53 protein-coding genes and 1 tRNA gene (2 of these 54 cut by a window edge) are annotated in these 56941 nt (G+C 70.2%); 32 read left to right on the forward strand and 22 right to left on the reverse strand.

All coding sequences use genetic code 11. From position 1 onward, the window contains the following. The 3 genes from NF557_RS04075 to NF557_RS04085 all read left to right on the forward strand — a co-directional run. Window positions 1–1011 carry the 3' portion of a VanW family protein gene (locus tag NF557_RS04075; protein WP_252621862.1) on the forward strand. The gene continues 714 nt to the left of window position 1, outside the view, so 1011 of the gene's 1725 nt are visible here — the last part of the coding sequence; its start codon lies off the left edge, out of view; it ends in the stop codon at window positions 1009–1011. Window positions 1012–1149: 138 nt separating this feature from the next. After that, entirely contained in the window at window positions 1150–1479 is a 330-nt protein-coding gene (gene fdxA / locus NF557_RS04080) for a ferredoxin (RefSeq protein WP_252621864.1), read from the forward strand. Window positions 1480–1576: 97 nt separating this feature from the next. Continuing rightward, entirely contained in the window at window positions 1577–2863 is a 1287-nt protein-coding gene (locus NF557_RS04085) for a citrate synthase (protein WP_252621866.1), read from the forward strand. A gap of 206 nt (window positions 2864–3069) precedes the next feature. Here NF557_RS04085 and NF557_RS04090 read toward each other — a convergent pair whose 3' ends face one another. Beyond that, a complete protein-coding gene (locus NF557_RS04090) occupies window positions 3070–3945 on the reverse strand; it encodes a hypothetical protein (RefSeq protein WP_252621868.1) in 876 nt (291 codons plus the stop codon). 40 nt (window positions 3946–3985) lie between these two features. On the opposite strand from NF557_RS04090, the gene dapE reads away from it, so the two are divergent. Genes dapE through NF557_RS04115 form a run of 5 tightly spaced genes read left to right on the forward strand, consistent with a single transcriptional unit; the run spans window position 3986 to window position 7801 of the window. Further along, window positions 3986–5062 carry a succinyl-diaminopimelate desuccinylase gene (gene dapE / locus NF557_RS04095; RefSeq protein WP_252621870.1) on the forward strand — a complete coding sequence of 359 codons (1077 nt, stop codon included), beginning with the start codon at window positions 3986–3988 and terminating at the stop codon, window positions 5060–5062. Between the two features lie 52 nt (window positions 5063–5114). Continuing rightward, window positions 5115–5843 (forward strand): LOG family protein, encoded by a 729-nt coding sequence (locus NF557_RS04100; protein WP_342454504.1) that lies wholly within the window; start codon window positions 5115–5117, stop codon window positions 5841–5843. After that, window positions 5840–6184, forward strand: a complete 345-nt coding sequence (locus tag NF557_RS04105) for a DivIVA domain-containing protein (RefSeq protein WP_252621872.1) — start codon at window positions 5840–5842, stop codon at window positions 6182–6184. The genes NF557_RS04100 and NF557_RS04105 overlap by 4 nt, the downstream gene beginning before the upstream one ends. After that, window positions 6171–6605, forward strand: a complete 435-nt coding sequence (locus tag NF557_RS04110; protein WP_252621874.1) for an SRPBCC family protein — start codon at window positions 6171–6173, stop codon at window positions 6603–6605. The genes NF557_RS04105 and NF557_RS04110 overlap by 14 nt, the downstream gene beginning before the upstream one ends. Beyond that, a complete protein-coding gene (locus tag NF557_RS04115) occupies window positions 6602–7801 on the forward strand; it encodes a hypothetical protein (RefSeq protein ID WP_252621877.1) in 1200 nt (399 codons plus the stop codon). The genes NF557_RS04110 and NF557_RS04115 overlap by 4 nt, the downstream gene beginning before the upstream one ends. Before the next feature lie 102 nt (window positions 7802–7903). Here the strand turns inward: NF557_RS04115 and NF557_RS04120 are convergent, their stop codons facing one another. Both NF557_RS04120 and NF557_RS04125 read right to left on the reverse strand, forming a co-directional pair. Next, window positions 7904–8713 (reverse strand): enoyl-CoA hydratase/isomerase family protein, encoded by an 810-nt coding sequence (locus NF557_RS04120; protein WP_252621879.1) that lies wholly within the window; start codon window positions 8711–8713, stop codon window positions 7904–7906. Beyond that, complete coding sequence (locus NF557_RS04125; RefSeq protein WP_252621882.1) at window positions 8713–9525, reverse strand: PaaX family transcriptional regulator; 813 nt, start codon at window positions 9523–9525, stop codon at window positions 8713–8715. Before NF557_RS04125 ends, NF557_RS04120 begins: the two co-directional genes overlap by 1 nt. A gap of 195 nt (window positions 9526–9720) precedes the next feature. Between NF557_RS04125 and NF557_RS04130 the strand changes: the two genes are divergently transcribed. Then, the gene (locus NF557_RS04130) at window positions 9721–9888 is read left to right on the forward strand and encodes a DUF3117 domain-containing protein (RefSeq protein ID WP_252621885.1); all 168 of its coding nucleotides are present in this window, start codon (window positions 9721–9723) and stop codon (window positions 9886–9888) included. 10 nt (window positions 9889–9898) lie between these two features. On the opposite strand, the gene NF557_RS04135 is transcribed toward NF557_RS04130, so the two are convergent. Continuing rightward, window positions 9899–10534 (reverse strand): O-methyltransferase, encoded by a 636-nt coding sequence (locus NF557_RS04135; protein ID WP_252621887.1) that lies wholly within the window; start codon window positions 10532–10534, stop codon window positions 9899–9901. A gap of 112 nt (window positions 10535–10646) precedes the next feature. Here NF557_RS04135 and sigE point away from each other — a divergent pair, with 112 nt between their 5' ends. Genes sigE through NF557_RS04150 form a run of 3 tightly spaced genes read left to right on the forward strand, consistent with a single transcriptional unit; the run spans window position 10647 to window position 13033 of the window. Beyond that, window positions 10647–11225 (forward strand): RNA polymerase sigma factor SigE, encoded by a 579-nt coding sequence (gene sigE, locus NF557_RS04140; protein WP_252621889.1) that lies wholly within the window; start codon window positions 10647–10649, stop codon window positions 11223–11225. Window positions 11226–11275: 50 nt separating this feature from the next. Beyond that, on the forward strand, window positions 11276–12625 hold the full coding sequence (locus NF557_RS04145) for a S1C family serine protease (protein ID WP_252621891.1): 1350 nt from the start codon (window positions 11276–11278) through the stop codon (window positions 12623–12625). Between the two features lie 9 nt (window positions 12626–12634). Beyond that, complete coding sequence (locus tag NF557_RS04150; RefSeq protein WP_252621893.1) at window positions 12635–13033, forward strand: twin-arginine translocase TatA/TatE family subunit; 399 nt, start codon at window positions 12635–12637, stop codon at window positions 13031–13033. Window positions 13034–13056: 23 nt separating this feature from the next. Here NF557_RS04150 and NF557_RS04155 read toward each other — a convergent pair whose 3' ends face one another. The 3 genes from NF557_RS04155 to NF557_RS04165 are packed head-to-tail and all read right to left on the reverse strand — an operon-like array spanning window position 13057 to window position 16206. Then, complete coding sequence (locus tag NF557_RS04155) at window positions 13057–14190, reverse strand: Mrp/NBP35 family ATP-binding protein (protein WP_252621896.1); 1134 nt, start codon at window positions 14188–14190, stop codon at window positions 13057–13059. A gap of 59 nt (window positions 14191–14249) precedes the next feature. Then, complete coding sequence (locus NF557_RS04160) at window positions 14250–14861, reverse strand: DUF1003 domain-containing protein (protein ID WP_252621898.1); 612 nt, start codon at window positions 14859–14861, stop codon at window positions 14250–14252. Next, a complete protein-coding gene (locus NF557_RS04165; protein WP_252621912.1) occupies window positions 14854–16206 on the reverse strand; it encodes a magnesium transporter MgtE N-terminal domain-containing protein in 1353 nt (450 codons plus the stop codon). Before NF557_RS04165 ends, NF557_RS04160 begins: the two co-directional genes overlap by 8 nt. Window positions 16207–16322: 116 nt before the next feature. Here NF557_RS04165 and NF557_RS04170 point away from each other — a divergent pair, with 116 nt between their 5' ends. Both NF557_RS04170 and NF557_RS04175 read left to right on the forward strand, forming a co-directional pair. Continuing rightward, complete coding sequence (locus tag NF557_RS04170) at window positions 16323–16469, forward strand: hypothetical protein (protein WP_252621914.1); 147 nt, start codon at window positions 16323–16325, stop codon at window positions 16467–16469. Window positions 16470–16524: 55 nt separating this feature from the next. After that, complete coding sequence (locus NF557_RS04175) at window positions 16525–17193, forward strand: YflT domain-containing protein (protein ID WP_252621916.1); 669 nt, start codon at window positions 16525–16527, stop codon at window positions 17191–17193. 28 nt (window positions 17194–17221) lie between these two features. On the opposite strand, the gene NF557_RS04180 is transcribed toward NF557_RS04175, so the two are convergent. Then, window positions 17222–18721: an aminopeptidase P family protein gene (locus tag NF557_RS04180; protein WP_252621918.1), complete on the reverse strand. Its 1500-nt coding sequence runs from the start codon at window positions 18719–18721 to the stop codon at window positions 17222–17224. Window positions 18722–18830: 109 nt separating this feature from the next. Between NF557_RS04180 and NF557_RS04185 the strand changes: the two genes are divergently transcribed. Then, window positions 18831–20339, forward strand: a complete 1509-nt coding sequence (locus NF557_RS04185) for a threonine/serine exporter family protein (protein WP_252621920.1) — start codon at window positions 18831–18833, stop codon at window positions 20337–20339. A 33-nt stretch (window positions 20340–20372) separates the two neighbouring features. On the opposite strand, the gene NF557_RS04190 is transcribed toward NF557_RS04185, so the two are convergent. Next, on the reverse strand, window positions 20373–21038 hold the full coding sequence (locus tag NF557_RS04190; protein WP_252621922.1) for a DcrB/PsbP domain-containing protein: 666 nt from the start codon (window positions 21036–21038) through the stop codon (window positions 20373–20375). A 70-nt stretch (window positions 21039–21108) separates the two neighbouring features. On the opposite strand from NF557_RS04190, the gene NF557_RS04195 reads away from it, so the two are divergent. Then, entirely contained in the window at window positions 21109–21972 is an 864-nt protein-coding gene (locus NF557_RS04195; RefSeq protein WP_252621924.1) for a PHP domain-containing protein, read from the forward strand. A gap of 21 nt (window positions 21973–21993) precedes the next feature. On the opposite strand, the gene NF557_RS04200 is transcribed toward NF557_RS04195, so the two are convergent. Next, window positions 21994–23556 carry a DEAD/DEAH box helicase gene (locus NF557_RS04200; RefSeq protein WP_252621926.1) on the reverse strand — a complete coding sequence of 521 codons (1563 nt, stop codon included), beginning with the start codon at window positions 23554–23556 and terminating at the stop codon, window positions 21994–21996. A 199-nt stretch (window positions 23557–23755) separates the two neighbouring features. Here NF557_RS04200 and NF557_RS04205 point away from each other — a divergent pair, with 199 nt between their 5' ends. Then, window positions 23756–24448 carry a ferritin-like fold-containing protein gene (locus tag NF557_RS04205; protein ID WP_252621928.1) on the forward strand — a complete coding sequence of 231 codons (693 nt, stop codon included), beginning with the start codon at window positions 23756–23758 and terminating at the stop codon, window positions 24446–24448. Window positions 24449–24591: 143 nt separating this feature from the next. Here NF557_RS04205 and NF557_RS04210 read toward each other — a convergent pair whose 3' ends face one another. The 3 genes from NF557_RS04210 to NF557_RS04220 form a co-directional block, all read right to left on the reverse strand. Next, window positions 24592–24876, reverse strand: a complete 285-nt coding sequence (locus tag NF557_RS04210) for a GlsB/YeaQ/YmgE family stress response membrane protein (RefSeq protein ID WP_252621930.1) — start codon at window positions 24874–24876, stop codon at window positions 24592–24594. 161 nt (window positions 24877–25037) lie between these two features. Beyond that, on the reverse strand, window positions 25038–25262 hold the full coding sequence (locus NF557_RS04215; RefSeq protein ID WP_252621932.1) for a DUF3107 domain-containing protein: 225 nt from the start codon (window positions 25260–25262) through the stop codon (window positions 25038–25040). Window positions 25263–25370: 108 nt separating this feature from the next. Next, complete coding sequence (locus tag NF557_RS04220; RefSeq protein WP_256855716.1) at window positions 25371–26003, reverse strand: TetR/AcrR family transcriptional regulator; 633 nt, start codon at window positions 26001–26003, stop codon at window positions 25371–25373. Window positions 26004–26054: 51 nt separating this feature from the next. Here NF557_RS04220 and NF557_RS04225 point away from each other — a divergent pair, with 51 nt between their 5' ends. The 3 genes from NF557_RS04225 to NF557_RS04235 are packed head-to-tail and all read left to right on the forward strand — an operon-like array spanning window position 26055 to window position 32920. After that, entirely contained in the window at window positions 26055–26378 is a 324-nt protein-coding gene (locus tag NF557_RS04225; RefSeq protein ID WP_252621937.1) for an MGMT family protein, read from the forward strand. A 15-nt stretch (window positions 26379–26393) separates the two neighbouring features. Next, window positions 26394–29606 carry an ATP-dependent helicase gene (locus NF557_RS04230; protein WP_252621939.1) on the forward strand — a complete coding sequence of 1071 codons (3213 nt, stop codon included), beginning with the start codon at window positions 26394–26396 and terminating at the stop codon, window positions 29604–29606. Further along, on the forward strand, window positions 29603–32920 hold the full coding sequence (locus NF557_RS04235; RefSeq protein WP_252621941.1) for an ATP-dependent helicase: 3318 nt from the start codon (window positions 29603–29605) through the stop codon (window positions 32918–32920). Before NF557_RS04230 ends, NF557_RS04235 begins: the two co-directional genes overlap by 4 nt. Before the next feature lie 61 nt (window positions 32921–32981). Here the strand turns inward: NF557_RS04235 and NF557_RS04240 are convergent, their stop codons facing one another. Further along, window positions 32982–34712, reverse strand: a complete 1731-nt coding sequence (locus NF557_RS04240) for a phosphotransferase (RefSeq protein WP_252621943.1) — start codon at window positions 34710–34712, stop codon at window positions 32982–32984. A gap of 81 nt (window positions 34713–34793) precedes the next feature. Between NF557_RS04240 and nudC the strand changes: the two genes are divergently transcribed. The 3 genes from nudC to NF557_RS04255 all read left to right on the forward strand — a co-directional run bounded on the left by nudC (window position 34794) and on the right by NF557_RS04255 (window position 38714). Beyond that, a complete protein-coding gene (gene nudC / locus NF557_RS04245; RefSeq protein ID WP_252621946.1) occupies window positions 34794–35759 on the forward strand; it encodes an NAD(+) diphosphatase in 966 nt (321 codons plus the stop codon). After that, a complete protein-coding gene (locus NF557_RS04250; protein ID WP_256855714.1) occupies window positions 35756–37894 on the forward strand; it encodes an ATP-dependent DNA helicase UvrD2 in 2139 nt (712 codons plus the stop codon). Before nudC ends, NF557_RS04250 begins: the two co-directional genes overlap by 4 nt. A gap of 385 nt (window positions 37895–38279) precedes the next feature. Next, window positions 38280–38714, forward strand: a complete 435-nt coding sequence (locus tag NF557_RS04255) for a WhiB family transcriptional regulator (protein ID WP_370584419.1) — start codon at window positions 38280–38282, stop codon at window positions 38712–38714. 301 nt (window positions 38715–39015) lie between these two features. Here NF557_RS04255 and NF557_RS04260 read toward each other — a convergent pair whose 3' ends face one another. From NF557_RS04260 to NF557_RS04270, 3 genes are all read right to left on the reverse strand, one after another. Further along, window positions 39016–39588 (reverse strand): antibiotic biosynthesis monooxygenase, encoded by a 573-nt coding sequence (locus tag NF557_RS04260; RefSeq protein WP_252621947.1) that lies wholly within the window; start codon window positions 39586–39588, stop codon window positions 39016–39018. A gap of 148 nt (window positions 39589–39736) precedes the next feature. Next, entirely contained in the window at window positions 39737–40567 is an 831-nt protein-coding gene (locus tag NF557_RS04265) for a hypothetical protein (RefSeq protein ID WP_252621952.1), read from the reverse strand. 116 nt (window positions 40568–40683) lie between these two features. Next, entirely contained in the window at window positions 40684–40857 is a 174-nt protein-coding gene (locus tag NF557_RS04270; protein ID WP_252621954.1) for a DUF5679 domain-containing protein, read from the reverse strand. A gap of 188 nt (window positions 40858–41045) precedes the next feature. On the opposite strand from NF557_RS04270, the gene NF557_RS04275 reads away from it, so the two are divergent. Continuing rightward, window positions 41046–41633 carry a M48 metallopeptidase family protein gene (locus tag NF557_RS04275; RefSeq protein ID WP_252621956.1) on the forward strand — a complete coding sequence of 196 codons (588 nt, stop codon included), beginning with the start codon at window positions 41046–41048 and terminating at the stop codon, window positions 41631–41633. Between the two features lie 148 nt (window positions 41634–41781). On the opposite strand, the gene NF557_RS04280 is transcribed toward NF557_RS04275, so the two are convergent. Beyond that, entirely contained in the window at window positions 41782–43296 is a 1515-nt protein-coding gene (locus NF557_RS04280) for a zinc-dependent metalloprotease (protein WP_252621958.1), read from the reverse strand. A gap of 169 nt (window positions 43297–43465) precedes the next feature. Here NF557_RS04280 and NF557_RS04285 point away from each other — a divergent pair, with 169 nt between their 5' ends. The 3 genes from NF557_RS04285 to NF557_RS04295 are packed head-to-tail and all read left to right on the forward strand — an operon-like array spanning window position 43466 to window position 46206. Beyond that, the gene (locus tag NF557_RS04285) at window positions 43466–44578 is read left to right on the forward strand and encodes an NAD-dependent epimerase/dehydratase family protein (protein ID WP_252621959.1); all 1113 of its coding nucleotides are present in this window, start codon (window positions 43466–43468) and stop codon (window positions 44576–44578) included. Between the two features lie 60 nt (window positions 44579–44638). Beyond that, on the forward strand, window positions 44639–45082 hold the full coding sequence (locus NF557_RS04290; protein ID WP_306254636.1) for a molybdenum cofactor biosynthesis protein MoaE: 444 nt from the start codon (window positions 44639–44641) through the stop codon (window positions 45080–45082). After that, on the forward strand, window positions 45079–46206 hold the full coding sequence (locus tag NF557_RS04295; RefSeq protein ID WP_252621963.1) for a YlbL family protein: 1128 nt from the start codon (window positions 45079–45081) through the stop codon (window positions 46204–46206). The genes NF557_RS04290 and NF557_RS04295 overlap by 4 nt, the downstream gene beginning before the upstream one ends. A 73-nt stretch (window positions 46207–46279) precedes the next feature. On the opposite strand, the gene NF557_RS04300 is transcribed toward NF557_RS04295, so the two are convergent. Beyond that, window positions 46280–46798, reverse strand: a complete 519-nt coding sequence (locus NF557_RS04300) for a PPA1309 family protein (RefSeq protein ID WP_252621966.1) — start codon at window positions 46796–46798, stop codon at window positions 46280–46282. Between the two features lie 115 nt (window positions 46799–46913). Between NF557_RS04300 and NF557_RS04305 the strand changes: the two genes are divergently transcribed. From NF557_RS04305 to NF557_RS04325, 5 genes are all read left to right on the forward strand, one after another. Next, the gene (locus NF557_RS04305) at window positions 46914–50060 is read left to right on the forward strand and encodes a UPF0182 family membrane protein (protein ID WP_252621969.1); all 3147 of its coding nucleotides are present in this window, start codon (window positions 46914–46916) and stop codon (window positions 50058–50060) included. Window positions 50061–50146: 86 nt separating this feature from the next. After that, a tRNA-Met gene (locus tag NF557_RS04310) sits at window positions 50147–50223 on the forward strand. A 133-nt stretch (window positions 50224–50356) separates the two neighbouring features. Then, window positions 50357–51769 (forward strand): NAD(P)/FAD-dependent oxidoreductase, encoded by a 1413-nt coding sequence (locus tag NF557_RS04315; protein WP_252621971.1) that lies wholly within the window; start codon window positions 50357–50359, stop codon window positions 51767–51769. Between the two features lie 34 nt (window positions 51770–51803). Next, window positions 51804–53120 carry a M16 family metallopeptidase gene (locus NF557_RS04320; protein ID WP_252621973.1) on the forward strand — a complete coding sequence of 439 codons (1317 nt, stop codon included), beginning with the start codon at window positions 51804–51806 and terminating at the stop codon, window positions 53118–53120. Continuing rightward, window positions 53117–54529 carry a M16 family metallopeptidase gene (locus tag NF557_RS04325; RefSeq protein WP_252621975.1) on the forward strand — a complete coding sequence of 471 codons (1413 nt, stop codon included), beginning with the start codon at window positions 53117–53119 and terminating at the stop codon, window positions 54527–54529. Before NF557_RS04320 ends, NF557_RS04325 begins: the two co-directional genes overlap by 4 nt. Here the strand turns inward: NF557_RS04325 and NF557_RS04330 are convergent. The 3 genes in view from NF557_RS04330 to rsgA are tightly spaced (at most 31 nt apart) and all read right to left on the reverse strand, a layout consistent with a single transcriptional unit that may run on beyond the window. Further along, a complete protein-coding gene (locus NF557_RS04330; protein WP_252623919.1) occupies window positions 54469–55191 on the reverse strand; it encodes a M15 family metallopeptidase in 723 nt (240 codons plus the stop codon). The two genes, NF557_RS04325 and NF557_RS04330, sit on opposite strands and share 61 nt — an antisense overlap. 31 nt (window positions 55192–55222) lie before the next feature. Continuing rightward, a complete protein-coding gene (locus NF557_RS04335; RefSeq protein WP_252621977.1) occupies window positions 55223–56041 on the reverse strand; it encodes an inositol monophosphatase family protein in 819 nt (272 codons plus the stop codon). Window positions 56042–56065: 24 nt separating this feature from the next. After that, window positions 56066–56941 carry the 3' portion of a ribosome small subunit-dependent GTPase A gene (rsgA, locus tag NF557_RS04340; RefSeq protein WP_252621979.1) on the reverse strand. It continues 153 nt past the right edge of the window, so 876 of the gene's 1029 nt are visible here — the last part of the coding sequence; its start codon lies off the right edge, out of view; the stop codon is at window positions 56066–56068.

The raw sequence follows: 56941 nt of genomic DNA on the forward strand, positions 1-56941 counted from the left end.
TCCACGATCAGTCCCAACCAGATCGCCCGCCTGCTGACCGTCCACGAGTCGCCCGAGCACGCTCTCAGCCTCGAGCTGGACGGCGATGGCCTGCTCGAGATCGTCAGCGGCCAGCTGGAGGCGACTGCAGAAGCTCCGCTCAACGCCAGCCTCGCGCTCGACGACGGCACGGTGGTGGTCACCAAGGCGCGGGTCGGCAAGGTCGTCGACGAGGACAAGCTGGTCGCGCAGTTCGAGGAGGCCCTCACCGCCACCGGCAAGGACCGCACCATCACGGTCGGCACGGTCGAGGTCAAGCCCTCCGTGACCGACGCGGACGCCGAGAACTGGGACATCTCCCAGATGGCGACCTTCCGCAGCGCCTACCCCGGCGGGCCGTCCAACGCCGACCGCACCGAGAACATCAGGGTCGGTCTGGGCCACGTCAACGGCACGGTCGTCATGCCGGGTGACACCTTCAGCCTGGCCAACACCCTGGCGCCGATCACCAAGGAGCGGGGGTATGTCGAGGCAGGGGTGATCAGTGACGGCCGCCTGGTCAAGGGCATCGGCGGGGGCCTGTCGCAGGTCTCCACGACGGTGCTGAACACCGCCTGGGAGGCGGGGCTCCAGCTGGACGAGTTCCACCCCCACTCCTACTACATCCCCCGCTACCCGGTCGGCAAGGAGGCCACGATCGCGGTCGGCATCCTGGACAACCGGTGGACCAACAACACGAACACGCCGGTGCTGATCCAGACCTACCTCGACGGCGGCGAGATCGTGATGACCTTCTGGGGTGACCGGCAGTTCTCAGTGCAGACGATCACCGGCCCCCGCAGCAACATCGTGACGGCCGACGAGCGTGAGGACGACAGCGCGACGTGCCTGCCCCAGAGCGCCCAGGACGGTTTTGACATCACGGTCACCAGGGTCCTCTCACGCTCGGGCAGCGAGGTCTCCCGACAGTCCTACACCACGCACTACGACGCCTCGCCGGAGGTCGTGTGCACCAACCCGAACGCCGGCTGACCGCGTGATGCCTGCCACAGTCCCACGGGCCAGATTCCCCACCCGAGGTCGTGAACGGCATACTAGGGGCAGGTTTGCACCGAGCTCTCCAGCTGGCGCCGGACCGCCACACCACCAGAAGAAGCAGGAGGCGTCTCCATGACGTACGTGATCGCTCAGCCGTGTGTTGATCTCAAGGACAAGGCGTGCATCGACGAGTGCCCGGTTGACTGCATCTATGAGGGCGAGCGCATGCTCTATATCCACCCCGACGAGTGCGTGGACTGTGGCGCCTGCGAGCCGGTGTGTCCCGTGGAGGCCATCTACTACGAGGACGACACCCCTGAGGAGTGGGCCGACTACTACAAGGCCAACGTGGAGTTCTTCGACGACCTGGGCAGCCCCGGCGGGGCCGCCAAGATGGGCCTGATCCCCAAGGACCACCCGCTGGTTGCCGTCCACCCCCCGCAGGCGCAGGACGACAGCTAGACCAGCCCGGGTCCAGGCAGCGACGGCCCTCTGCCCGGACCACGACACCCCCCGGTGTCCCGCCGACTCGGCGGGGCCGCCCCGAGCAGGAGGACACATGACCGACACCGCCAAACTCACCCATCAGGGTTCAGACCTCGAGCTGCCCGTCGTGCCAGCTGTCGAGGGCAACAACGGCCTGGACATCTCCTCGCTGCTGAAGACCACCGGTGACGTCACCCTCGACGTGGGCTTCGTCAACACCGCCTCGTGCAAGTCCGAGATCACCTACATCGACGGCGATCAGGGCATCCTGCGCTACCGCGGCTACCCGATCGAGCAGCTGGCGGAGAAGTCGAGCTTCCTGGAGACCAGCTACCTGCTCATCTACGGCGAGCTGCCGACCGCCACCGAGCTGGAGGAGTTCGACCAGCGGATCCGTCGGCATACCCTCCTGCTGGAGGACATGAAGGGCTTCTTCAACGGCTTCCCCCGGGACGCGCACCCGATGCCGGTACTCTCCTCGGCCGTCTCGGCGCTCGGCACGTTCTATCAGGACAGCCTGGACCCGTTCGACCCCGAGGCCGTGGAGATCTCCACGATCCGGCTGATGGCCAAGCTGCCCACGATCGCGGCCTACGCCTTCCGCAAGAGCCAGGGCCAGCCGTTCCTCTATCCCGACAACGACTACAACCTGGTCGAGAACTTCCTGTGGATGACCTTCGGTCAGCCCACCGAGGACTACCAGCTCGACCCGGTCGTCGCTAAGGCCCTGGACCTGCTGTTCATCCTGCACGCCGACCACGAGCAGAACTGCTCCACCTCGACCGTGCGGCTGGTGGGCTCGTCCGAGGCCAACCTGTTCTCCTCGATCTCAGCAGGCATCCACGCCCTGTCCGGCCCGCTCCACGGCGGCGCCAACTCGGCGGTGCTGGAGATGCTCGAGGAGATCAAGGCCGGCGGCGGCGACGTCAAGGAGTTCGTCCGCAAGGTCAAGGACAAGGAGGAGGGCGTCAAGCTGATGGGCTTCGGCCACCGGGTCTACAAGAACTACGACCCGCGCGCCGCCCTCGTCAAGAAGTCCGCGCACGAGATCTTCTCCAAGGTCGGTGGCGGCAACCCGCTGCTTGACCTGGCCATGGAGCTGGAGCAGACCGCCCTCGAGGACGACTACTTCGTCGAGCGCAAGCTCTATCCCAACGTCGACTTCTACACCGGTCTGATCTATGAGTCGATGGGCTTCCCGTCCAACATGTTCACCGTGCTCTTCTCGATCGGCCGGCTGCCCGGCTGGATCGCCCAGTGGCGCGAGATGATCAACGACCCGGCCACCAAGATCGGTCGCCCCCGTCAGCTGTATGTCGGCAGCCCGGCCCGCGACTACGTCGCCGCCGACGCTCGCTGACCTGAGCGTCGTTGCAGGCCTCAAGCGTCACCGCAGGCCCCCGTTCCGGTTCGCCGAGCGGGGGTCTCGCGCTTCCCGTGCTGGCATGGGCCCGGTCATTGCGTGGGGTTTGATCCCCCAGAGGGACTGAATCCCACGCAGTCGACGCAGGGCGGGTGGGCAGTCGACGCAGGGAGGCTGCTGGGACGGCATACGCCGGCAAGGGTTCAGTCGTTCGCGACGGTGATGGTGACGGTCGTGCCCGTGGGGTCCCCGTCCGTGACCTGGTGCCAGGTCAGCGGGTCCTGGTCGCGCAGCCACTGCCGGTCGGCCACCTGGACGCTGGTGATCGACTCGGTCTCGGCATGCGTGACGGCCCAGCTCGCGATGGCCCATGCCTCGTCGAGCGCGGTGCCCTGCAGTGTCACCGTGGTGCCGTCGACGCTGCCCTGGCCGGAGAAGGTCCGCTCGGCTTTGGCCAGCACGTCATCGGGCGAGCCCGCCGCCGCGACGGGATCCAGCCGGCAGGCCACCCCGGCGTGCGTCTGACCCACGAGCGCGCTGGCCATCACCCGCGCCTCCGCCTCGTGGTCGGCATACGCATCCGGGTAGGCGCTGCGCTGGACCTCCTGGGCGATCTCGGTGACCACCCACTCCGACCAGCCTGGCACGGCCTCGAGGGCCGCAAAGAACGCGTTGGCGGCATAGACGGGGTCGGTGACCTGCTCAGGGGTGCCCCAGCCCTGGCTCGGCCGCTGCTGGAACAGACCAAGGGAGTCGGCGTCGCCATACGACAGGTTGCGCAGCTTGGACTCCTGGACCGCCGTCGCCAGCGCGATCGTGGCGGCCTTGGGCGGGAGCCCGCGCTGGAGGGACACCATGCTGATCGTGGAGGCGTTGGCCGCCTGCTCCGGGGTGCGCCGCTCCGCCTGGTCGCCGACCGTGAACTCGCACGCCGGGTTGCGGAACTCGTCGACGAGCCAGCGGGCTCCCAGGGCACCGGCGAGGACCGCGACCGCTGTGGCGCCCGCCAGCACGGCGCGCCCGCGCCACCGGGGCCGGCGGGCCTCGGCGGCCGGGTGCATCTGGCCGGCCGGGGTCATAGGTCAGGAGTCTAGTTCGGCCCACGGTTAGGGTCTGACCATGACCACGCCGAGTCGCCTGGACCTGGAGCAGGACGTGGTGTCGCTGACCGCGGCGCTGTGTGACATCCCGTCGGTGAGCCTGCAGGAGCGAGATCTGGCTGACGCGGTCGAGGCGGCTGTGCGCCGGCTGCCGCACCTGACGGTGCTGCGCGACGGCAACGCGGTCGTGGCCCGCACCGAGCTCGGACGCGCTGAGCGAGTGGTCCTGGCAGGTCACCTGGACACGGTGCCGCTGACCACGCCCGCGAATCTCCCGGTCCGACGCGAGGGTGACTACCTGGTGGGCCGGGGGACCACCGACATGAAGGGAGGCGTGGCTGTCCAGCTGCGCCTGGCGGCGACGCTGCCGGAGCCGGTGCGCGACGTGACCTATGTCTTCTATGACGCCGAGGAGATCAGTGACGAGCACAACGGCCTGGCGCGCCTGGCACGCCACCACCCGGACCTGCTGGCCGCTGACTTCGCGGTGCTGCTGGAGCCGACGGACGATGCCGTCGAGGGTGGGTGCAACGGCTCCCTGACACTTCAGGTGCACACCCGGGGGGTCGCGGCGCACTCCGCCCGGCCGTGGATGGGGCACAACGCGATCCATGACGTCGCGGACGTGCTCGCCAGGATCACCCAGGGGCAGCTGCCAGACGTCGACGTGGACGGACTGCTCTTCCGGCAGTCGCTCAACGCGGTGGGCATCAGCGGCGGCATCGCCGACAACGTCATCCCGGACCACGCGGTCGTCACCGTCAACCTGCGCTATGCCCCGCACTGGGGGCCGGAGCAGGCCGTCAGCTATCTGACGGAGGAGGTCTTTGCGGGGCTCGAGGTGGAGGTCATCGACAACTCGCCGGGTGCCCGGCCAGGGCTCGACCGACCCGCTGCCGCGGCCTTCGTCGACACGCTCAAGCTGCCGGTGCGGGCCAAGCAGGGCTGGACCGACGTCTCCCGCTTCTCCGCGCTCGGTGTCCCGGCCGTCAACTTCGGGCCGGGGGAGAGCCAGTTTGCTCATGCCGACGACGAGCGGTGCCGGGTCGACCAGATCGTCGCCGCAGAGTCCGCGCTCCGCCGCTGGCTCGGATGACGAGGGTGGGTGGGGTTGTGCCTGCGGCGGTCTCACGGTTTAGGTTCGTCTGGTGAGCCAGTCCAGGGAGTATCGCAAGGGACCCGTGACTCTCCGCGGCCGGAAGGTGCCGACCAGCACCACCGACCAGCGGCTGTTGGACAACGCCGGCCCGAACGACTGGGTGCACACCGACCCGTGGCGGGTGCTGCGCATCCAGGCCGAGTTCGTGGAGGGTTTCGGGACCCTGTCTGAGCTGGGCCCGGCCGTCAGTGTCTTCGGGTCGGCGCGCACCGGGCCAGGACACCCGACCTATGAGCTGGCCGAGGTGGTCGGGCGCCTCCTCGTGGAGGCCGGGTATGCCGTGATCACAGGTGGTGGTCCCGGCACGATGGAGGCAGCCAACAAGGGCGCGAGTCAGGCCGGGGGCACCTCGGTGGGCCTGGGCATTGAGCTGCCCTTCGAGGCCGGGCTCAACGAGCACGTCAACCTGGGCATCAACTTCCGCTACTTCTTTGCCCGCAAGACCATGTTCGTCAAGTATGCCCAGGGGTTCATCGTCCTCCCGGGTGGGTTCGGCACCCTCGATGAGCTGTTCGAGGCCATCACGCTGGTGCAGACCGGCAAGGTCACCCGCTTCCCGATCGTGCTGATGGGCACCGACTTCTGGGCGCCGCTGCTGGACTGGCTGCGCGCGACCCTGCTGGAGCACGGGACGATTGCCGGTGCCGACCTGGACCTGGTCCATCTCACCGACGACCCGGCCGAGGCTGTCGCGTTCGTCCGCAGGGCCAGGGCATGATCCTCGTCCTGGTCATCCTGGCTGTCCTGGCCGTGGGTCTTGGCGCCGCCGCTCTCGTGCTGCGCACCGGGGTGCCCGGGGTCGCCGACCCGGTGACCAGCGAGTCCTTCGAGCCACTGGATCGGGGCGGCGTGCGGCCGGACACGTTGATCGAGCTCCGCTTCGACCAGGCCGTGCGCGGCTACCGCATGTCCCAGGTCGACAGCGTGCTCGACCAGCTGGCAGAGGAGCTGCGCGACCGCGACCACGAGATCGCCTCGCTGCGCGCCGAGCTCGCCGACGTCCCGGTGGACTTCACCGGCCGAGGCGCCGAGGGAGAGCCCGCCCGTGGGGACGTTTGAGCTCACCCGCACCCTGCCAGCCGACCCGGACCGGGTGTTCGCGGTGCTCGGCGACCTCGCGGCATACGGGCAGTTCCAGCCGTTGACCCGCATCCGGGCAACCCCGGGGCCGGTCGGGGTTGGCTGGTCGTTCGTGGGCTACACCGGCGTCGGGCCGTTGTCGGTGGTCGATCGCATGGTGGTCACCGCGTGGGAGCCCGGGGTGCACTTTGCCATCGTCAAGATCGGCCCGGTGCTCGACGGTGGTGCTGAGGTGCACCTGACGCCGGAGGGAGCCGGGACGCGGGTGGTGTGGCGCGAGGAGATCGTGCCGCGTCCGGGGTGGCTGGGCAGGCGTCTCGGACCGGTCACGGACCCGGTGATGCGCTGGTTCATGGGCCACTCCCTGGACCAGATGGCCGAGCGCCTAGGGGAGCGGTGACCCGCAGCACCGGGCGGTTCCTGCTGATCCTGCTGGGGCTCTACACGCTGTTCCGCCTCTTCACCACCGGGGTGCTGCTCTGGATCGTCGCCGAGCACCAGGACCCGGTGATCTTCAGCGGCGAGGTCCCGCGCTACTTCGACCTGGCCACGCTGTGGGACGGCGCGTGGTACGAGCGGATCGCGACCGAGGGCTACCCCGACCAGCTGCCCGTCAACGACCAGGGTCAGGTGCGCCAGAACGAGTGGGCCTTCTATCCGATCTTCCCGCTGCTGGCCAAGGGGCTGATGCTGGTCACCGGATTGCCGTTCGCGGTGGCGGGGCCGGTCGTGGCGACGGTGCTGGGCTATGCCGCGGCGGTGGTGATGGGTCTGCTCCTGCGCGAGCGGGTCGGCACGCCTGCCGCCCTCGGTGGGGTGGCGCTGTTCGCGGCTTTCCCTGCCGCGCCGACCCTGCAGGTGGCCTACACCGAGTCGCTGGCGACCCTGCTGCTCTGCGCCGTACTGTGGCTGCTGATCCGAGAGCGATGGTGGGCGGCGGGCGCCGTCGCCCTGCTGACGGGCCTGGCCCGGCCCATCGCACTGCCACTCGGGCTCGTGGCGCTGGTCGCTGTGATCGTGCGCTGGCGTGGCCGGGCTGAGCGGCCGCTGTCGCGGCGGGAGGCTGCTGGCATGTTCACCGCGCTCGCCGGCTGCGGTGCCTCCGGGTTGATCTGGCCTGCCCTGGTGTGGCTGGGCACGGGGGTGCCGGACGGTTACCCGGTCACGATGTCCGCCTGGCGCCAGGGTGAGCCGGTCACCCCGTTCGCTCCCACCCTCGACATGGTGCAGTTCCTGTTCGGCGACTTCCGCGGGCTGGTCTATCTGGTCGGGTTCCTCGTCCTGCTGGGAGTCATGATGCTGGGGCCGTGGGCCAGGGGGCTGGGGCCGGTGCTGCAAACCTGGGCGCTGGCCTATCCGTTCTATCTGGCGGCTGCCCTGGACCCGTGGACCAGCATCTATCGCTACCTGATCCTGCTCTTCCCCGCATTTGTGGTGCTAATCGGTGGCGGCTGGCCGCGTGCCGACGCCCGAGCGACCGCGACGTGGCTGATCGTCCTGCGGACCGTGGTGATCGCGGCGCTCTTCCTCGCCTGGCAGGTGTGGTGGAGCTGGGAGCTGTTCCGCTTCGAGCCGCCGCGCGACAACCCGCCGTGATGGCGTGACGGCGTCGACAACACCGCTACAAAAATGCGTGCAGCGTCGGCAAAACCGCTACAAAAATGCGTGCAGCGTCGGCAAAACCGCTATGAAAATTGGTCAGCGGCCCTCGAAGACCGGCTTCTCCTTGGCCAGGAACGCTGCGACAGCGGTCTGATGGTCGGCACTGGCCCCGGTGCTGTTCATCAGCTCCGCCTCGTGGGCAAGTGACTCAGTCAGCGGGTGGGCTGCCGAGAAGGCGACCGCCCGGCGCACGGCGCCGTAGGCCTTGGTCGGGCCGGCGGCCAGGGTGGTCGCCAGCTGCGTGACGTGCGCCTCGAAACCCTCGTCCGGGACGACCTCGGTCGCCAGCCCCAGCTCCAGGCACTCCTGCGAGCCCAGCGTGCGCGGGCGCAGCAGCAGCTCCTTGGCGCGCGCGGTGCCGACGAGGCGGGGCAGGGCGAAGGACGCCCCCGAGTCGCAGGAGAGCGCGATGCCGGTGAAGGCCATGTTGAAGCCGGCCGACTCGGCCAGGATCCGCAGGTCGGCCGCGAAGGCGAACGAGGCACCGGCGCCGGCGGCGACGCCGTTGACCGCGGCGACCACGGGCTTGTCCATCGTCGTGAGCAGCTCCACGATCGGGTTGTAGTGCTCGGTCACCGTCGAGCCCAGCGCGAAGCCGTCCTGCTCCTGCTGCATCAGCTGCACGTGCTCCTTGAGGTCCTGGCCCACACAGAACGCCCGGCCGGTGCCGGTCAGCACCACGCAGCGCACCGACTCGTCGGCCGCGACCTCGCGCAGGGTGGCCAGGAGCGCCTTCTTGGTGGGCACGTCGAGGGCGTTCATGGCGTCCGGCCGGTTGAGGCGGACCAGCGCCACCCCGCCGTCCCGCTCGAGAACGACCGGGCTCGTCGCAGTCGGGTCAGTCATCAGTCCTCATCCTCCACGGTGCTGGGGGCCCCGGCGACGGCCAGGGCCTTGGTCACGAAGATACGTGCTGGGGGCAGGAGCTGGTCGGCCACCTCCAGGAACACGTCCCGGGCAGGCTGCCCCGGCCAGTCGGGCGGCAGCACCTGGGTCGGCAGGGCCGGGTCGCGGAAGAGGAACTTGCGCCAGCGGTGCACCAGGTCGCTGCGCACGGCATAGGCGCGCTCCGGCGACCACCCGCTGCTGGCCTCCTGACGCAGCTGCTGCGCGTCCCTCGTGAACGCGCTATAGCTGACGGCCAGGTCGGTCAGGTCCCACGTGCGGGCGACCACCGTCTGCGGATCGGCCAGGTCGCTCGTCGTGAAGGCCGAGTAGCCGATCTGCAGCGCCGCCAGGGAGGTGGCGAGCTCGGGCGCGGTGCCCGCGGCGAGCCAGGTCTGCGGGGCGATGCGGCCATAGCCGAGATAACCCAGGGTGGCGGTGACCCGCTCGCGCTGGGAACGGTCTCCTGGCCGGTCGGTCACCACGACGTGCCACCGACCGTCCCAGTCCGTCGGGCCGCGGCGATAGATCCGGCCCGACGCCTCCACCAGCCGGTGCCGCGCTACCTGCGTGGCGGCATACCCCCGCACGCCATGACGGGTGACCGGCTGCAACCACCCTTGGGAGGCCATCCGGGAGACGGCCGTGCGGGTGGCCGGCGGGGCGATCTGACACGCCTGCAGCAGCGTGATGACCCCGGAGATCGGTGCCCAGTAGTCGCGCGCCGCCAGGTGGTCGCCATAGACGTCGAAAACTGCTGAGCGGGCACGCACAGCCCCAGTCTGCCGCACCGCCACGCCGACCCCGCGCGGCGACGCCGGACGGTCCGTTCTGTGAGGTGCGCGGGCAGGGTGGGGAGGAAGATTTCGGGGGGAGCCAGTGACGGGGGATAATGGGGGTCTACGCACTGACCGTCGCGACCTCGCGGCAGCAACTTGCGGCCCCCGCCGCCCAGGAGGAGATCAGACATGGCAGCCATGAAGCCCCGCACTGGCGACGGCCCGCTCGAGGTCACCAAGGAGGGCCGCGGGATCGTCCTGCGGATGCCTCTCGAGGGCGGTGGCCGACTGGTCGTCGAGATGAACGCTGACGAGGCGAACGCCCTGGGCGAGGCCATCAAGGGCTGCGTCGGCTGACGCTCCAGCCCTAGCGTCTGACGGCCGCGAAGAGTCCGTCGCCCACCGGGAGGAGGGCCGGCACCAGCCGGTCGTCCTCCCGCAGTGTCTTCCCGAGGTCCCGCAGGACGGTGGTGGACTCGTCCCGAGCTGCCGGGTCGGCGACGCGGTCGTGCCACAACATGTTGTCCAGCACCAGCACCCCGCCACGGCGCAGCAACCGGATCGCCTGCTCGGCATAGAACGGGTAGTTCGGCTTGTCGGCGTCGACGAGCACCATGTCGTAGGTCGCGTCGTTGAGCCGGGGCAGCACCTGACTGGCGTCACCGCTGATGACGCGGGTGCGCTGGGGAGCGACGCCCGCCTCGGCATAAGCGCGTCGGGCCAGCCGCTGGTGCTCCGGCTCGACGTCGATCGAGGTGAGGATGCCGTCCGGGGCCATCCCCTGCAGCAGCCACAGCCCGGACGTGCCCGCGCCCGTCCCGATCTCCACGACGTGCCGGGCACCGACGGCGGCCGCGAGCAGGCGCAACACGCTCCCCACCGCGGGACGGACCGGCACAGCACCCAGGGACTCACCGTCGGCACTGGCCCGCTCGACCAGCTCGTCTGGAGCGATGAAGCTCTCGGCATAGGCCAGCGTGGTTAGCTTTTGCGGGTTGCTCATGCCGTCAGCCTAATGCGCTCCCCGCGCTCAGGAATCTCCCAGCCGGCTCTGCCATCGTTCGTCGTGTGGCATCGGTGCAGGGGCCGTGTCACCAGGCCCGACGGAGGACGCGATGGATGCAGGACAGCAGGAGTGGCAGGTCCCGTCCTGGGACGAGATCGTGCGCGATCACTCGGCACGTGTCTATCGGCTCGCCTACCGCCTCACCGGCAACCAGCACGATGCCGAGGACCTGACCCACGATGTCTTCATCCGGGTCTTCCGTTCGCTGCACACGTATCGCCCTGGCACGTTCGAGGGCTGGCTGCACCGCATCACGACCAACCTGTTCCTGGACCGGGTCCGGCGCAAGCAGCGGATCCGTTTCGACGCGCTCAGCGACGAGGCTGCGGCACGCCTGCCCAGCCGGCTGCGTGGGCCGGAGGAGCAGTATGACGCCACGCACCTGGACAATGACGTGCAGCGGGCACTGGCCGCCCTGTCACCCCAGTTCCGGGCCGCGGTCGTGCTCAGCGACATCGAGGGCTACTCCTATGAGGAGGTCGCCCAGACCCTCGGCATCAAGCTCGGCACCGTGCGTTCTCGCATCCACCGTGGGCGAGCCCAGCTGCGCGAGGCGCTCGCGCACCGGGCTCCTCCGCCGCGCCGGCCCAAGGTCACGCACAGCCAGCCGATCCCCGTCCTGGGCTGAGGTGGCTGTCGGGTTCGGCCAAGGCCCTTTGATCAGGCACAATCAGGTGCATGGCTGAGCAGCGGCGTGACGAGGACGTCGAGCGTGACGACACGTCCCCGATCCCGCTCGAGCACACGTCGGTCTTCCAGACCTATGCCCCACCTCCGCCGAGCGGCACGCCGGCACAGGGGCCATCGGCATACGACACCCCCGGGCACCACTCGACCTTCGCCGCACTCTCCTCACCCGGAGCCCCGTCGGGGCACGCGACCCAGACTGCCGCACCCTCTCGAACTGGGGGTGCCTCGGCCTATCGGGCGGCGCCACCTCGTCGTCGTCCGCGACGCTCGGGGGGAGTGCTGGTCGGTGCCCTGCTGCTCGGCACCGCCGGCGGAGGTGCGATGGGCTATGTCGCAGGTCAGACCGCACAGCAGAGCCAGGAAGCCGAGCCGCGCGTGGTCGCCGCCGTGCCGGCGGGGAACGGCCCGACCACCCCCGTCACCGCGATCGCCCAGCACGCCCTGCCGAGCGTCGTCTTCATCTCGGTGGGCACCGAAGGGGGCGAGGGGGTCGGGTCCGGCTTCGTCATCCGCGAGGACGGCTACATCGTCACCAACAGCCACGTCGTCGAGGGCGCCGTGGACGACGGCACCGTGCAGGTCACCTTCTCCGACGGCGCGGACATGGAGGCCGAGATCGTCGGTCAGGACGTGGAATACGACATCGCCGTCCTGAAGGTCGACCAGGAGGGGCTGCCGGCGCTGGCGTTCGGCGACTCCGACTCGGTGCTCGTCGGCTCGTCGGTGGTCGCGGTCGGTGCTCCGCTCGGGCTCGACAACACGGTGACCTCGGGCATCGTCTCCGCGCTGGGTCGTCCCGTGATCGCGGGCGGGGGTGGCTCGATGTCCTACATCAACGCTATCCAGACGGATGCCGCGATCAACCCGGGCAACTCGGGCGGCCCGCTGCTCGACCTCAACGGCACCGTCATCGGGGTCAACTCGGCCATCGCGCAGATACCCGGGGAGATAGGCGGCCAGGCGGGCAGCATCGGCCTGGGCTTCGCGATCCCGAGCAACCAGGTGGAACACACGGCCACGCAGCTGATCGAGACGGGCACGAGCAACCACCCGATCATCGGCGTGATGCTGGACATGAGCTATTCCGGGGTCGGGGCCAAGGTGCTCGAGGAGGGTGCTGGCGAGACCGAGCCGGTCGTCCCCGGCGGCCCGGCAGACGGTGCCGGGATCACGGCGGGCGAGGTGATCCTGGCGGTGGACGGCGAGGAGATCCAGCACGGGAGCCACCTGGTGATCGTCCTGCGCAGCCACGCGGTGGGTGACCAGGTCGAGGTGCTCGTCCAGGGGGCCGACGGGAGCGAGCGCACGGTCACCGTGACGCTCCAGGGCTCGCAGTGAGGGCCGACCATGCCTAACGGCGGGGAGTTCCTGCTGCTGATCGTGCTGGCCCTGGTGATCCTGGGCCCGGACAAGCTGCCGGGGTATGCCGCGAAGCTGGCTCAGTTCGTCCGCTCGGCACGGGACATGGCTGAGGGCGCCAAGGTCCAGATCAAGGAGGAGCTCGGCCCGGGCTTCGAGGACGTCGACTGGCGAGCCCTTGACCCGCGGCAGTATGACCCCCGCCGCATCGTGCGCGAGGCCCTCGCGACTCCGGGAGGGGCGCAGGCGCAGGCTCCGGCCGAGACCGAGTCGGGTCGGGCGGCGAACGAGGCCGCGATTGCCGCTGACCGGGACGCGGGGCCCGCCCTGCTGGGCACGCGGTTCGACCCGGCTCTGCCCACGCCCTGGGACATCGACGCGACCTGAGCCGTCGACGCCCCCGGGACGGGTCAGCGTGCCGTCGGGGTGATGCCCAGCTTGCGACCGGCCAGACCGCGCCCGCGGTGGGCCAGCTGTCGGGCGATCGCTCGCAGCGCGGTGGCGGCCGGGGAGTCGGGCTGGCCCAGCACGACGGGCAGGCCCGCATCGCCGCCCTCGCGCACGGTGGTGTCCAGCGGGATCTGACCCAGCAGCGGCACCTCGGCGCCGATGGAGCGGGACAGGTTCTCGGCGACGGCCTGGCCACCGCCGGAGCCGAAGATCTCCTGGTGCGTGCCGTCGGGCAGCTCCAGCCAGGACATGTTCTCGATCACGCCGACCAGTCGCTGGTGGGTCTGCAGGGCGATCGAGCCGGCTCGCTCGGCGACCTCGGCAGCGGCCTTCTGCGGTGTGGTGACGACCAGGAGCTCAGAGTTGGGGAGCAGCTGGGCGACAGTGATCGCGATGTCACCGGTGCCCGGGGGAAGGTCCAGCAGCAGCACGTCGAGGTCGCCCCAGAACACGTCGGAGAGGAACTGCTGCAGCGCGCGGTGCAGCATGGGGCCACGCCAGACGACGGGCTGGTTGCCGGGGACGAACATGCCGATCGAGATGACCTTCACGTCGTGCTGGACCGGCGGCAGGATCATGTCGTCGACCTGGGTCGGCGGCAGCTCGACGCCGAGCATGCGAGGGACCGAGAAGCCATAGATGTCGGCGTCCACCACTCCCACGCGCAGCCCCTCGACAGCCAGGGCGGCGGCGAGGTTGACCGTGACGGAGGACTTGCCGACGCCACCCTTGCCGGAGGCGACGGCATAGACGCGGGTCAGCGTGTCGGGGCGGGCGAAGGGAATCTCCTTCTCGGGCGCGCCGCCGCGCAGCTGGGAGCGCAGGTTGCCGCGCTGCTCATCACTCATCACCCCGAGCTGGACGCGCACGTCGGTGACGCCCTCGACGGACTGGACCGCGGCCGTGACGTTCTTGGTGATCGTGTCCTTCATCGGACACCCCGGCACGGTCAGCAGGATCGTGGTGTCGACCCGGCCGTTGTCGTCGATGTCGACCGTCTCGACCATCCCGAGCTCGGTGATCGGTTTGCGGATCTCAGGGTCGTCGACCTTGGCCAGTGCGGCGTGGACGGCATCAAGGGTGGGAGCAGACATGTCACCCATGGTAAGCGCGTTGGCGACGGCATCCGCGCCGGGTGTTGTGAAAATGGTAACTATTCGGTGCCGTGGGCCGTTTCCGGGCTCTCCCTGGTCTGCCGAACCTGCAGCCCCCGCTCCTCCATCTCGTCCAGCAGGCTGCGCAGCTCGCTGCGCACGAAGTCGCGGGTCGCGTTGTCGCGCATTGCGATCCGGAGTGAGGCGACCTCGCGGGTGAGGAACTCGGTGTCGGCCAGGTTGCGCTCGTCGCGGGTGCGGTCCTGCTCGATCACGACCTTGTCGCGGTCTGCCTGCCTGTTCTGCGCCAACAGGATCAGTGGCGCGGCGTAGGACGCCTGCAGGCTGAGCATCAGGGTGAGGAAGATGAACGCATAGGGGTCGAAGCGCAGGTGCTCGGGGGCCAGGAAGTTCCAGGCGAGCCAGACGGCCACGAACACCGTCATGTAGCCGAGGAACCGGGCGGTGCCCATGAAACGGGCGAAGCCCTCGGCGAACCGGCCGAAGGTGTCGGGGTCCATGCGCGGCCGCCGCACCAGCCGGCGCTGCGCGGCCAACGGCTGGTCAAGACGGTCGGCTCGAGGGTCCCTCAGGCGATCCACCTCACGGTCGACGGCGCGCTCGGCCAGGCGGTCGCGGCGCGCCGGCATGCTCGGAGTCTGGTCAGACACGGGCGGCCCCCTCGTCGCTGTCGGCCTGAGCAGTGTCTCGCAGGCCGGGGGGCTCGTCCAGGGAGGGGTCGTCGTGCCGCTCCTCGCGCCAGTCCTCGGGCAGGATGTGGTCGAGCACGTCATCCACGGTGACGGCTCCCAGGAGCCGGCCCTCGTCGTCGGTCACCGGCACCGCCACCATGTTGTAGTTCGCCATCAGCCGGGTCACGGTCTCCAGCGAGGCGTCGGCGGGCACCGGCTCGAAGTCGCGGTCGACGATGCTGCCGATGGACTGGTGCGGAGGGTCGCGCAGGAGGCGTTGGATGTGCACGATCCCGATCAGTCGTCCGGTGGGGGTCTCGAGCGGCGACCGGCAGACATAGACCAGCGAGGCGACGGCGGGCGAGAGCTCCTCGCGGCGGACGACGGCCAGCGCCTCCGCAATGCTGGCCTCGGGCCCGAGGATCACCGGCTCGGGGGTCATCATCCCGCCGGCCGTGTCGTCGTCATAGGTGAGCAGTCGCCGGATTGGTGCGGCCTCCTCCGGCTGCATCATCTGCAGCAGCTCCTCGACCGTGTCGTCGGGCAGGCCGGACAGCAGGTCGGTCGCGTCGTCGGGTTCCATCACCTCGAGCACGTCCGCGGCCCGCTCCGTCGACAGGCTGGTGAGGATCTCGACCCGGTCGTCATCGGGCAGCTCCTCGAGGACGTCGGCCAGCGTCTCGTCGTCCATCGCGCTGGTGACCTCGGCCCGCCGCTTGGGGGAGAGATCGTGGATGGCGTCCGCGAGGTCAGCTGGCTTGCGGTCCTCCAGGCTCTCCAGGAGCGCCTCGGCGCCCTGCTCGCCCACCGACAGGTGCAACCCCTCGACCTGCTCGATCGGTGCCAGGACCGCCTCGCCCTTGGGGCGGCGCAGCCGCAGCCCGGGACGCGGGCGGGTCGGTGCCCCCTTGCGGACGAAGACCCGGGTGACGACCCAGTCGCGGCTCGGCTGCAGCTCCAGGGCCACGTCCTCGACGACCGCGGGCTCAAGCTCGCCGTTGACCCTGATCCGGACCCGTCGGTCGAACAGCTCGGAGACCACGCTGGTCTCGCCGGGTCGCTGCTCGAAGCGGCGCATGTTGACCAGGCCCGTAGTGATGACCTGACCTGCATCGATGGTGGTCACCCTGGTCATCGGCACAAAGACCCGCCGACGGCCCGGCACCTCGACCACCAGACCGATGGCTCGTGGACCGCTGGTTCGCCGCAGCCTCTGGGACATGGCGAGCACCACGTCGCGCACCCGGCCGACCTCATCGCCCAACGGGTCGAAGACACTCAGTCCGACGAGGCGGGCCACGAAGACGCGAGGGTTGCCGATCACCCCCGCAGGATACCCAGCGCGGCGCATCCGCGGTCGGCTGTGACCGACCTCACGACGCGGAAAGGAATCTGCAGGTGAGATAATGCATTGAACATTACGAATCAGTCAACACTCGCATGAGGAGCACGAACAACCCGATGGGTTTCCAGACCGGCAGCACCTACGACTACGCCACGCTTCGCGCCTACCGGCACCGTCTGCCCTCGGATGCAGGCCGCAAGGCACTGAAGCCGCGCAAGCGCTTCTTCTTCGGCACGCGCTGAGCCGACCCGCCGACCCGCGGCGTGCACAACGCCGGATCGGTGAAAGGATGGGGACGTGACCAGCATCCCCAGCAGCGGTGGGGGCCGACGCCTGAGCGGCCTGACCCTTGAGTACCCGATGTCACTGGGCGTCTTCGACAAGTACGAGGACGCCCAGCAGGCTGTCGACTTCCTTTCCGACCGTGATTTCCCGGTCGAGAACTGCATGATCGTGGGCACCGACCTGCGTCAGGTCGAGCGGGTGACCGGACGACTGACCATGGGGCGCGTTGCCCTGGCCGGTGGCGTGACCGGCATCTGGCTCGGCCTCTTCGTCGGTCTCATCTTCGCCCTGTTCGCCCCCAGCGGCGACGCCTTCATGACCGTCCTGTGGTCGATGATGTTCGGTGCCGTCTTCGCCCTCGTCTGGGCGCTGATCGGTCAGGCGATGACGCGCGGACAGCGCGACTTCACGTCCGTCTCCCAGGTCATCGCGACCCGCTACGAGGTGCTCACCGAGCACAAGTTCGCGCAGCGGGCCCGCGATCTGCTGGTCGAGCTGCCCCATGGGCTCGGGGCCACGGCCTACCAGCGACCGGCACCGGGTGCGGCGGCTGCGGGTCAGCCTGGACCCCAGCAGCCGGGACCCCAGCACCCGGGACCCCAGCAGCCTGGACCCCAGCAGCCTGGACCCCAGCAGCCCCCGCAGGGACCGCCCGCAGCCGACCAGCGCCCGCAGGACTGACCGACCCCTCAGCCGCGGACGTGACCGATCAGGCGGAGCGCTCGCCGCCCGCCCGGACCCACGCCTCGACGTCGTCGGCGGTGCGAGGCAGGGAGGCCGACAGGTTGCGGCACCCGTCCTCGGTGATCACGATGTCGTCCTCGATCCGCACGCCGATGCCGCGATACTCCTCCGGCACCAGCAGGTCGTCGGCCTTGAAATAGAGGCCTGGCTCGACCGTCAGCACCATCCCCGGCGTCAGCTCGGCGTCCATGTAGTCCTCCCGCAGCGCGAGGGCACAGTCGTGCACGTCGAGACCGAGGTGGTGGCTGGTGCCGTGCACCATCCACCGCCGGTGCTGCTGGCCGTGCTCGGGGTCCAGCGTCTCCTCGACGGTGACTCCATCCGGGAGCAGACCCCACTCGTGCAGGCGGGTGGCGATGACCCGGATCGCTGCGGCGTGGATGTCGCTGAACTTGTTGCCGGGGCGGGCAGCGGCGATGCCAGCCTCCTGCGCCTCCAGCACAGCTTCATAGATCTTGCGCTGGATCTGCGTGAACGTGCCGTTGACCGGCACCGTGCGGGTCACGTCTGCGGTGAACAGGGAGTCGAGCTCGACGCCGGCGTCCAGCAGCAGCAGGTCTCCGTCGAGCACCTCGCCGGTGTTGCGGATCCAGTGCAGTGTGGTCGCGTGGTCACCCGCCGCGCAGATCGAGTCATAACCGACCCCGTTGCCGCTGTGGCGGGCATGCAACCCGAAGACACCCTCGACCCAGCGCTCGCCGCGGCCACGGCGCACGGCCTCGGGAAGCTCGGCTACGACGGCGTCGAAAGCGTCGGCGGTGGCGTCGCACGCGTCCTGCATCTGGTCGATCTCCCACTCGTCCTTGACCAGGCGCATCGTGGACAGGAAGCGGGAGAGCTCGAGATCGGCATCGACGGCCGCCTCGACCTGGTGCTCGGCGGCCTGGGCGCGGGCGGTCTCGACGAGCGTGGTCACCTCGGCGTCGGCCTCGCGCACCACGCGGACCGTGACGGCACCGGCGTCCTTGGCCACGGCGTCGGGCAGCTCGGACAGGTCGCGGGTCTCGACGCCGAGCTCGGCGGCCATGCCAGCCAGCGTCGGGCGGGCTCCCACCCAGAACTCACCGACGCGGGAGTCGGCGAAGAACTCCTCGGTGTCCTGCCCGGCGAGCGGGCGGAAATACAGGACGGCCTCGTGACCACCGTCCTCGAGCGGGTCCAGGACGAGCACCGCGTCGGGCTCGCGGTCGGAGCCCAGGCCGGTCAGGTGGGCGAAGGCGGTGTGCGGCCGGAAGACGTAGTCGGTGTCGTTGCTGCGGACCTTGAGTCCACCTGCGGGGACCACCAACCGTTCCCCCTCGAAGGCGGAGGAGACCGCCTCCCGGCGCGCTGCGGCATACTGCGCCGCCTCGGTCTGCTCGGGCAGTGGGTCGCCGTGTTCTGCCCAGCCGCTGGCGATGAACGCGCGGAACGCGGGGCTGTTGGGACGGCTTCGATGTTCGGCCTTGTGCTGCTTCTCACTCACCTGCCCATCCTCGCACGACCGCGGACCCGGGCACATCGGTGGTGAGGTGACCCAGGAGGGCGGCCGAGGCAGAAGTGCCCCGTCGCGGTGAGTTCCCTAGGGTGGACGGGTGAGTGACGACCCGAGCCATCCTGACGTGCCGCTGGGCGATGTCACCGGCCCGCAGGTGATCCCCGGACGCGAGGTCCGCGGAGTGCCGCGAGTCGGGCGTGCCTGGCGGGTGCGGGCGGAGATGGCGGTGCGTGGTGTCGGTCCGCCCACCGTCGCGATCGGGGTGCCCGGCAGCGACGACGCGGTCTCCCAGCGTCACGCCCGGGCGGTGATCGATCTCGCGCTCCGGGTGGGGGAGGCGATGTTGTCCACCGGAGCCTCCGCCTCGGAAGTCGTCGCGACCGTGCTGCGCCTGTGTAGTGCCTATGGCATCAACTCCGTCCATGTGGACATCACCTTCACGTCCATCACGGTGGCGATCCACCGAGGCCTGGACGAGGACCCGCTGTCGCTGATGCGGGTGGTGCGCGTGCGCACCCTGGACTACACCCGCCTGCAACACCTGCAGGTGCTGGTCGACCAGATCGCCCAGCCCGGCCCGGGCGCCGCGGCACCGGAGCCGGAGGAGGCCCGGCTGCGGCTGACGAGCATCCTGTCCGCCCCCCACCCCTATCGGCGCTGGTTGGTCAGCTGGGGTGGCGCGCTGCTCGCCGTCGGCGTCGTTGCCCTGTTCGGTGCCGGTCCGGTCATGTGGGCGATCGCGGCCGCGACCGCGCTGGTCGTGGACCAGACCCAGCGGTGGCTGTCGCGGATCGGGGTCGCCGCCTTCTTCAACCAGGCCGTCAGCGCGGCGATCCCCACCTCGGTCGCTGTCCTGATCTTCTGGATGCGCTCGCGCGGCTGGGAGCTGCCCGGCGTCGACTCGCCGTCCCTCGTCGTGATCTCCGGGATCATCCTGCTCCTGGCCGGGCTCACGGTGATGGGTGCTGCCCAGGACGCGATCGACGGCTACTACGTCACGGCGGGCGCACGCGGGCTGGAGATGTTCATGCTCACGCTCGGACTGGCCGTCGGCGTGGCCACGGTGCTCGGGCTGGCGTGGCGGCTGGGTGTGCCGATGGAGATCTCGCCCTATGTCTCGGTCGGTGGCAACCCGGTCCAGTCGACCCTCGCCGCCGCCGCCATCGGTGCTGGGTTCGCCTGGTCGACCTACACCGGCTTCCGGGCCACCCTGCTGGCTGCCGCGATCGCCGCCGGGTCGTGGGGCGTCTATGAGCTGGTCTTCCCGCTGGGGCTGGGCGTGGGCGGGTCCGTGGTGCTCCCCGCGGCCGTCGTGGGTGCGGTCGCCTATGCCGCGCACCGCACGCTCCGGGTCCCTGAACTGGCGATCGTGATGGCGGGCATCGTGCCGCTGCTGCCCGGCCTGTCCGTCTATCGGGCGATCTTCCTGATGATGGACGACACCGTGCTGCTCCCCGCCGCCGCCGAGGCGCTGTTCAACGCGCTGTCGATCGGTGTCGGCCTCGCGGCCGGGGTCTGGGCCGGGCAATATCTCGCCCGCCGCCGCTTCGGTCTGGACCTGGCGGCCCAGCGGGCCCGGAACCGGTCGCGAGGCGCCCTGCGCTGACCTCGCGGACCCGGGCGTGCGGCAGACCCCGTGTCAGCCGGTCGCGGACTCGTCCTGCCAGGTCCAGCTGGACAACAGCTCCTCCATCACCGGCTCGGTGGCCTCCTGCTGCCCCTGGGCAGAACTGAAGGTCACGACATACAGCCGGTCGCCGTGCTCCACCCAGCGCTGCGTCTGCGCGACGGCCACGCCGTTGGTGGTGCGGGTGAGCAGATAACCGAAGGCCTCCTCGCCCGCGATCTCGATGGGGTCGAGCATCTCGTAGTCGCCGTCCGAGCCGGCCACCGACTTCGCGGCCTCCTCGATCGACTCCTGCAGGTCCTCGATCGGGTCCTCGCTCGCCACGACCAGGTTGGTGTAGAAGTCGTCAGTCATCTCGTCGTCGCGCACCGCGATCTCGACCTTCTGCTCGACCTGGTCGGCCACGTCGAGCCATCCCTCGGGCAGAGTCAGCTCGAAGGCGCCGTCGTCGGAGGAGACCGGCCCGCTGGGCTCAGGCTCGGCAGTGGCCGTCTCCGCATCGGTGTCGGGGGCCGCGCTGGTCTCCGTGGTCTCGTCCGGCGCAGCGGAGGCGCTGGGGGCGGAGTCGTCCGCCGGGTCCTCCACCGACGGCTCGTCGTCGGAGCAACCGGACAGCAGCAGGGCGCTGAGCGTCGCGGTCGCAACCAGCGCGCGGAGCGGTGACGTCGTGCGTCGCATGGGGATTCCTTGGGATCGTCGGACAACCTTCACCGATCAAGTATGACGGAGGCCGGGCTAGGTTGAGGCCATGCGGATCGACCTGCACACCCACTCCAGCCACAGTGACGGTACGGGCCCGCCTGCTCAGGTGGTGCGCGAGGCCGCGGCCGCCGGCCTGGACGTGCTGGCCCTGACCGACCACGACACGGCCGCCGGCTGGTCGGCGGCGGACCGCGCCGGCCTGGAGGTGGGGGTCAGCGTGATCCCCGGCATCGAGGTGTCCTGCCGGAGTCGGGGCAGCAGTGTGCACCTGCTGGCCTACCTGGTCGACCCGGAAAAGGAAGCCTTCCGCTCCGAGCTCGACCGGGCCCGTGCGTCACGGCGCGATCGGCTGCGCACGATGGCAGAACTGCTCATCGAGGACGGCTACCTGGACAGCTTCGAGCAGGTCCTGGTGCAGGCGCAGGACGGCGCGACGCTGGGGCGCCCGCACCTGGCGGATGCCATGGTGGCCAGCGGTCGCTATGCCACCCGTGATGAGGCCTTCGCCGGGGTGCTGAGCTCGGGCTCGCGCTACTACGTCGGGCACTACGCGCCGGACCCGGTGCGGGCGGTGGAGGTGACCCTTGCCGCCGGCGGAGTCCCGGTGCTGGCGCACCCGCTGGCCAGCGCCCGCGGTCGGATCATCGACGAGGACGTGATCGAGGAGATGGCTGCGGCCGGCCTGGCTGGGCTGGAGGTCGAGCACCGCGACCACACGCCCTCCGACATGGCCCGAGCCGACGCGATCGCCCAGCGGCTGGGTCTGCTGCAGACGGGCTCCAGCGACTACCACGGCACGGGCAAGCCCAACCTGCTCGGGGAGAACACGACCTCGCCGCAGGTGCTGGCCGCGATCCTGGCGCAGGGCACCGGCACCGGTCCGCTCGGGGCCGAGCTCACGATGCCCTGATAGCTGGCCCGGACCCCGGCGTTAGTCGCTGGTGCCCTGGGCGGCCGGCTGGCCGCTGCCGCCACGACGCCGCTGCCGACGGCGCGGCTTGCGCGAGGTGCCCTCGCCGTCGCTGGGGCGTGACCCGGCCTGGGAGTCGGACCGTTCGGACTGGCCGCGACCAGCGTCGGAACGGCCGTCGCCGGACCTGCCGGAACGACCGCCGCCAGAGCGTCCACCGCCACCACCTGTGCGACCGCCACCGGAGCGGCCACCGCCTGAGCGACCCCCGCCGGAGCGACCGGCCCCTCCGCGACCACCCGTCTCGCCGAGGTCCTCGTAGCGCTCGCCGGCCAGGCCCTCGCGGGTGCGCGCCGACCTCGGCAGGGTGCCCCGCGTGCCCTCGGGGATCTTCATCTCCGTGAACAGGTGCGGGGAGGAGGAGTAGGTCTCGGTCGGGGCCGGGATCCCGAGGTCCAGCGACTTGTCGATCATCGCCCACCGGTGCAGGTCATCCCAGTCCACGAACGTGACCGCCACGCCGGTGGCGCCAGCCCGACCGGTGCGGCCGATGCGGTGCAGATAGGTCTTCTCGTCCTCGGGGCACTGATAGTTGATCACATGCGTGACGGCCTCGACGTCGATGCCACGGGCGGCGACGTCGGTGGCGACCAGGATGTCCACCTTGCCGTTGCGGAAGGCGCGCAGCGCCTGCTCGCGAGCCCCCTGGCCCAGGTCACCGTGGATGGGGGCTGCCGCGAAGCCGCGCTCGACTAGGTCGTCGGCGACCTTGGCGGCGGTGCGCTTGGTGCGGGCGAAGATGATCGTCAGCCCACGGTCCTCGGCCTGCAAGATGCGTGCCAGCATCTCGACCTTGTCCATCGCGTGCGCGCGGTAGACGAACTGCTCGACGGCGGCCACAGTGTGACCCTCGCCGTCCTCGCTCATCGCGCGGATGTGGGTCGGCTGCGTCATGTAGCGGCGCGCCAACGACACGACAGCGCCCGGCATGGTGGCCGAGAACAGCATGGTTTGACGGCCGGCCGGGGTCATCCCCAGCAGCTTCTCGACGTCGGGCAGGAAGCCCAGGTCGAGCATCTCGTCGGCCTCGTCCAGCACCACGGTGCGGGCATGACCCAGGTCCAGGTGGCCCTGTTGGGCAAGGTCGATCAACCGGCCAGGGGTGCCGACGACGATCTCGACGCCACGGCGCAGCGCCTCGATCTGGGGCTCGTAGGCTCGGCCGCCATAGACGGTGAGCACGCGCAGACCGCCACGGCGGGCGGAGGCCTTGGTGAGGTCACCGGCGACCTGGACGGCCAGCTCGCGGGTCGGCGCGACGGCGAGGGCCTGCGGAGCACCCGGCTTGGCGAGGGCGTCGAAGCCCTTGTCCTGGGGGGCCACGGCGCGCTGGATCATCGGGATGCCGAAGCCGAGCGTCTTGCCGGTGCCTGTCTTGGCCTGCCCGATGATGTCGTGCCCCCCGAGGGCGACCGGCAGTGTCATGGACTGGATCGGGAACGGGTGGGTGATGCCTCCCTCAGCAAGGGCGGCGACGATGTCGGGGTGGACATCGAACTCGGCAAAGGTGCGGTTGTCTTCCAATGGAGGATTCTTCCGGTCGACGGGTCCGGCCGGGGAGGCGAACTCACCCGGTCACCGACAGGTTGCTGCCGATGGACCCTGCGTGGTTCGGGCCGATCGGAAGTCTTCTGGGGCGGCTGCTCGGCAGCCAGGCGTCATGCCGACCGGGCACCGCTGGTGCCTGCAGTCTATCCCCTGCCAAGGGCGCTACGGTTCCACCATGGATGCTGACCTCACACCGGAGGCCCCCGCCGAGTCCCAGGGCCAGACCGACGCGGTGACCGAGCTGCTCGGCGCCATCGGCTATGCCGAGCTCACCGCCGGGCTGCGGATGGCGGCGGACGCGCTGGCCGCCCCAGGGCTGGGGGTCCGGGTCTGGATGGGCCGCGCGTCGTCCGCCGAGCTCGAGCACTTCGAGCGGATCGTCACCCGGCTCAAGGAGATGGGGCAGGACCCCGAGACCGTCATGGAGCCCTTCATCGCGCCGGTCGACGCCTTCCATGAGCGCACCAGGCCGCGCGACTGGCTCGAGGCGCTGGTCAAGATCTATGTGGGCGACGGCATCGCACGCGACTTCTATCGCGAGATCGCCCAGCACGTGGACGAGGGCTCACGCGAGCTGATCGAGTCGGTGCTGCAGGTCGATGAGCAGGACGAGTTCGTGGTCGGTGCCGTCACGGACGCGATCGACGCAGACCCCGCCGTCGCAGGACGGCTGGCCCTGTGGGCGCGGCGCCTGGTCGGTGAGGCGATCGCCCAGACGCAGTATGTCGCGGTCGAGCGGGAGGCGCTGATGACCATGATGGTCGGTGGTCAGCAGGCCGGCGTCGACCTGGCCGACCTGGGACGGATGTTCACCCGGTTGATCGAGCTGCACGGCCAGCGGATGGGCCGCCTCGGCCTGACGCCCTGACCTGAGGGCCCTGACGCACCGGTCCTGAAGCATCGGTCCTGACGCACCGGTCCGGCGTCGCCGACCCCGCGGCATACCCACACACACACCGAAGGCGTGACCCCCCATGGGGGCCACGCCTTCGATCGTGAGGTGCGTGCGGGTCAGCGCAGCCGGTCGTGGGTGTTGTCCTTGCCGGTGACCGCGCCATAGATCAGCACGAGCACGATGGCGACGACCACGCCCAGACCCAGCGCGATCCAGTCGATGCCGCTGGTGTCCTCGTTGCCGGACAGCAGCGTGTAGAGCCACGAGCCCGCGAGGGCACCGACGGCGCCGAGCAGGATCGTGATCGGCAGGGAGATGTTCTGCTTCCCCGGGAGGATCAGGCGTGCTAGCGGGCCAATGATGCACCCGAGGATCAGCGCGGAGATGATGGTCCAGATCATGGAGGTCGCACCCCTTCTTTGTGGCCATCGTGCGATGGCGTGGTTGACAAAACGCTGTGACCGGAGCCCGACCACGTAGCCCATGAAGTGTATGCCCACCCCGTCCGCGAGTGTGGGATGTCAGCGCACCCCCCGGGCAGGTCGGGTGCGCTGCGCTGGCCTCAGTAGCTGCCGAAACCGACCCGTCCGGCCTCCTCGACGCCGATCTCGACATAGCCGACGGCGTCGGTCGGGATCACCACGAGGCGTCCCTTGTCGTCCGTGAGGCTCAGCGGTCCGTCGCCGGTCAACGCGGTGGTGATGATCTCCTGGACCTCGGCCGGTGTCTGTGCCGACTCGATGACAACCTCACGGCTGACCTGCTTCACGCCGATGCGTACTTCCATGTCTGATCTGTCTCCTCTGGGTTCACGGGTGGTCTGGAGGGACCGGACCCACGATGGTGCGTGCCGAGGTCATCCCGGGCTGACCGGAGGCCTCCGGTCACCTCAACGTTAGTCGGACTCTGTTTCTGCCCGGTTCAGGGGGAATCCGCCGATGCCGCGCCAGGCCACCGTCGCGACCAGCTCAATGGCTTCCTCGAGCGGAGTCTGCCGGCCCTCGGACACCCAGCGCTGTGCACAGGCCTGCGCCATGCCGACCAGGCTCACGCCGAGCAGCTGGGCGCTGCTGAACGGCATGCCGGTGTCCTGCACGATCAGTTTTGCCACGGCGTCTGCGCTCGCCCGGAATGGTCGCTCGGCCAGGTCCCGGACCGCGGGCTCTGTGGTCAGGTCGGTCTCGAAGAGGAGTCGGTGCGCGTCGTCGGGGGCATCCGCGAACTCGAAGTAGGCACGCACGGTCGCGGCGACCCGCTCCGCGTTGTCGTCGCTGGAGGCCAGGGCTCCCTCGAGCTGGTCGATCAGCTTGTCGCTCTGCGTCTCGAGCAGACCCAGATAGAGCTCAAGCTTGCCGTCGAAGTGCTGATAGAGGACCGGCTTGCTGACCCCGGCCCGCTCGGCGATCTCATCCATCGACGTCGCGTGGTAGCCGGACTCGACGAACGCCTCCTGGGCCGTCGCGAGCAGCTGCTCCCGGCGCTCTGCCCTGGGCAGACGGCCGTGGTGGGTGGAGTCGTTGGTGCTCAGTGATCCTCCTCGGTGACGCTCCGTCGGAGCGGTCAGTCATATCCTGGCTCGATGTCCTTGGAGCACGACCCTGCGCCCTTGCCCGCCTTCGCCGGTCGGGTGATCGAACTCGTTGACACTATCCCGTCCGGGAAGGTGTTGAGTTATGGGGACGTGGCTGAACTGCTGGAGTATGGCGGTCCGCGGCAGGTCGGGCAGGTCATGTCCCGCTATGGCAGCAGCACCAACTGGTGGCGGGTGGTGCGTGCCGACGGTGGGCTGCCGGCCTGCCACGAGGGCGAGGCACTGCAGTGTCACCTGGCGGAGGGGACACCGCTGGCCGGCGGACGGGTCGACATGCGCCGGGCCCGGTGGGACGGTGTCGGTGGCGCCTGATCTGATGGGGCAGTGATGACCTCCGCGGACCAGCTCGACCCCACCCAGGCGGCCGCTGCCCGGGAGCGAGTTCCCGTCCTGCAGGTGATCGGAGCACCGGGGACCGGCAAGACCACAGTCGCGGTGGCGACCGTCGTCGACCGTGTGGAGCGCGACGGACTCTCTGCCGACTCGTGCCTGGTCCTGGCGCCCACGCGGGTGGCCGCCGGGCGCCTGCGGGACCAGATCACTGCTGCCGTGGGCCGCACGACGACACAGCCGCTGGCCCGCACCCCGTCGGCCTTCGCCTTCAGCGTGCTGCAGGACGCTGCCGTCTCGGATGACGACGCCCCGCCCCGGCTGCTGTCGGGGGCGGAGCAGGATGTCGTCCTGGGCGATCTGCTGGCGGGTCACCAGGAGGCAGGGGCTGGCCCGGACTGGCCGGAGGCCCTGCGGGAGGCGCTGCCCACCAGAGGGTTCCGGGACCAGCTGCGCGACCTGTTGATGCGCGCGGTGGAGCACGGCCTGGGACCCGAGGAACTGGCTGACCTGGCCGCCGCCCACGACCGGCCCGAGTGGCGCCCGGCCGCAGCGGTGCTGCGCGAATACGACGAGGTCACCGCGCTGCAGCGGCCCGGAGCCTTCGACCCCGCCTGGATCTGCACGGCGGCCGCCGACCGGCTGGCGGGGGACTCGGACCTGCTGCAGCACGTGCGGCGACGGATCCGCCTCATCGTGGTGGACGACGCCCAGGAGCTGACCGCCTCCGCGGCCGCCCTGATTGAGCAGGTCTGGCAGCCCGGCATCGCCATCGTGCTGATCGGTGACGGTGACGTCACGAGCCAGGGTTTCCGCGGGGCCGACCCGGCCCGGTTCACCCGCCTGGCCGAACGTCTCGCGGGACGGACCGGCGGGACCCCGCAGCGCGTCATACTCGCGGTGAGCCACCGCCGTGGACCAGCCCTGGTGGAGGTGACGGCGCGGGTGGTGGACCGCATCGGCGCCTCGACCGGCGCCGACCATCGACGGCCCCGACCAGCGGGGGAGGACGCACTCGTCACGACCGGTCCGGCAGCAGAGGCCGACGCAACTGATGTCGATCCAGATGTGGACGCGGGGGCGTCGCCACTGGAGGTGGTGACCGTCCGGACCGCGGCCCAGGAGGCGGCGCGCGTGGCCGGCTGGTTCCGTGCCGCGCACCTGGGCGAGTCACGAGTCCCCTGGTCGCGCATGGTCGTCCTGGCTCGCAGCCGCTCCCGGCTCGACCAGGTGCGCAGGGCGCTCGTCTCCGCCGGCGTCCCGGTGCAGGACATCGCGGGCACCGGCGCCCTGCACGAGCACCCTGTCGTGCGCCCCCTCCTGCTCGCGGTCGACGTCTGCCTGCGCCCCGCGGGGCAGGGCTGCACCGCCGCGGAGGCCGTGGACCTCGTCACGTCCGCGATCGGTGGGGCGGACCCGGTGGACCTCATGCGGTTACGGCGGGTTCTGGCGGCGGCCGAGCGAGCCGACGGTGGGGCCCGCCCGTCCGAGGAGGTGCTGGCCGCGGCGCTGGAGCAGCCGGCCGACCTCGAGCTGCTCGGGCCGGACGCCGCACCCGCGGCGCACCTGGCCGCGGTGCTCAGCGCCGGTCGCCGTGCCGCGGCGCGCACCAACGACCGTGGGTGGGCGCCCGGGGTCAGCGCGGAGACCGTGCTGTGGGCGATCTGGGCCGCGACCGGGGTGGCTGACACGTGGCGGGCAGCCGCGCTCAACGGTGGCGCCGCCGGCGCCCGGGCCGACCGTGACCTCGACGCGGTGATGACCCTGTTCGGCGCGGCGCAGGCCTATGTCGATCGTCTCCCCGGGCGGGGGCCGGACGGCTTCCTGCGCCAGGTCCTGGCCCAGGAGGTCAGCCCGGACTCCCTGGTCGCCAGGTCCCGTCCCTCCGAGGCCGTGGAGGTGCTCACCCCGCAGGCCGCCGCAGGGCGGGAGTGGGACATGGTGGCCGTGGTTGGCGTGCAGGAGGGGGTGTGGCCGGACCTGCGGCTGCGCGACTCGTTGCTAGGGGCGGAGGCCCTGGTCTCGGTGCTGGCCGGCCGGCCGACGGGTGGACCGCAGGGGCTGCGAGCCGCCCAGGCCCAGGTGCGCGCGGACGAGACCCGACAGTTCTACACCGCTCTGACGAGGGCGCGCAGTGCCCTGCTAGTCACCGCAGTTGCCAGTGTTGATGACCAGCCCTCCAGCTTCCTCGACGTGGTCGACCCTCGCGACACCGAGCGCGTCCCCGAGGAGGTGGCACCGCCGCTGACGCTCCGCTCGCTCGTGGCACGGTTGCGTGCCGACCTGGTCCGGGCCCACCGTGACGGCGAGCACGCGGCGCGGGACCGCGCGGCTGCCCACCTGCTCAGGCTCGATGAGGCCGGCGTGCCCGGCGCTGACCCTGCTGGCTGGTGGCCGGGCCGCACGCTCTCTGACGATCGGCCGCTCCAGGGCGACGGACTCGTGCCGGTGTCGCCATCTCGGGTCCAGCTGTTCAGCGAGTGCCAGCTGCGGTGGATGCTCGGTGCGCACGGTGGCGAGGCAGGCGACTTCTCTGCCGCATCCGTTGGCACCCTGGTCCATGACGTGATCGCCGAGACACCGCAGGCACCCGTCGAGCAGCTGCGGTCCGCGCTGGAGACGCGGTGGCACGAGCTCGCCCTTGGCGAGGGGTGGGTCCAACGCCGGCAGTGGGAGCGGGCCGAGCGGATGCTGCAGCGTTATGTGAGCTATGTGGCTGCCGCCGCCGCGGAGGGACGCGAGCTGGTCGGGGTGGAGATCGACATCCGTGCCGAGCACGAGGGTGCCGTCATCACCGGCCGGGTCGACCGGCTGGAGCGTGACGCCGACGGCAACCTGATGGTGATCGACCTCAAGACCGGCAGCGGCCGGCCGACGAAGCAGGAGATCGAGCACCACGCCCAGCTCGGCGCATACCAGGTGGCCGTCGTCGAGGGTGGCGTGGAGGGGCAACCGGCGACTGGTTCGGCAGGGGCAGCCCTCGTCCACCTCGGCGCTCCCAGCGGTGCGAAGCCGAGCCAGAAGCACGGCTTCCAGCAGCAGCCGCCGCTGGAGCACGATGCTGACCCGAGATGGGCCCACGACCTCGTGGCGCGGACCGCGACGGGCATGGCCGGCGCGCAGTTCCCGGCGTCACCGGGCAAGTGGTGCCGCGTCTGCCCGGTGCGGTTCAGCTGCCCGATCCAGCCGGAGGGGCGGATGCTCGCATGACGGCGCAGACACCCGGTGGCACCACCGACCGGGCGGTCGCGACGGGTCCCGTGCGGATCGGCGCGCTGGAGATCGCGTCGGCCCTGGGTCAGCTGCCACCCACGCAGGAACAGGTGGCCGTCATCGAGGCTCCGCTCGAGCCGACGCTGGTGGTCGCCGGTGCCGGCTCCGGCAAGACCGAGACGATGGCCTCGCGCGTGGTCTGGCTCGTCGTCAACGACATCGTGCGCCCCGAGGAGGTCCTCGGCCTGACCTTCACCCGCAAGGCGGCCATCGAGCTCGGCGACCGGATCATGCGCAGGCTGCGCACCGCGACCGATCGCGGTCTGTGGGCGCCCGAGGGCGGGGAGGAGCTGCCGCTGCCGGTCGTGTCGACCTATCACGCGTATGCCGGACGACTGGTGTCCGAGCACGGCCTGCGCTGGGGCATCGAGCCCGACTCCCGACTGCTGTCCGAGGCCTCGGCATGGCAGCTGGCGCACGAGGTGGTGCACACCACCGATGCCGATCTCACCGGCTTCGAGAAGGCTCCGTCGACGCTCGTGGACGCGGTGCTGTCCCTGTCGGGTGAGCTGGCCGAGCACCTCGTCGAGGCTAATGCCGCCCGCGAGCTGGTCGAGCGCTATGCAGCTCGGGTCGCGTCCCTCCCCGGCAGGGACCACAGGGCGCCCAGTGCCATCGGTGCCAAGACCGTCCACGAGCTGCGCGACCAGGCCCGGGTCTATCCGCTCGTCGAGCGCTATCAGGAGCTGAAGCGCGAGCGTGGTGTGCTGGACTTCGCCGACCAGATGGCCGTGGCTGCCCGGTTGGCGAGGTCACTGCCGGCGGTCGGAGCCCAGGAGCGGCAGCTACATCGGGCCGTCCTGCTGGATGAGTTCCAGGACACGAGCGAGGCCCAGATGGTCCTGCTGTCCAGCCTGTTCGCCGGGCAGCGGATGCCGCTGACGGCGGTGGGTGACCCGAGCCAGTCCATCTATGGGTGGCGTGGGGCCAGCGCCACCACGCTGACCAGCTTCCCCACGGCCTTCCCGGTCCGGCGGCAGCAGCTCGGCGTCGGCGATGCCGATGAGCGGCCGGCTCAGGTCCTGCCGCTGTCCACGTCCTGGCGCAACGCGCAGCGGATCCTGACGGTCGCCAACAACGTCTCTTCGACGCTGCGCCGACGCAGCGAGGTCCACGTGGCCAAACTGCGTCCGAGGCCCGGCGCGGACGAGGGCCGGGTGCAGGCTGCCCGACTTCTGACGCACCGGGACGAGGCCGACTATGTCGCGCGCTGGGTCCGCAGCCACTGGCTGGACGAGCAGGTCCGACCGACGGGTGTGAGCGCAGCGGTGCTGTGCCGCAACCGAGCCCAGTTCGACGGCATCGTGCAGGCCCTGCGTGACCACGGGCTCCCCGTGGAGGTCGTGGGGCTGGGCGGGCTCCTCAGCGCGCCCGAGGTGGCTGACCTGGTGGCGCTGCTGACGGTCGCGCAGGACCCGACCCGAGGAGACGCCCTGATGCGTCTGCTGACGGGGCCGGTGTGCCGACTGGGGCCGGCTGACATCGACGGGCTGTGGGCCTGGGTGCAGTTCCTCGGGGAGCGAGCCGGGACCGGCCGCGGCGAGGCCGTGCTCTCTGACGCACTGGACCGCCTGCCGCCGTCGACGTGGGTGGGCTCGCGGAGTCGCCGCGTCAGTGAGACCGCCCGCCAGAGAGTGCACGCGTTGGGCCAGGCGGTGCAGCGGGTGCGCACCCTGGCCGGGCTGCCACTGCCCGAGCTGCTCGTGGAGGCCGAGCGCTCCATCGGGCTCGACCTGGAGGTCACCTCGGACCCCGACCTGCCGCCCTCCTGGGGGCGCGCCCAGCTCGACGCGCTCGCCGAGGTCGCGGCCACCTTTGCCGTGACGGCCGAGCGGCCCACGCTGGGCGGCTTCGTGGACTGGCTGGAGGCGGCGCGTCAGCGCGAACGTGGCCTGGAGATGGCCGAGGTGGCGGTCTCTGACTCCGCTGTCCAAGTGTTGACGGTGCACGCAGCCAAGGGTCTGGAGTGGGACGTCGTGGCGGTGCCCGGCCTCGCCGAGGGGACATTCCCCTCCTACACGACCAGGACCAGGGCCACCGAGACGGGATGGAAGGCGGACGTCCCCGGGGACGGAGGGTGGCTCACCGGCATCGGCAAGCTGCCCTACCCCCTGCGCGGAGACGCTGCGGGCCTGCCGTCGCTGCCGCTCGACTCCGTGCCGGACACCCACGAGCTGGACGAGGAGATCGCCAGCTTCCGTGCGGCCGGCGGCGCGCACCAGCTGCTCGAGGAACGCCGGCTGGCCTATGTCGCCTTCACCCGCGCGCGCCACGAACTGCTCGTGACGACCCCGGTGTGGTCGACCGGACAGACCCCGCGCGAGACGTCACGCTTCCTCACCGAGCTCATCGCGTCGCCGGAGGGGGAGGTGCTGCTGGACCAGTGGGAGCCGATGCCAGACATCGACGACCCGGCTCAGACCCGCAACCCGCTGCTGGCCGAGGAGCAGCTGGCCCCGTGGCCGACGCTGCCTGACGCCCGCCGCCGGGTCTTCATCGACGTGGTGCAGGCCGTCCTGGACGCCCGCCGCACCGGTGTGCTGCCCGAACCGCACCCGGATGACCCTGTGTCGCAGGAGGTGGAGCAGCTGCTGCGCGAGCGGGACGAGACGCGCGCAGCACGCGGTGGGCTCGTCACGGTCGACCTGCCCGCCCACCTGTCGACCTCCGGGCTGGTGGAGCTGACCAAGGACCGAGCGGCCTATCTGCAGAAGCTGCGGCGTCCCGTGCCGCAGCCCCCGGCCCACGCAGCACGGGCGGGGACGTCCTTCCACGCCTGGGTCGAGCGCTACTACGGCATGCCGTCACTGGTGGACCTGGGGGACCTGCTGACCGAGGGGGAACCGGAACCCGAACCCGTCGACCTGTCCGCGATGCGAGCCAACTTCATGGCCAGCGAGTGGGCCGGACGGGTGCCGGTCGACGTCGAGGTGTCGGTGGAGACCGTGATCGGCGGCAAGCCCATCCGGGGTCGCATCGATGCGGTGTTTGCCGAGGTCGACAGCGCCAGTCGCAGCGGCTTTGTGATCGTCGACTGGAAGACCGGCTCGCCGGGCGGACCGGAGCAGGCCGCAACCCGGCTCCTGCAGCTGGCGGTCTATCAGGTCGCCTATGCCCGGTTGCGCGGGGTCGACGCGAAGCGGGTGTCGGCGGCCTTCTTCTATGCCGCGACGGGCGAGACCGTGCGCCCGCAGCTGCCGGGCGAGGGGGAGCTGGACGAGGTCGTGTCAGAGGTCACGACGGGCCACTAGCCACGGCGGAAGTCACCATGCGCAGGCGGGCGCCGAGCAGCCGATCGCCACCGGGCCCGGCTCAGCGCTTGCCGGACTCCCACGGGTCGACGTCGGCGGCCTCGGGCATGCCATAGAGCGTGTGCATCCGCTCGTCCGCCTCGTCGTCGTCCTCGATCGCCTCGTCGTTGTCCTTGACCGCCTCGTCGTCGTCCTCGACCGCCTCGCCGGGCTGGTCGTCGGCTGGTGGCTGGTCGTCGTCGGCCGACGTCTCATCGTCGTAGGCAGCTGGGGCGGTCGCGTCCTGCCTCTCCTCGTCGACCGGAGCCTTGGCCACCGTGTCGTCGACCACCGGGGTTTCGCTGGCGGGATTCTTGTCCACCATGTCCTCGAGGGCTGGAGCTTCGTCGACGTGAGCTTCGTCGACCGGGGCTTCGTCGGCGCGAGCCGCGTCCCGGGTCTCCGCGTTCATGGACCCCTCGTCCGCCTGGGTCTCGGCAGTGTCTTGCGCGACCGTGTCGGCGTCACCGGAAGCCGGCTCGTCAGGTGCTCGGTCAACCGGACGGAACATCGGGATCGGTGCGGTCACGTCGGCGGGAGAGACCGTGGGTCCATCCTGCGCGGCGTGCGGCTGGACAGGCTCCAGGTGGGACCCGTCGGACGGCTGCTCCACGACGAATGCGGGCTCGTCATCATCCTGCGCGCCGTCGTGGCCACCGCTGTCCTGGGTCACGCCGGGCACGGGAGCCGTGGCGTCACTGCCGTCCTGCGGGTCAGCAGCACCCTCCCCGATAGTCGAGCCCTCCCCGATGGACGAGCTTTCCTCGATGGTGCCCGAGGTGGGCGGCACAGGCGGCACGAGCGCGGTCCGGGGCACGAGCGAGTCGTCGTTGGCAGTGAGCCGGTCCATCTTGCGCAGCTCGTCGGCGCGGATCCGCACAAAGTCCTCATCCTCGGCCCCGACCGCCGCCACCAGCCCGTTGAGCCGGCGCATCTCCGAGGCGAGCCGCGCGCGGTGCAGCAGATAACCGTCCGGGCGTTGGGAGCGCGCCAGGGAGTAGCTCTCGAACACCGCGTCCACCGCACGGGGGTTGGCCCGTTCGACCAGCCGGGCGAAGTCCTCCGCCGGGTCGGCGATCTGGGCGCGTTCCCAACCGGTCAGACCGACGACACGGCCGCTCGCCGCGTCGTCCTCACTGAAGGCGACCAGGAAGGAGGACCCGTCGAGGGAGCCGTGGACCGGAGTCGTGACGAACTGCCACATGGCCGCGGCGTCCAGAGCCTGCTCCCAGCGGGCGAGCAGGCCGTTGGGCACGTGCCCCGTCTCGGCCGCCCGATCCAGCTCGGCCAGCTTGCGTGCCCGGAACTGGGCGGCGTCAAAGACCGGCACGGAGTGCTCCTCGAAGAGCTCGCGCGGGATGTTGTGGACAGCCGCGATCGCCCGCCCGACGGCGCTGGCCAACCCCGGCCCCGTCGGCAGGTGACGCAGGCTCAGAGCCAGCCCCTCGACATACGGATAGACCGCGGCGCGACCGTCGGCCCCGATGTCGGCATAGCCGGCGGCTGCGGGGACCTTGAACGGCAGGTGCTTGCCCAGCTGACGGGTGAGCTCGTCGTTCAGCTCCAGCTCGGCGCCTCCTGCGGCACCCAGGGGGGAACGCACGACCCACTTGCGTCCGGTGACGTCTTCGACGAGCGCGGTCTGGTGCAGGGGGTTGTCATCACCGCTCCGGATGGCGGCGACCGACACCGGCCGCATTCCGGGCACGGCGGCGGTGGCCAGTGCGGCCAGGGCCAGGTCGCTGCGAATCACCCACCCACCGTATGACGTCACGGCCACCTTGTGCTGGAAGCCGCGCGACACGGGGCTGGGGAAGGCGCCTACAGTGGAGAGGTGAGTCTGGATTCTGAGGCCCTGCTGGACCTCTCGCTCTCCCGGGGAACCCTCAATCGCAACGGGCTGGGTCGGCGGGACGGTGACCCGGTCGCGGCCGCCCTCGCCAACTCGGACACGCGCATCGTCGACCTGACCGGTGGCCGTGCTCTCACCTGTCGCGTCGACGGTCAGCTCCGGCTCGTCCATCGGGCGCCGAGGTTCGCGGACTCCGCCGCGCAGACCCTCTATCTTGGCCACGACGTCGACGGGACCGACTACGTCGCCGTGCTGCACGAGGAAGGGGACCCGGGGGCCGAGGCACCGCCCGGGCGCGGCTGGCGCAACCTGCGCGAGGCGGGGGCGGAGCTCGACGACCTCGAGTCCGGGGTGCTGACCACCGCCGTGGCTCTGGCCAACTGGCACGCCCGCCACCAGTTCTGCCCCCGCTGCGGAGCGCTCACCGTGGTGGAGGAGGGCGGTTGGGTCAGGCGCTGCACCGTCGACGGGTCCCAGCACTACCCCCGCACCGACGCCGCGATCATCGTGGCCGTCACCGACCCTGACGAGCGGATCCTGCTGGCGCGTGGCCCGCACTGGCCCGAAGGCCGGATGTCGGTGCTGGCTGGTTTTGTGGAGGCAGGCGAGTCGCTCGAGGCCGCCGTCCATCGCGAGGTCATGGAGGAGGTGGGGCTGACATTGACCGATCTGACCTATCGAGGCAACCAGCCCTGGCCGTTCCCCGCCTCGCTCATGGTGGGGTTCCGGGCGCGTGCCGAGCAGACCCGGCTCACGCTCGATGAGACCGAGATCGTCGAGGCAAGCTGGTTCACCAGGGGCGAGCTGTCGTTCGCGGCCCGGTCCGGCCAGGTCGCCCTGCCGCCGAGAGTCTCCATCGCCCGGATCCTGATCGAGCACTGGCACGGTGGACCGATCGAGGCTGTCAGCGACGTCGCCGCCACGGCCGACCCCCGGGCTGCTCGGTGACGCTGCCGCTCAGCGGACCCGCCACGGAGGTCCCCGGCTCGGCGGACGACATCCTGCGTGGCCTCGACCCCGAGCAGCACGCGGTCGCCGCGACTCCGACCGGGCCGATGTGCGTCCTCGCCGGGGCCGGGACGGGCAAGACCCGGGCGATCACGCACCGCATCGCGTATGGCGTGTGGTCCGGGGCCTACCAGCCGCACCAGGTGCTGGCGGTCACCTTCACGGCCAGGGCTGCCGGCGAGATGCGCACGCGACTGCGTGGGCTCGGCGTCCCCGGTGTGCAGGCCCGCACCTTCCACGCGGCGGCACTGCGCCAGCTGCAGTACTTCTGGCCCCAGGCTGTGGGCGGTGCACCACCTGACGTCGTCGCGCACAAGGCCCCTGCGGTCGCGGAGGCCGCAGGACGGCTCCGGCTGCGGCTGGACCGTCCGGCGCTGCGTGACCTCGCGTCCGAGATCGAGTGGGCCAAGGTCAACCTGATCACCCCACAGGCCTATCCCGCCGCTGTCCAGCACCTGCGCGACGGCGTCGCGGGCCTCGACCTGACGGCGGTCGCCCGCGTGATGAGCGCCTACGAGGACGTCAAGGGCGAGCGACACGTCATCGACTTCGAGGATGTGCTCCTGCTCATGGTCGGCGTCCTCGACGCGCACCCGAGGATCGCTGCCTCGGTGCGCGACCAGTACCGCCACTTCGTGGTCGACGAGTACCAGGACGTCAACCCGGTCCAGCAACAGCTGCTCGAGCTGTGGGCCGGTGGCCGCGACGAGGTCTGCGTGGTGGGCGACCCCGCCCAGACCATCTACTCCTTCACCGGCGCCTCACCCAAGCACCTGCTCGAGTTCCCGAAGCGGCACCCGGACGCCACCGTCGTGCGGTTGGTGCGCAACTATCGCTCCACCCCCCAGATCGTCCAGGTGGCCAACCTCGTGCTCGGCTCGGCCGCGCGCGGCGGTGTCGACCTCCAGGCCCAACGTGAGGCAGGTCCGGCCCCCACGCTCACGGCATACCCTGATGATGTCGCGGAGGCCGCGGGGGTCGCGGCACAGATCAGGAAGTTGGTCGACGCAGGCACGGATGCCAGCGAGATCGCGGTCCTCTTCCGCACCAATGCGCAGTCCGAGGCGGTGGAGTCGGCCCTCGCCAGGCAGGACGTGCCCTACCTGGTGCGTGGGGGAGAGCGCTTCTTCTCTCGCCCCGAGGTCCGTCAGGCCATCGTGCTGCTGCGCGGGGCGGCGCGCGGTGACAGCAGCACCAGGCCACTGGGAGAGGTGGTGCGCGACGTGCTCGGTGGCGCCGGCTGGAGCCCACAGCAACCCGCCGCGGGGGCAGCCTCCCGCGAGCGCTGGGAGTCGCTGCAGGCGCTGGCCAACCTCAGCGACGACCTGGCCGCCGTCGATCCCGAGATGCGGATCCCCGGCCTGGTCGCCGAGCTCGACCGGCGCGCGGCCGAGCAGCACGCGCCGACCGTGCAGGGAGTCACCCTGGCGTCGTTGCACGCGGCCAAGGGGCTGGAGTGGGAGGTCGTCTGCATCATCGGGTGCAGCGAGGGTCTGCTCCCGGTGTCGATGGCCGAGGGAGCTGAGCGGATCGAGGAGGAGCGCCGGCTCCTCTATGTCGGGTTGACCCGCGCGCGTCGGACGCTGCTGCTGAGCTGGGCCGCGGCCCGCGGGGCAGGAGGGCGGGCCGGCCGCAGCCCGTCGCGGTTCCTGAGACCGGCCGGACGTCTGCTGGGCCTGTCGGACGCGACGTCGGCACGGACACCCAAGCCGGCCGCCAAGCGCGCACCCCGACCCAAGAACTGCCGCACCTGCGGGACCGTCCTGGGCTCGGCGGCAGAACGAAAGATCGGGCGGTGTGCCGAATGCCCGCCGACCTACGACGAGGCCACATTCGAGCGGTTGCGCGATTGGCGTCTGGCGACGTCGCGGGACCAGGACGTGCCGGCGTTCGTCGTCTTCACCGACGCCACCCTGACCGCGATCGCGGAGTCCGGGCCGACAACCCTGCAGGGTCTCGCTGACATCGCGGGGGTAGGACCACGCAAACTGGAGCTTTACGGCGCCGATGTGCTGACCGTTCTTGCTGGTCAGAAGGTTGACGACGGGACTGGCAAAAATACTTCCGATAAATAGATTGCGGCCGTGTGCATGAGGGGCGTACGGTATTTCCTGACCAACCCGCCGGGGGTGACAACCGGGGGCCCAGCAGGACGACGAGAGGAGGACGGAACAATGGAGAACATGACCTTGACCGGCGTGGCAGGCACTGCGACTGCCGTGTGCCCGGCGTCCGTCCGTCCGCTCCTGCGTGATCGGTGGATTCGTCGTGGCGCAGGTGGAGTGGGTGCCGACTTCGGCGCCATCCGCACGTTCCCTGCCATTGATGTGGCGTTCCCCTTTGTGAGGGTTCTGGACTAGATCCACCCCTTTGCAGGCCGCGGAACCCCATCTGAGGATCCGCGGCCTTTGTGCATCGTGACGGTGCCATGGCCAGGTCCTTGTCCAAGGAGTCAAAGCCATGAGTGACCAGCATCGGGCCAACGGCCCGCACAGCAACTGCACACCACGCGAGGAAGGGGCAAGCGTGCCTAGCCACGTAGGCGTGATCACCCACGCCGCCTCCATGCACAACCAGTCCATGCACAGCCAGCTGACGCAGCACGACACCACCGAGGGCGCAGACCTCTGGTCGCTCGGGGGGATCCTCAGCGCAGAGGCAGACCTGCCCTGCAGGCAGAACCCGGCGGACCTGTGGTTCGCCGAGGCACCCGAGGATGTCGAGGCTGCCAAGGCCCTCTGCGCCGACTGCCCGATCCGCACCCAGTGCCTGGCACAGGCTCTGGAACGGAGCGAGCCGTGGGGTGTCTGGGGCGGCCAGCTCGTGCTCCAGGGCGTCGTGGTGCCGCGCAAGCGGCCCCGTGGGCGCCCGCGCAAGAACCCTGTCGCAGCGTGAGCGGCGGCAGGCCAAGACCTTTTAGGAGACCACCATGCATCACCTGCTTGACGCACAGGTGGCCCGCTCGCAACACGTCGAACGGACCATGAACCTGGAGCTGGAGCACCGCCAGAAGTTGGCGGGGAGCCTGGGTCCAGTGCAACACCAACAGCGGTGACACCGGGACCTGCCGGGGCGCATTGCCACGCGCCGCAGCTGGAACAGATCGGATCAGGACGCAGTGGGGCCGACGCGCACGCCGGGTCAGCCCCACTGCGTTCTGCTGTCCGCCCGCCCGGCCTCGTGCCGCCCGGCCGGGTCAACCCTGGGGGCGACCGACGAGGAAACCCTTCATCAGTTTGGTGAGTACTGGAGCCACCAGATAGACCATGGCCCCCACGATGAGCACCACGTTGATGGCGGTCATCACCAGGAACGGCAGGCCGAGCCGATCCCAGAGGGGCGTCAGGAAATAGAGAATGACGGAGGCCAGCGGCCAGATGCCCAACCAGGTGACGACCGCCGTCTTCCAGCGGGGCGGGCGGGTGTGCTCCGGCACCGACGGCCCGACGAACCACTCCTCCAGCGCGTTCAGCCGACGGTGCTCCGGCTCGCCCTCGGCATGGGCGCGCATGCGGGCGAAGATCTCGCGCCGGTCAATCGATGCGTCCCACTCAGCCAGGCCACCCTCGGAACCGAAGTTCACCACGACCTGATAGACGCTGCTGTCAGGCTCGGGCGGGATGATGTCCGCCCCCAGAAAGCCCTGGTGGCGCTTCATCAGCACGAACATCTCACGCACGAGCTCCTCATACGCAGACTCGTGACCCGGCCGCACCTTGCGCCGGGCGATGCGGGTGACGCCCGTCTGGCTGTGGTCGCTCTGGGACATCACGCCTCCGCGGTCACGATCCGTTGGTCGGGACATCGTCGCATCAGCACGCGCAGTTGTCACGCGGCCCCGGCTGCCGACGCAGTCGTCCCTCGGCGCCGCCGCTGTTGGCCCTAGGGTGTGGTCGCCTCCTCTCCTCGGGCGGGACTCAGGCAGGGGCCGACGGTGCGGGGCGGAGGCAGTCGCAGTGGGGGTGGGGCGTCCAGACCCGGGTGCGGACCTCGGGCCAGGGGAGAGAGATCTGCCAGGAGACGCCGGTGGCGACCTGTGGAGTGGTCAGGCTCTCTCGCGCCAGCATCGCGACGAGGGCGGCGACAGTGTTGGCCTGCGCGGGGACCGCGTCGACACTGATGCCCAGATCGCTGGTGGGAGTAGTGATCTGGGACAAGATGCGGGGCCAGGCCTGATCGCGGTCGCAACGGTGGAGGTCCAGGCACCGCAGGCAGGCGGAGACGCCTGGGTGGATCAGCGGTCCGATGATGACCTCACCGTCGCGCAGGACCACCGGCAGGTGCGTGACCCGGGCCCGCTGACACGCCGCGCCCTCGTCCGGTGCGATCGCGTCGCGGCCACAGAGCACCGCCAGGTCTGCCGCCGCGAGATCAGTCGGGTCGGGGTCGACGACCATGTCGACGCCGGTCGACTGCAGGTGCTCGCGCACCAGCTCGACGACGATGCCCCGACCCGGGACGCAGAGGCGATGGGTGCCAGCAATGATCGTGTCCGGGACCAGGAGACCATTGCTGCGCAGCGCGCCGATGAAGTCGACCACGCGCTCCAGGGGGACACCGAACCGCTCGGCCAGGGTCACATCCCGGGCCGTGCCGGCCGACTCCGACAGGGACAGCAGCAGCTCACTCTCGGACTCGGTCAGCCCTGCGAGCACGATGCCGTGCGTGGGAGACATCCCGAACTGCACCTCACCAGGGGCGCGGCGCACCGGCAACGCTGAAGGACGGAGTCGGACCATCGGTGACATGTGGGCACCTTGCCACCTCGAGCAGTGTCGAGATCCTGTTCGTCCACAGGCCGGACACAACGCGAGGGCGGGTCGGTGCGAACACCGACCCGCCCTCGTGCAGGCGTTGGTTCTGCTCAGGCGCTGGTGGCCTTGCCCAGGATCCGGTTGAGGTTGGTGCCACAGACGGGGCACTTGCCCTTGGCCATCCGGCGGCCGTTGGTCTCCACCACGTTGCCCTCCGCCTCGCGCTTCTCCTTGCACTTCACGCAGTAGAAATCGCCCTTGTAGGTCTCGTTGGTCTCAGCCATGGTCACTCACTCCTCATCTATTGCACGGGCCGAAGCCCGAGGTCTGCGGGTCACGCGACCCGCACTTCTGTTCCACCCTAGACGCTGCTGAGCACAAAAACGGCAAATTTGCGCACCCCCTCCCGCGTGTCGGACCGTTGTGGACAACGGGTCAGGCCTGTCGGTGGAGGCGGCTAACGTGACTCTCCATGACCCGCAGACCACTGGGACACGAGAGCAGCGGACCGACCCAGACCAACGCTCCACCCATCGAGATCCGCCGCAGCTCGCGCCGTCGGCGGACGGTGTCGGCGCGGATGGAGGCCGGCACCTTCGTGGTCCTGATGCCGGTGGGGCTGCGCCCTGAGGAGGAGCAGGGGCACGTCGACACCCTGCTGGCGCGCTATCAGCGCTCGCAGGCCAAGCAACGCCTGGCCACGGAGGACCTGGCCGGGAGGGCGCGCCAGCTCTCGCAGACCTACCTGGACGGTCGGGCGCGTCCGACCTCGATCACGTGGGTGACCAACCAGCAGCACCGATGGGGGTCGTGCAGCCCCGCGACCGGCACGATCCGGTTGTCGACGGCCCTCGACGGCATGCCGAGCTGGGTGGTTGACAGCGTCATCGTCCACGAGTTGGCGCACCTGCTGGAGGCCAACCACGGGCCACGCTTTAAGGCGCTCGTGCGCCGGTTCGAGCGCTACGACGAGGCCACGGCCTTCCTGCGTGGGGTGTCCTTCGCGCAGGGGCGATCGGTCGGTGACGATGACGCCGAGTCGGACATCGAGACCGGCTGATGGCGTTTGCTGAAGGCGTGGCTGCAGCGGGGCGCGCGCCGGTCACGCCGTCAGGCCACCCAACCGCGTGGACCGGTCACGCGCCAGGCCACCCAGCCGTGCGCGCCGGGCGCGGACCATCGGTGAGGCGACCTGCGTCCGCCTCCGATCAGGGCTTTTCGTTGTTGAGGAGCCGCTCGAGCTCCTCGTCCATGCTCGTGTCGTCGGTGTCCCGGTGCGTGATCCGCTGGACGAAGCCCAACGGGTCGTCCAGGTCAGCGGCCCGCGGCGCCACGTCGGGGTGGGCCCAGGCGGCGTCCCTGGCGTCCTGACCTGCCTCCGCCTCCAGCGCGGCCCACAGGTTGGCGGCGTCCCTCAGCCGCCGCGGACGCAGCTCCAGGCCCACGAGTGAGGCAAAGACCTTCTCCGCCGGACCGCCCGTGGCGCGACGTCGCCGGACGGTCTCGGCGAGAGCCTGCGCGTTGGGCAGGTGCTGCGCACAGGCCCTGCCCGCGACGGTGTCGACCCATCCCTCCACGAGCGCGAGATAGGTCTCCAAGCGCGTCAGCGCCGCCCGCTGGGCGGTGCTTGGTTCGGGCGCAAAGAGCGATCCGGCCATCGCCTGCTGCATCGCTTCCGGGTCGCTCGGGTCGACCGACCGGAGTGCCTGCTCGATGCCCTCGGTGTCGAACCGGATGTCCCGGGCATAGTCCTGCACGGCCGTGAGGAGCTGGGGACCCAGCCACGAGACCGCGGCGAAGAGTCGCACGCGGGCGGCCTCGCGGACCGCGAGATAGAGGTGGACCTCGCCCGGGTCGATCTCGAGACCCTCGGCGAAGGCCGCGATGTTCGCGGGCAGGATCGCGACAGTCTCGCCTGGGAGCAGCGGCAGCCCGACCTCGGTGCCGGAGACCGTCTCGGCGGCTAGTCCGCCGACCGCCTGGCCGAGCTGGGAGCCAAACATGCCGGAGCTCATCCGACGCATCATCGGTTCCATCTGCCCCAGCAGGTCGCGGGGGTCCATGCCAGGCGGCATGCCCGGGATCTGCGGCAGCTCTCCCTCGCCGAGGTTGCTCAGCTGTTCCTGCATCGCCGTGGTCATGGCAGCCGCCACGCCGGCGGCGACCGGCTCGGTCAGCGCGCGCCAGACCGGCATGCTCTCCTCGACCCACTCCGCACGGCTGAGCGCGCGCGCCTGCCCCACTGGGGGAGCCATGTCTGTCACCTGGTCCAGCCAGAGGTTGGCCACCTGCACCACCTGTGCGACGTCCTGCGCGGTGGACTGCGAGATGCTCTGGTCGCCGGCCGCAGCAACAGCGTTGCGGGCGGCCTCCGTGGCGATGTCGGCGTTGACAGCGCTGCCGTCGTCGGCGCCGGACATCATCGCCTGCACCTGGGCCTGGACCAGCTGCATCATTGCCGGGTCGATCTGCCCCAGACCCATCGACTCGAGCTGCTCACGAAGCTCTGGGGGAATCTCCCCGCCGAAGAGGGCCGCGAAGGGGTCCTCGGCTCCCGCACCGGATGCGCCGACTGGTTCACTGGGAGTGGTGCCGTCAGTTTGGCCCGGGCCGTTCCCAGAACGCGGACCGTTGTCCGAAGACCCTCGGAACCCGATCGGCTGGTCGCGGTCGGCGTCGTCGTCCTGCGGATCCGGGCGATCGGGGTTCATCTCGTCAGACACGGCACTGTCCTTCCGTCACTCTGCGTCGGCTTGCCCATCATGCCTGCACTGGGAGGATGACACTCGGGGCACCTCGTCGTAGGTGCTCCGTCACTGGGCATCTCGTGGCAGGGGCTGGCCCGATGGGTCCGAACTTCACTGTTACACCACACAACATGAGGAGGCGGTGATGAGTTCCCAGTCTGGAGCAGTTCGCTCTCGGCGTAGTCGCGCGTCGCGTCGGGTGGCGCTGACGCGTGCCTCCTCGCCGCTCGGTTCAGCCCTCGCGGGCGAGCTGATCGCCGCGGGACACTCGGTGGTTGGCATCGACAGCCGGTCCGCGCCGGGCGGGCCCGGTGCGGCAGACCTCGAGTGGCGCCTGACCGAGCTCACCACCCCGCAGGTCGCGGAGGCCCTGCGCGACGTCGACGCCGTGGTCCACCTGGCGCACGGGGTCAACCTCGTGGACGAGCTGACCGAGGAGCCGGGGGCCCGGCGCGCGCGGCTGATCCGGGAGGTCCAGACGCTGACGGTGGCGGGAGCAGCGGCAGGAGTCCGCCACCTGGTCGTCGTGACCAGCGCCATGATCTATGGCGCCAGGCCAGACAACCCGGTGCCCCTGCCGGAGGACAGCCCCCTGCGTTCGTCGGACACCGAGGGCATGATCGCGGACCTTGTGGAGATCGAGGAGCTGCTGGAACGTGCCCGCCTGGTGCATCCGAACGTCACGGTCACCGCGGTCCGGCCCGCACCACTGGTCGGCCCGAGGATGGACAGCATCATCACCCGACACTTCGAGGCACCCCGTCTCCTGCGGCTCAAGGGCACCGAGCCGCGCTGGCAGTTCTGCCACGTCCAGGACCTCGGGAGCGCCCTCGACGTCGTGCTGCGTGAGCGGCTCGCGCCGGGCGTGACGGTCGGAGCTCCCGGGAGCCTGACCCAGGACGAGGTGGAGCAGATCTCGGGCCTGCGACCCGTGACGGTCGCCGCTGCCGCGGCGCACGGTGCGGCAGACCGGCTGCACCGCCTCGGTGTCCTGCCGCTGCCGGCGACCGACCTCGCCTATGTGTCCAACCCGTGGGTGGTCGACCCACAGCTGCTCCTCGAGCACGGGTGGCGGCCTGCCTACGACAATCAGCGGGCGCTGCTGGCCATGCTTGAGCAGGTCCGCGGCCACCGCGCGCTGATGGCACACCGGCTGGAGCGCAAGGATGCGGTGATCGGGGCTGCCGGGGCCGCCAGTGCCGCGGTCGCGGTGGTTGCCACAGCAGCCCTGCTGAGGCGGCGCCGCACACGGGGCTGACCGTGGTTCTCAGAGCCCCCGCAGGGGATGCACAGGTGACACACGGATCAGTGGGGGATGATGGACGCCGTGAACCCTGATGCACAGCGCGTGGTCCGCGCCGAGATCGTGGACTCAGGTCCATCCGTCGACGAGGTGCTGGCCGCGGTCAGACACCCGGCCGCTGGTGCGGTCTCGGTCTTTGTCGGCGTCGTGCGCGACCACGACGGTGGGCGCGAGGGCGTGGTCCGGCTGGACTACAGCGCCCACCCCGAGGCAGCGGCGCAGCTCGCGGAGATCGCCGAGGAGGTTGCTCGTATGCCGGGGGTCCAGCGGGTGGCCGCCGTGCACCGTCGAGGGGAGCTGGAGGTCGGCGACACCGCCGTGGTCTGCGCCGTGTCGGCAGGCCACCGAGGTCAGGCCTTCGACGCGTGCCGCGCGCTCATCGAGGAGCTCAAGGCACGGGTGCCGATCTGGAAGAAGCAGCTGTTCGACACCGGCTCCACCGAATGGGTCGGCCTGTGAGCTATTTCGGAGGACCGCCGGCCGGGCAGCACCCACCGAACCCGCCTCACACCCGCATCGGATGGACGACCGGGCTGCTGCTCGCGCTCGCGGTCCTGCTGGTGCTCGGCGTGGCCCTCATGAACATCGTCACCGTCGACAAGGTGATCTATCGCCCCGCCGGGGTGCACGACACCCTGGGCGAGATCAACGGTGCCCCCGTGGTGCACGTCGAGGGCCTGGAGACCTTCGAGACCTCGGGCTCGCTCGACTTCCTCACCATCCTGATCGACGGGGGACCGCGTTCGGACGTGACCGCGTGGGACTGGCTGCTGGCCGAGCTGAACCCCGCGACCACGGTCTATGAGACAGACCAGGTCTATCCGCCGGACGTGACCGCCGAGCAGATCCAGGACGAGAACGTCGAGATGATGCAGCGCTCGCAGAACGGCGCAGCCGTGGTGGCGCTGCGAGCGTTCGGTGTCGAGGTGCCCCAGGACGTCAAGGTGGCGCAGATCGTCAAGGGCGCACCTGCCGCTGACACGCTGGAGGTCGACGACCAGATCCTCACGGTGGACGGCACCCCGATCGCCGAGCCCGACGAGGTTAGAGAGGTCCTGCAGACGTTTGAGCCTGGTGACGTCGTGCCGTTCAGCGTGCTGCGCGCCGGCGAGGAACTCTCCCTCAAGGTGCCCACCGGAGAGAGCGATCCGGACCCGGCCGAACCCGATGCGCCTGCGCGCACGGTGATCGGTGTCTTCCTCCTCGGCGACTACGAGCTCCCCTACGAGGTCACCATCGACGCCGGCAACGTGGGTGGCCCGTCAGCAGGAATGATGTTTGCCCTGGCGATCTACGACAAGATCACACCCGGACCCCTGACCGGCGGACTCAACATCGCCGGCACCGGCACGATCAACTCCGATGGGCAGGTGGGCGGCATCGGTGGCATCCACCAGAAGATGTATGCCGCCGAACGGGCCGGGGTGGACTACTTCCTGGCGCCGGCCGAGAACTGCGACGCGGTGGTCGGCAACATTCCGGACGGCCTGCAGGTCGCCAAGGTGGAGACCTTCGAGCAGGCCAAGGACCTCGTCGAGGCGCTCGGCGAGGGCGAGGACGTGCCGCTGCCCCAGTGCGGATGACCCAGTGCGGATGACCCAGTGCGGATGACCCAGTGCGGATGACCCGCCACCGACCACGCCAGGCGGGTCGGGCTCAGTTGCTGAGGGTGGCCCGCAGCGCCTCGACCAGCCCCGGCGCGATCTCCTGACCGATGGCGACGGCGTCGTCGGAGTCGAAGTCGCGCTGTCGCAGGAGGCAGACGGACTCACCGGTGCGCAGGACGGCGGCGAGGAGACGGACGTCCTTGCGGGCCGGGTGGGCGGCGAGGGCCTCGGTGGCCTCGGTCGGGTGGATCGGCAGGTCGCGCTCGGCCTCCGGCGGCACGACGATGCGCTCGATCGCGATCGCGGCCCCATCTACCCCATCCGGCCAGCCCAGGGTCCCGAGCATGGTCTCGACGTTGGAGGTCGCCGCCATCCCCTCCTGCTCGATCGAGGTCAGGCTGTCCGGCTCGGCACCGGTAAGCTGACCACGCAGGCCAGGTTCGGCGCTCATCAGCGCGTCGGTGCGGACCAGGGCAAACAGGCGCGGAGCCTGGTCCCAGCCGAGCCGGGCCACGTGCCGCTCGGTGTCAGCTGCGGCCTTGGTGAGGATCTGTGAGAGGTCGGGCACCCCAACATGGTGCCATCTGTCCGCACCTGGACGCCGTTCGGTGGCGCCACCTGGGTTAGCGTTGGGGGCAGACAAGCGGGTTTCGGCCAGGTCGGCCACGAGGAAGCAGGTTGCAGTGACTGAGCGTGATGGGACGACTCCGGACGAACCGAGGGATGACGACTCGGCCAAGGAGCCCAGGGCACCGTGGGAACGCGGGCCCGGAGACCCATTTGGCTTCGGCTCCCGCGGGGGACGTCCGACGGAGGCGGGGTCCGGGGGAGGCGGTCAGGGGCCCGTGCGGCCCCAGATCGGTGGGCGTGGTCGCTTCATCCCCACCCTGCTGATCCTGGTTGCGCTGCTGACCGCCCTCACCTGGGTGGCGCAGCTGTGGACCGAGTTCCTGTGGTACGAGTCGGTCGGGTTCCGCAACGTCATCACCACACGGCTGGTGACCCAGGCAGTGTTGTTCTTCAGCGCCGCGGTCGTGACCGCGCTGCTGGTGTGGTCCTCGCTGCACCTGGCCTATCGCAACCGGCCCATCTATGCGCCCAGCAGCCCCGAGCAGGCCAACCTTGACCGTTACCGTGCGGCCCTGGACCCCGTCCGCCGGCTGGTCTTCATCGGAGCGCCCATCCTGCTGGGCCTGTTCGCCGGCTCGGCGATGGCATCGCAGTGGCAGACGGTCCTGATGTGGATCAACCGGCAGCCCTTCGGCGTGGTCGACCCGCAGTTCGGCATCGACGTCGGCTTCTTCGTCTTTACGCTGCCCTGGCTGAGCACCCTCGTCAGCTTCGCGACCCTGACCCTGGGCCTGGCGCTCATCGGTGCCCTGATGACGCACTACATCTACGGTGGGCTTCAGCTGCAGGGCCCCGGGGACAAGACCACCCGCGCAGCCCGGATCCACCTCTCGATCCTCCTGGCGCTGCTGGTCGGCGTGCGTGCGATCGCCTACTGGGTCGAGCGTTATGCGCTGTCAACCGCCGAGCACGGCCGGATGACGGGCATGACCTACACCGACGTCAACGCGGTGCTGCCGACCCGTGGCGTGCTGGCGATCGCCGCGCTGCTGTGTGCCCTGCTCTTCCTGTCCACCATCTGGACCCGCAACTGGCGCTTCCCACTGATCGGCCTGGCCGGGATGATCGTCATCGCGCTGCTGGTCGGTGGTGCCTACCCGGCCCTGATCCAGGAGCTGCGGGTCAAGCCGTCGGAGGCACAGCTGGAGGAGCCCTTCATCCAGCGCAATATCGAGTCGACGCTCGCTGCCTACGGACTCAACGACATCGAGACCACCAACTACACGCCAGAGACCGAGGCGACCTCGGGGCAGCTCCGGGAGGACGCCGAGACCGTGCCCGGCATCCGCATCGTCGACCCGGCGATCGTCTCCGACACCTTCAGTCAACTGCAGGGTGTGCGCAACTACTACCAGTTCCCCGACGCCCTGGACGTGGACCGCTACGAGGTCGACGGTGAGACCGTGGACACCGTCGTCGCGGTCCGCGAGATGCGGCTCGACGGCATCCCCGCCGCGCAGCGCAACTGGGTCAACGACCACACCGTCTATACCCACGGGTTCGGTCTGGTCGCCGCCTACGGCAACCAGCGCACCAATGACGGCGAGCCGATCTTCTACCACCGCAACATCCCCCCGGTCGGTGAGCTGGGCGACTTCGAGCCGCGCATCTACTTCGGCGAGTACTCCCCGTCCTACTCCATCGTCGGTGCCCCGGAGGATCAGGCCCCGCGTGAGCTCGACTTCCCCGACAGCACCAATGAGTCGGGTGAGACGCGCAACACCTATGAGGGTGGTGGCGGTGTCGACATGGGCTCCTTCCCGCGTCAGCTGGCCTACGCGATCAAATACCGTCAGGTGGAGATCCTGCTGTCGGACAGCGTGGGAGCGGAGTCCCGGATGCTGGATCACCGAGAGCCGCGGGAGCGAGTCGAGCGAGTAGCGCCGTGGCTGCGGCTGGACGGCAACCCCTACCCGGCCGTGGTCGACGGGCAGGTCAAGTGGATCGTGGACGGCTACACGGTGTCCTCCAACTACCCGTACAGCGAGCTTGAGGCCCTCGGTGAGGTGACCACCGACTCGCTCGTCGCGACCTCACAGAACGTGCGCTCGATCGGCGAGGGAGACGTCAACTACATTCGCAACTCAGTCAAGGCCACCGTTGACGCCTACACCGGCGAGATCGTCCTCTATGCCTGGGACGAGGAGGACCCGTTGCTCAAGGCGTGGTCGTCGGCCTTCGACAACACGGTGCAGCCCATGTCGGAGATCGACGGCGAGCTGATGGGCCACCTGCGCTACCCCGAGGACCTGTTCAAGGTGCAGCGCGAGGTCATGGCCAGCTATCACGTGGACACGGCCGATGCCTTCTTCAGTGGTCAGGACTTCTGGGAGGTGGCCGCCGACGAGAGCTCCTCCGACGACGCCGACGTGGCGATGCCGCCGTACTACCTGAGCATCGCGATGCCCGGCCAGGAGGAGCCGACCTTCTCACTGACCAGCACCTATATCCCGGGCGGTCAACGACAGAACCTGGTGGGTTATCTCGCGGTCGACGCCGATGCGGGCGACACCGCCGGCGAGAAGCGCGAGGGCTACGGCCAGCTGCGCCTCCTGGAGCTGCCCCGAGAGTCCACCGTGACGGGGCCGGGACAGTTCCAGAACGAGATCGAGTCCTCCAACGTGACCTCCGAGGCGTTCACCCAGACCCTGTCGCAGTTCCTGACGCTGAACCGGACGGCCGGTTCGGTGGTGGAGATCGGCAACCTGCTGACGCTGCCCGTCGGTGGCGGTCTGCTCTACGTCGAGCCGGTCTACGTCAGGGCTGCCGGTGGCTCGTCCTACCCGCTCCAGCGCCTGGTGGTGGTCTCCTTCGGCAACGAGCTGGCCTGGTCGGACACCCTCAACGGTGCCCTGGACGAGCTGTTCGGCGGAGACTCTGGGGCCACTGCGGCTGACGAGGGCACCGGCACCGACGAGCCGGTGACCGACCCTGTCGTCCCGCCGGCGGACGGCGACGGTGAGGAGCCGACGACACCGCCGGTGGCGGCCGACCTCGCCTCGGCGATCGCCGAGATCGAGCAGGCCTATGCCGACGGTCAGGCCGCGCTGCGCGAGGGTGACTGGGAGGCCTACGCAGCGGCGCAGGAGCGCCTGGACAACGCGATCTCCCGTGCGATCGAGCTGTCGCCCGAGGGTGGTTCCATCACCGTCGACCCGACCGCGACCGACGACGCCAGCGAGACCACGAGCGCGCCCTGACCGCTGCGGCCGGATCCGCCGATCGTTGCAGAGCGATCGGCGGATTTGGTCGCGCGGAGGGGGTTAACGTATTCTGGGTGAACCAACGCGGGGTGGAGCAGTTCGGTAGCTCGCCGGGCTCATAACCCGGAGGTCGCAGGTTCAAATCCTGCCCCCGCTACCACAGTTCAGGCCCGGAGATCGCAGATCTCCGGGCCTGAGTCTATTTCGGGCGTGGTGGAGATCACGTCCCTGATGAGCCGACCTGCGGGCATGCGAGTGCTGTGGGAGCAGTTAACGTCAGAGGAGGAGGACCCATGAACACGACCGAGAACCGACCCAAGGTGCTCATCATCGGCTCTGGCTTCGGCGGGCTCTTCGCAGCCCGCGCGCTCAAGCGCGCCGACGTGGACATCCAGCTGATCGCCCGCACCACGCACCACTTGTTCCAGCCGCTGCTCTATCAGGTGGCCACGGGCATCCTGTCGCCCGGCGAGATCGCGCCGGCGACCCGTGAGGTGCTCGCCAGACAGGACAACGTCCAGGTCGAGCTGGGTGAGGTCACCGCGGTGGACCTGGACGCCAGGACGGTCACGGCCAGCACGCTGGGCGTGCCGCGCACGCTGCACTACGATCACCTCATCGTGGCGGCAGGCGCAAACCAGTCCTGGTTCGGCCACGACGAGTTCGCCGACTACGCACCCGGCATGAAGAGCATCGATGATGCTCTCGAGCTGAGGGGCCGGATCTTCGGTGCGTTCGAGCTGGCCGAGCTCGCCGCAGCCGAGGGACGGACCGCAGACGCACGGGCCCACACGACTTTCGTGGTGGTGGGCGCCGGTCCGACCGGTGTCGAGATGGCCGGGCAGCTGGCCGAGCTCTCCCACCGCACGCTGAGGCACGACTTCCGACACATCGACCCGCGCGACGCCAAGATCTATCTGATGGACGCCGCCGACGCGGTGCTCGGGTCGTTCGACGAGTCGCTCCAGCGCAAGACCCGCACCGCCATGGAGAAGCTCGGGGTGGACGTGCTGCTGGAGGCCAAGGTGGTGGACGTCGACGCACGCGGTCTTGACTACGAGGACGCCGATGGCCAACGGCACCGCATCGACGCGCTGACCAAGGTCTGGGCCGCCGGTGTGGCGGCCAGCCCTCTGGCGAGCCAGCTCGCCGACCAGGTGGGTCTCGAGGTGGACCGGTCAGGTCGCATTCCGGTGCGCCCGGACCTGACGCTGCCTGGCCACCCGGACGTCTACGTCATCGGGGACATGATGACCCTGGACGGCCTGCCAGGAGTCGCACAGGTCGCGATCCAGCAGGCTCGGTATGCCGCGAAGAAGATTGGCTCCTCACTCGGTGGTCGTGCCTCTCTGGACAGGAGGGCGGTGGACGAGCCGTTCGCCTACTTCGACAAGGGCAACATGGCCACGATCTCGCGGTTCCGCGCGATCGCTGAGATCGGCAGGCTCAAGGTCACCGGGTTCGTGGCCTGGCTGCTGTGGCTCGGCGTGCACCTGGTCTACATCATCGGGTTCAAGTCCCGCATCACGACGCTGCTGCACTGGGTCGTCAGCTTCCTGGGCCGGGGCCGCTCCGAGCGGACCGTCACCCAGCAGCAGGTCTTCGGCCGGCTCGCGATGGATCAGGTCGACGGACTGGCCGAGCGGGCTGGGCGCAACCTGGGGTGGCGCCAGCAGGGCAAAGAGGGCCGTCCAGACCTGGACTGAGTCCGGCGAGGGTTTCCTGCTTACAGTGTCCACCATGTCGTTGGACTACCCGATCGCCTCGCGCACCCTGGACAACGGGCTGCGCGTGCTCGTCAGTCCCGACCACACGGTGCCCACCGTCACGGTCAACATCTGGGTGGGCGTCGGCTCACGGCACGAGCGCCCGGGACGCACCGGGCTGGCCCACCTCTTCGAACATCTCATGTTCCAGGGGTCGGCCAACGTCGGTGAGGGGGAACACTTCTCGCTGCTGATGGAGCAGGGGGGCACTCTCAACGCCACCACCTGGTTCGACCGCACCAACTACTTTGAGACCGTGCCCACCGGGGCGCTGGAGCTGGCCTTGTGGCTCGAGGCGGATCGGCAGGGGCGGCTGCTGGACGCGGTCACCCAGGCCAACCTGGACAACCAGCGTGACGTGGTCATGGAGGAGAAGCGCCAGCGCTACGACAACCAGCCCTACGGCACCGCGATCGCCGACCTGGGCAGCCTTGTCTTCCCTGAGGGTCACCCCTATCACCACCCGACGATCGGGTCGATGCAGGACCTGGACGCGGCCACGCTCGCCGACGTGCACGCGTTCTACCAACGTCACTACACCCCCGGCAACACCGTGCTCACCCTCGTGGGAGACATCGGGGCGGAGGAGGGGCTCGACCTGGTCGAGCAACACCTGGGGCTCCTGTCGGCGCCCACGCCCCAGCCCCAGCGACCCGTGCCGCAGCTCGACCCGCTCGAGGACGCGCCACGTCTCTCGCGCGCCGAGGACGTGCCCAACGACCGGCTCTATCTCGGGTTCCGGCTGCCCGTCGCGCACACCCCGGAGCTGCTCGCCTGCGCCGTCGCCCTGGACGCGATCGGTGGCCTGGCCACCAGTCGGCTCTATCGCCGGCTGGTGCGCACCGAGGAGGTGGCCACCACCGTGTCGGGCGCCTCGCTCGGACTGATCGACGGCGCGTCGCTGGGCTTCCTCGGGATCGACATCGCCGACGGCGCGGACCACGTCGAGGTCGAGGAGATTGTCGGTGCAGAGCTCGAGCGGTTCGCCGCCGAGGGCCCCACCGTGGTCGAGCTGGAGTCCTCCCTCGCCGACACCGAGCGGTCCTGGTTGGAGGCGCTCGCCGGACACCAGGAGCGGGCCGACCTGATCAGCCACTACGCGCTGCTGCACGACGATCCGCAGCACATCAACACCTATCTCGACAACGTCCGGGCGGTGACCGCCGAGCAGGTGCAGGAGGCCGCGGCAGCCTGGCTGGTGCCACGTGCCCGAGCGACCGTCGCGTTCACCATGGCCGCGGACCAGACCACGGACCAGACCACCGACCCGACCGAGGAGGGAGTGGCATGAGGCAGGTTGCCGCAGGCCCGCGGCCCGAGGTCGCCGAACCCGCACCCTGGTCCTTCCCCGAACCCAGCCGCGCCACGTTGCCCAACGGCTTGCGGGTCCGGGCCTTCGACATGCCCGGGCAGCACGTCCTGAGCATCCAGCTCGGCATCCCCGCGCCACTGGCCGGCGAGCCGCGCGACCTTGAGGGTGTCGCCCTGATCATGGTCCGGTGTCTCGACCTGGGCACCCAGCGGCATACGGCCGACGAGATGGCCGAGCTGCTGGCCCGCAAGGGGATCGCGTTGCACAGCGCCATCGGCGAGCGCGGTGTGGTGGTGCAGGTAGACACGATCAGTCGCAACCTGCCAGCGGCCCTAGACCTGCTCGTGGAGTGCCTGACCGAGGCCACTTTCCCCGACGCAGAGGTGCGGCGCGAGGTCCGGCACCGGCTGGCCGACATCGGGCAGGACCGCGCCGACCCCGGCAGCCTCGCCTCGCTGCACTTCATCGAGACCTACTTCGACCAAGGCGACCGGGCGTCCCGACCCGCAGGAGGCAGCCGGGAGACCGTCTCGCGGATCTCCGCCCAAGACGTGCGCGACTACCACGCAAGGGTGATGCACCCCGACGGTGCGACCCTGGCGGTGGCCGGTGACCTGACCGGGATCCCGTGGGAGGAGCTGCTGGAGCGGGCCTTCCGGTCCTGGCCCAGCAACCCCGATCACCGGCCCGCGCCGGCCCCGCGCGGGCTCCGGGCGGCCCACGCGGGGCGCATCGTGCTGGTGGACCGTCCTGGCGCGGTGCAGACCGAGCTCCAGGTGGGCGGGCCGGGTCCGGGCCGCTCCGACGAGCTGGGCTGGGGCCCCTACCAGGTGCTCTCCTTCGCCGTCGGCGGTGCGCCGCAGGCGCGCATCGACCGGGTGCTGCGTGAGGAGCGCGGCTACACCTATGGCATCCGGGCCGGGTTCCGCCCCCGCTCGCACGGCGGGTTGTTCACCGCCCTGGGATCGGTCCGCGGCGAGGTCACGGTGGAGGCCGTGGAGGCCCTGCTGCAGATCCTGGACCTGCAGGGCGAGGACCTCACCGACGCCGAGCTCAACCACGCTGCCGGCTATCAGGCCCGCACCGCACCCGGCCGCTTCGCGACCTGCGAGGCGGTAGCGGGCGAGGCGGTGTCGCTGGCGTTGGACGAGCTGGACGTCGACTTCGTGACGCGCACGGTCAACCAGGTCCGGACGCTGCAGCCGCAGGTGGCCCGAGAGGCGTGGGACCGGCACCGCGGCGCACCGTGGACGGTGGTCCTGGTCGGTGACGCGCAGCACGCGGACGGGATCCGTGCCCTCGGCCGGGGTCAGGTCGACGTGGTGGCTCAGCCCCGGGAGCCGAGCGCCTCGCCGAGCCGGACGGACGACGCGGGCACGCTGGCATAGTCCTGCAGCAGCGCGATCCCGCGAGCGTGCATGTCCGCGGCGACCTGCGGACCCACATAACGCAGGTGCCACGGTTCGTAGGCATAGCCCGTGGTGTCGCGTGCGCCCTCGGGGTAGGAGACCACGAAGCCGAACGCGTGCGCCTGACGGGCCACCCAGCGCCCCTCGTCCGTGTCTCCGAAGCACTGGTCGAGGTAGCACTCACCCGAGGTCGAGTCCACGTCGACCGCCAGCCCGGTCTGGTGCTCGCTGTGACCAGGGCGGGCGCTGGTGGCGTCGGCGGAGGCACGTCCGTTGTGGCGCAGCCACCAGCCGTAGGTGCCGGCCTGGGTGTCGTGCGAGCGATAGCCGCTGATCACTCGCAGCCCCAGTCCCTCGTCCTCGGCAGCGGCAAACAGCAGCTCGAGCTGGTCGTGCACCTCGGCGCGCACCGCGAAGTCGGTGCCCGGCCAGGTCACGAGGTCGACCGGCTCGTAGTCGAGCGGACTGATGGCCTGCTCCTTGGTGATCACGGCGACCAGCCGTTGCGGCTCGGCCTGCTCGAGCGTGGTCGGCTCGTCGGGGCGTTCGAGGGTGGTCAACAGCGCGGGCTGCGGGGGAGCGGCCAGCGCGCCCGTGCCGCCGGCCAGGGTCAACAGGCAGGTGAGAGCGGCGACACGCATGAGCACCGTCCCATTATGCCAGGTCAGCAGGTCAGGCACCGTGGCCGTCGTCGTCCGGTCCGACCAGTCCGTCGTTGAGGAGCGACAGTATGCCGTCGTGCAGCTGACCGTTGGAGCTCACCGCGCTGCTGCCGAAGGGGCCGTCCGTGCCATCCAGGTCGGACAGCCGTCCGCCGGCCTCGGTGAGGATCGGGGCGAGGGCAGCCATGTCGTGCACGGCGAGGGCGGGCTCGATGCCGATGTCCACCGCACCCTCGGCCACCAGGACGTGGCTCCAGAAGTCGCCGTAGGCCCGCGTGCGCCAGCACCGTCCGGCCAGACGGAGGAAGCCCTCGCGGCGCGGATGGTCGGACCAGGAGTTGAGGTCGGCGTAGGACAGTGACGAGTGTTCGATCCGGGAGGTGTCCGAGACCGAGATCCGCGTCGCGCGCGACAGTGACCGGCCAGTCCAGGAGCCTGATCCTGTGGCGGCCCACCAGCGGCGGTTCAAAGCCGGCGCTGCGACCAGGCCCACCACGGGCACGTCATCGACGACCAGGCCGATCAGCGTGGCCCAGACGGGCACGCCGCGCACGTAGTTGACGGTCCCGTCGATCGGGTCCAGGATCCAGCGGCGGTTGCCGTGTCCTGTCGTGGGGAGCTCCTCACCCTGGACCACATCACGGGGGCGGGTCCGGCCGAGCTGGTGGCGCAGCAGCTCCTCGGTGTGCGTGTCGGCGCGGCTGACCAGGGTGCCGTCCTCCTTGAACTGCACGTCCAGGTCCTGAGCGCGGAAGGAGTCCAGCGTGAACCGCTCGACCGAGTCAGCCAGGACGTGGGCGAGGCGCAGATCATCGTCGAAGGAGGCCATCAGGGCCACGCTAGCCCGTGGAGGCTAGGAAATGCCCCCGCCGTCCGCCGACTCACCGGTGCGACTGCGCAGCAGGCGCCGCAGGGACTCGAGCCGAGCAGCGCCGAAGGCCCCGGCGCGGCCGGAGGCCACCCAGGCGTCGAGGGCGCACCCGGGCTCGTCGTGGCTGCACCCGCGGGGGCACTGCTCGGCCCCCTCGGCCAGGTCGGGGAAGTGCTCGATGAAGGAGCCGGGGTCGACGTGCCCGAGACCGAACGAGCGCACGCCGGGAGTGTCGACGACCCAGCCGCCACCGGGCAGTTCGAGGGCCACCGCGCTGCTGGACGTGTGGCGCCCCCGCCCGGTCACGTCGTTGACGACTCCGGTCGTGCGCAGCGCATCGGGGACCAGTGCGTTGACCAACGTGGACTTGCCGACACCTGAGTGTCCGACCAGGACGCTGATCCGGTCACGAAGATGCTCCCGCACCGTGTCGACGCCCATCCCGTGGCCGCCGGACGGGTCGAGCGAGGTCACAACATAGGGCACGTTGAGGGGCCGGTAGATCTCCAGCAGCTCGTCGGGGCTGGCCAGGTCAGACTTGGTCAGCACAAGGAGCGGGTCCAACCCGGCGTCGTAGGCAGCGACCAGGCACCGGTCGATCATCCGTGGGCGGGGCTCCGGGTCGGCCAGGGCGGTGACCAGCACCATCTGGTCGGCGTTGGCCACGATCACCCGCTCGACCCGGTCCGAGTCGTCGGCCGACCGGCGCAGCACCGAGCTGCGCGGGAGCACCCGGACGATGCGCGCCAACGCGTCGGGCCCTCCGCTGATGTCGCCGACCAGGCCGACGTGGTCACCCACCACGATGCTCTTGCGCCCCAGCTCTCGGGCACGCATCGCGGTCACCGGGCGACCATC

This window comes from Ornithinimicrobium cryptoxanthini, from assembly GCF_023923205.1.
Classification (GTDB): domain Bacteria; phylum Actinomycetota; class Actinomycetes; order Actinomycetales; family Dermatophilaceae; genus Ornithinicoccus; species Ornithinicoccus cryptoxanthini.

Coding starts and splice junctions, on each gene's coding strand:
- fdxA (WP_252621864.1), top strand. CDS start 1,150: ATGACGTACGTGATCGCTCAGCCGTGTGTTGATCTCAAGGACAAGGCG.
- NF557_RS04085 (WP_252621866.1), top strand. CDS start 1,577: ATGACCGACACCGCCAAACTCACCCATCAGGGTTCAGACCTCGAGCTG.
- NF557_RS04090 (WP_252621868.1), bottom strand. CDS start 3,945: ATGACCCCGGCCGGCCAGATGCACCCGGCCGCCGAGGCCCGCCGGCCC.
- dapE (WP_252621870.1), top strand. CDS start 3,986: ATGACCACGCCGAGTCGCCTGGACCTGGAGCAGGACGTGGTGTCGCTG.
- NF557_RS04105 (WP_252621872.1), top strand. CDS start 5,840: ATGATCCTCGTCCTGGTCATCCTGGCTGTCCTGGCCGTGGGTCTTGGC.
- NF557_RS04120 (WP_252621879.1), bottom strand. CDS start 8,713: ATGACTGACCCGACTGCGACGAGCCCGGTCGTTCTCGAGCGGGACGGC.
- NF557_RS04130 (WP_252621885.1), top strand. CDS start 9,721: ATGGCAGCCATGAAGCCCCGCACTGGCGACGGCCCGCTCGAGGTCACC.
- NF557_RS04135 (WP_252621887.1), bottom strand. CDS start 10,534: ATGAGCAACCCGCAAAAGCTAACCACGCTGGCCTATGCCGAGAGCTTC.
- sigE (WP_252621889.1), top strand. CDS start 10,647: ATGGATGCAGGACAGCAGGAGTGGCAGGTCCCGTCCTGGGACGAGATC.
- NF557_RS04145 (WP_252621891.1), top strand. CDS start 11,276: ATGGCTGAGCAGCGGCGTGACGAGGACGTCGAGCGTGACGACACGTCC.
- NF557_RS04150 (WP_252621893.1), top strand. CDS start 12,635: ATGCCTAACGGCGGGGAGTTCCTGCTGCTGATCGTGCTGGCCCTGGTG.
- NF557_RS04155 (WP_252621896.1), bottom strand. CDS start 14,190: ATGTCTGCTCCCACCCTTGATGCCGTCCACGCCGCACTGGCCAAGGTC.
- NF557_RS04170 (WP_252621914.1), top strand. CDS start 16,323: ATGAGGAGCACGAACAACCCGATGGGTTTCCAGACCGGCAGCACCTAC.
- NF557_RS04190 (WP_252621922.1), bottom strand. CDS start 21,038: ATGCGACGCACGACGTCACCGCTCCGCGCGCTGGTTGCGACCGCGACG.
- NF557_RS04195 (WP_252621924.1), top strand. CDS start 21,109: ATGCGGATCGACCTGCACACCCACTCCAGCCACAGTGACGGTACGGGC.
- NF557_RS04205 (WP_252621928.1), top strand. CDS start 23,756: ATGGATGCTGACCTCACACCGGAGGCCCCCGCCGAGTCCCAGGGCCAG.
- NF557_RS04210 (WP_252621930.1), bottom strand. CDS start 24,876: ATGATCTGGACCATCATCTCCGCGCTGATCCTCGGGTGCATCATTGGC.
- NF557_RS04215 (WP_252621932.1), bottom strand. CDS start 25,262: ATGGAAGTACGCATCGGCGTGAAGCAGGTCAGCCGTGAGGTTGTCATC.
- NF557_RS04225 (WP_252621937.1), top strand. CDS start 26,055: ATGTCCTTGGAGCACGACCCTGCGCCCTTGCCCGCCTTCGCCGGTCGG.
- NF557_RS04230 (WP_252621939.1), top strand. CDS start 26,394: ATGACCTCCGCGGACCAGCTCGACCCCACCCAGGCGGCCGCTGCCCGG.
- NF557_RS04235 (WP_252621941.1), top strand. CDS start 29,603: ATGACGGCGCAGACACCCGGTGGCACCACCGACCGGGCGGTCGCGACG.
- NF557_RS04255 (WP_370584419.1), top strand. CDS start 38,280: ATGAGTGACCAGCATCGGGCCAACGGCCCGCACAGCAACTGCACACCA.
- NF557_RS04260 (WP_252621947.1), bottom strand. CDS start 39,588: ATGTCCCAGAGCGACCACAGCCAGACGGGCGTCACCCGCATCGCCCGG.
- NF557_RS04265 (WP_252621952.1), bottom strand. CDS start 40,567: ATGTCACCGATGGTCCGACTCCGTCCTTCAGCGTTGCCGGTGCGCCGC.
- NF557_RS04270 (WP_252621954.1), bottom strand. CDS start 40,857: ATGGCTGAGACCAACGAGACCTACAAGGGCGATTTCTACTGCGTGAAG.
- NF557_RS04275 (WP_252621956.1), top strand. CDS start 41,046: ATGACCCGCAGACCACTGGGACACGAGAGCAGCGGACCGACCCAGACC.
- NF557_RS04285 (WP_252621959.1), top strand. CDS start 43,466: ATGAGTTCCCAGTCTGGAGCAGTTCGCTCTCGGCGTAGTCGCGCGTCG.
- NF557_RS04290 (WP_306254636.1), top strand. CDS start 44,639: ATGGACGCCGTGAACCCTGATGCACAGCGCGTGGTCCGCGCCGAGATC.
- NF557_RS04315 (WP_252621971.1), top strand. CDS start 50,357: ATGAACACGACCGAGAACCGACCCAAGGTGCTCATCATCGGCTCTGGC.
- NF557_RS04320 (WP_252621973.1), top strand. CDS start 51,804: ATGTCGTTGGACTACCCGATCGCCTCGCGCACCCTGGACAACGGGCTG.
- NF557_RS04325 (WP_252621975.1), top strand. CDS start 53,117: ATGAGGCAGGTTGCCGCAGGCCCGCGGCCCGAGGTCGCCGAACCCGCA.
- NF557_RS04330 (WP_252623919.1), bottom strand. CDS start 55,191: ATGCGTGTCGCCGCTCTCACCTGCCTGTTGACCCTGGCCGGCGGCACG.
- NF557_RS04335 (WP_252621977.1), bottom strand. CDS start 56,041: ATGGCCTCCTTCGACGATGATCTGCGCCTCGCCCACGTCCTGGCTGAC.